The following is a 57,671-nucleotide window of genomic DNA, read 5'->3' as shown; positions in this document are numbered from 1 at the left end:
TCCGAGCACGAGGCGATTCACCAGATAGTCCACGAGTACGAGTTATCGCTCGGATTGAATCTGACGTCAAAAGCTGGCGTTTCGACCAGTTCACGCTACGACCGGCTATTCGAAATCGTCAACGAACACCTCGATATCGGCGTTATCGTGCTCGACGAATTGGACCTGCTCGTCGGTGACAGCCGGAACAACGATGAGGCACCAGCGTTCTCAGATATCCTGTACAAGCTCTCACGAGCCAAGCGAATCGGAAAGATGGACAGCACGATTACCCTCATCGTGACGACCAACAGCCCGAACACACTGATGAGTGGCCTGAACTCCCGAACGGCCAGCACGTTCAATCCAACAGAGGTCGGGTTTGCAGACTACAACGCCCCCGAGCTACAAGAGATTCTCAATCATCGGCAGGATGCATTCCACGAAGGGACGCTCGAAGAGGAGGTGATTCCCTACACCGCAGCCATTGCTGCACAAGGAGAAGGAGACGCACGGTTCGCAATCGACCTCCTTCGTGAAGCAGGGAACATCGCCAATCGCCGTGAAGACCAGTCAGTCTCGACAGCCCACGCCGAGGCAGCGAAGAATCAAGTCGAGAAGAACTACATTATCGACGTCATCGAGAACGTTTCGTTCCAAAAGCAGGTCTCGCTCTTTGCGACCGCGATTGTGAACTCGTATGGTCAAGAGCAACTGGGACGCTCAGAATGGCTCAATGAGCGGTCGGCACCAGCTCCGGTCGCACACAGCCTATACAAGTGGTTCACCGAGTACAACGGCATCGAGCAGCGCTCGAAACACAGCTTCCTCCGATGGATGCGAGAGCTAAGCACATACGAGGTCATTGAGATAAACCGAAAAGGCAGAGGGAACGAACGTGGCGTGTTCGCAGAATACGTCTTCCACAACCTCTCAGCAGACGTCATGGTTGAGACGCTCGCAGACAAAGACGAGCGGTTCCAGGCCACCTTAGATGACGATGACAACCTGGTTCGAGAGACGGTCCGAACACATCTGAGCAGATTCTAGTCTGCGGACGAGCGAGCGAATCCTTCGGAATATTGCCCATCCCCCGGCAAAGCTAAGTATATCTAAAGTATATACAAAGGTATGGCAAATCGCTTCGAGATTGAGGGCGAAGAAGTGCTTGATGGGGAGGTCAAACCATTTGGCAACAGCGCTCACGTCACCGTCCCGAAACGCTGGCGTGGAGCCGACGTGAAAGTCGTCCGTACCTCAGAGCCCACCCCAGAAGAAGAATGAACAACACAGCCGACGACTCTGCGAGGGCGGCTTCGATTATTCAGACCCTCTGCTTTGCAGAAGGACGCGATGTAGTGTTCCGCTTTGGGGAGCCAATCAGTGTACCCACTGGCAAGTACGATGGACGATCCTACCAAAGCGACACACTCCCAAAGGCGACCCTGAACGCGACGATACAACACGCCAGAGTAGAGGACCCGGAAGGGGCCCTCATGTGCTTCGCGGAAGTCGGACTGGACGAACTCGACCGCGTAGGAATCAACCTCTCAGTTGTGTACACCGAACCAGTTGGCGAATCCCCCGACTACAGTATGGTTGAGGTGTGGGCTTCGCGGGAGTGGGTAGACGAAGCGCCCGAACTGTCGAATGAGGAGATGGAACAAGCGATCGAAGAAGGTCGCCAAGAGGAGGTGCTCCCGCCGTGGGATGGTCTGCCAACGGTCGTCGTCAATGTTGAGCGGACCCAGGAATGCCATGAGCGATCGTATAACTCGAACTTTCACATCCAATACAGCTCTCCGACTCACGAGATAGGGGAGTTGATCGACGTTCGGATCAAGTAGAGACGAGTGATTTCGTGAGGAGAGTTCGTCGTACGCCACCACCGGTTCGTCAGCGGTAACTGGCAAACTCGATAGCTAGCTCATGTTGCGCACGGGGTGGGGCAGGTGAGAGTTTCGACGTGAAGGAGATAATGCTGGAGGAGAGTGGCATCAAGACTACTCACAACAGACAATCTAACTGGCCAACGGCAGCCGAGAGGCGTGATCTAGCAAGAACGTCGATATGTTGGGTGGTCTCCCCGTCCCACTCTCAACTGCCAGCTCTTCTTGCAAACGGGGTGGGTCTCCCCTTAGATGGAGCAACCTCGACGAAACTCAAGTTGGTGAAGACACGTGAGAGACACCAGCCGCAGTCGAATAGCCTACAGACGTTTCATCGCGTGAACGGAGTATAGGCCAGCTCTCGCAATCGGAGAAATTGGTCACCAACTCATGTCGGGGGCGTGCTGGTGATTTGCCACGACACTTCGGAGATGTCGGCGAACACCATCGCGCAGTAGGCGATGAGCGCACCAGCACCGACGAGAAACGAGAGGAACATCAGTCCGGTCAACACCCGCTCGGCGAGGAGCAATCGGCGTGGTGGTTCAGTCGATTCGTAATGCTGTGCCTGTTCCGACAGCGCCCATGAGAGCACGCCGAAGAGCACCGCAACCACGCTCCCGAGGAACGTCACCCCAAGCAACTCGATGGGAGCCATGCTCGTACTACGCTCTGCACGCGTTCGAAGGCGTCGGGGAAGAGGAGGTGCCACGGGCAGAACGCTACGGTTGCCGTCAGTCGGTGAGTGAGTGTGGTCTGTGGCCAGCGCCGACGGCTTCCTCCCACGACTGAAGTCGTGGGCTTCCACCTTGGCAATCTGTAATCTCAGGTGGCGGCGTCGATCGCCGCTTCGAGGTCGTCGATGATTGCGCCAGGGTCTTCGATACCGACCGAGAGCCGCACGAGGTCGTTGGTCACACCAGAGGCTTCCTTCTCTTCATCAGTGAGTTGCTGGTGAGTCGTACTGGCCGGGTGGATGATGAGCGTCTTGGCGTCGCCAACGTTGGCGAGCATGCTCGCGAGTTCTGTCGACTCGACCGTCTGCCGGGCGGCGTCGTACCCGCCCTCCAGTCCGAAAGTGATCATCCCACCATAGCCACCGTCCAGATACGTACTTGCGTTGTCGTGGGTCGGGTGGGACTCGAGGCCAGGGTAGTTCACCCACGAGACGGCATCATGCGCCTGGAGGAATTCGGCGACCACCATCGCGTTCTCGCAGTGGCGCTCCATCCGAAGTGGGAGGGTCTCGAGCCCCTGGATGGTCTGCCAGGCGTCGAATGGCGATTGTTGGTTACCCAAATCACGCAGCCCACGAGCAATCGCCGCGTACGTGAACGCCGCCTCACCAAACGTTTCGGCGAAGTTGACGCCGTGATACGCGGGATTGCTCTGGGCGATTTCTGGGTACTTCTCAGCGTGGTCAGCCCACGGGAACGACCCGCCGTCGACGACGACTCCACCCACAGTCGTCCCAGACCCGTGGAGCCACTTCGTCGTCGAGTTCCAGACCAGGTCAGCGCCATGCTCGAGCGGTCGACAGAGAGCTGGCGTGGCGAACGTGTTATCGACGAAGAGCGGGACCCCGTGCTCGTGGGCGATATCGGCGATTCTCTCGATATCAGGCGTGTCCAGTGCGGGATTCCCGATCGTCTCTAAGTGGACGTACGCGGTGTCGTCGTCGATTGCTTCCTCGTACCCGTCGTAATCGAGCGTCTCGACGAATCGGGTCGAGATGCCACGCCGCTCGACGGAGTGGGTGAAGTACGTGTAGGTACCGCCGTACAGTGAGGCGGCGGTGACGATGTTGTCCCCGGCCTCGGCGAGCAGGAAGGTAGTGAGGTCGAGCGCGGCCATCCCAGAGGCCGTGGCAACGGCGCCAACACCACCCTCGAGGGCGGCGAGGCGTTCCTGAAGTGTCTCGAGCGTCGGGTTCATCAATCGGGAGTAGATGTAACCCGGCTCTTCGAGGGCGAACTGCGCGGCCGCATCTTCAGCGTCGTCGAAGACGTAGGACGTAGTCTGGTACAGCGGCGGCGCCCGAGCTCCGGTCGCTGGGTCGGGTTCTTGCCCTGCGTGTAGCGAGTCAGTCGCGATTCTTCGGTCGTTGGTATCGTCGCTCATACCCGGACCACAGAGACCCGGATAATAGGTATCCGGGTTCGGATAGACTTTACCGGAGACAGGCCAGAACCGGAGAGTGAACATTAGTGTTCACCGAGTAGAGAGGGACTCGAACATTCATAGCAGCAAGCGCGCCGTGGCTCAGTATTACTGAGCACCGTATGGCGAGTTGTCAGAGTCTGTCATTTTCGTCACGGATGAAGACCACACGACAGACCGCATCGTCGGGTATCACGGTAGTTCGGGAGAATAGCGTTTCGAGTCAGGATTGCTAGATTGGCAGGACTACGAGTCGCGACTGGCAACAGTCATATGGACGTTGATTGATCCCCGATTACCAAGAATTGGAGCCAGATCCTGTATTTTAATCGTTTTTAGCCGGTACGGCTCTTTGGCCAGTTCCGAGCGGGGAGTCTCAAACCATACGCATACAAATGTAGAGGATTTGATCTCGCGATAGATTCGGTTCGAACTGAAACCCTCATCAAGACAGTTATGAGGCCGTCTACTGGCATTGTTGCTGAGTTCTTCAGGCTCCCAAAGTGGATTTTCGGTGGTGAAACCGGCCACCTGAAATCTACCGCTGAGCGATCTCCTACCGTCCAGTGAATGGTTAATCTGAAGTGGAATATCCTCCTTGGGAGTGATTGTTCGTATATCGAATTGGTGGTCTTTCCCATTAGAGAGGCCGTAGAGGCCAAACCCGGCAGCATACTCTCTGTAGCGTTGGCCGTCTAGCGGATGACCATCAGTTAGGAACGTGATTTGTGTCCGATATTCCTCATTCGAACACCCATCTTGCTCAACATTGAATATTAGATACTCATTGTTACACAGACGGATAATGAATTGCCCGTGGATACTCTGTGTCTTGCTAGGTGACGAACTTGGGTTATAAGATGGAAACGGGCGGAGCAATCCGAGGAAGTCTTTCATACCGGTTCCAGTGAATAAACTACCACCATTTTGGATAGAGAACCAGTCATCTGACCATCCACCAGAACTGATTACAAGCTCGTGGAGTCCTCTTTCAATCGCTGTGAACGATTTCTGATGTTCATCCGTATTGAACACGACAGGCTGTGACGGAATCTCGAGATTACGAAAAAAGGTGAGAAGTTCGGGAGGGTTCGCATGCTCGTGAGACGTCCTTAACGTGGAGAAGTGTCCAACCGGGATTCCCTTAGAGAATGACCTTGTGAACTCAAATCCGTTGATGAGACAGGGCGATGCACGCAACGCTTGACCCTTCAGCTTATTCTGTCTTTGACGTGGCATACCTTCTGTAGCAATCCGGATACAACGTGAGACGCCGTGAGACAAGCCCCAACGAACCTCTGTTTTGAAGTCCTGTTTCACATTCTCCCAAATTCCGGTACTGTTGATTGACTCCATATGGAGCAGGTCGCCTACCCCGCTATAAATGTTCTTATATCTTATATATTCTAGGGACTGCCGACAGTTTTCCCACCTTAGATGGCCTAAAACCAGCATTTCAGCCTCCATCTTATATGGCTAGAATATTATGAATCAGGCATCCAGACATCAGTCGGCGATTCTGATACATTGGTGAACCGCCTAGGAGTCATGCTTTATCCCACTCGGCGTGCTCCGTCTGTGAACCTGCCCCAAGGTCAAGCCTCGGGGCTTCCTGCTTCAACGACGCGCTTTGCATCCACCCGTGAAGGAGTAGAGACATAGAACACTGGGTGGCCGACTCTGTTCTCCGCCTACTCAGAAGTAAGCTACCACCGATATGAGATCGATATCAAAGGGTTTCAGAGAGTCCCGAGCGGGTGTTCGAGTTGCCACGTATCTGAGACAGCTTCCTCGCCATCGTCTGTCCCACGGGTCGTCACCAGACCGACGTGGAACAGCTGCGCTTTGTACTGAAAGTACGATCCCGATTTGTACACGTCTGGGTCGTCCATCTGGGACTGGTCAATCTCGCCGTCCGGGGTGAGTACGTCATCGCGTCGCCCCTGTGTGAAGAACACCTCTACGCCGAGCGGCTGATTCAGATCACAGGCCCGTTTGACCAACTGTGGGAAGGTAGGAGCCGCCATCCCATCTCGGTGAAGAGACTCAAGTGCATCAACGATGAGCTTCGTTGGCTCGTACCCCATCGTCACACTGCGAGCGAGTTGTGCCCACCGTGGAGCATATCTGGTGAACCGCATCCGCTTCCCAGCCCAGTCGTCGAACTGCGTCAGCGCGGCATCGACACTACCGCACTGCGCCTGCCCAAATCGAACGACCTCAGCACCAGCATGTGTGAGGTATTCTCCGTCTTCTCTCGCATCGATGAGTCCCAAGATGATTGCACCACGCCGTCCTCCACCCGGGTCGTCGACGATGTTCTCGGCGTAGACGGTCTCGGTTTCTCCGTCAGCAGCGAGCGCGAGTGCATAGCCGAGGTAGTTCTTGGGATGATTCAGCGGGAAGCTCCCCTCCGTCAATCCGTGCGTACTGGCCTGAAATCGAATCGCTTCAACACCAGTAGAAAACTCTCCCGCCCCAGAGATGCGAGCGGGTTCAACGAACGTGACAGAATCGTCCGACTCGACGCCAATCACACCGATGTTCAGGTCCCGAGCAAGAGAGCGGGCAGTCGGAGTGATGCTCTGCATCGGAGCAGCCACGTAGGCGAGGTTCACCTCCGGAAGATGTGAGTGAGCTTGTTCGATACCACGGCCGATGTCTGCCTTTGCTGGGTGCAAGTTGCTCCCCTTGGCCTCGATGGCAACTACAGGTGTCTTGGCTGCTTCTGCATTGAGGACGTCTGTTGATGGCATCCCAACACCGAGGAGGTCTGGTTCACCCGAAGACAGCCTGATTGTGTTGAATGGTGCGAGTCTATCACGAACCGATTCGGGAATCGGCCAACTGCCCCACTGGGTTTGCGTGAACTGCGTCTCCGTGACAGCATAGTGACTCGGCTGATTCGAGATGTCGGGGTAGAGGGCATCCTTAGCAGCGGCGAGAACGGTGGGTTCGGCGAGAGCAGCCATCTTTCCGGTTTCTATCTACTCAGGAAACTTATCACTCAGGTCTTGTGCCATTGTTATCAGCCGGAGCCCCAGATCAAGTCTGTCAGAACTATTTGTGCGCTATACCCAGTAAGATTGGAGGGCACTCAATAAGCCTCTACGGGCACGTAGGATCACTCTGGTTCGAACTTAGTTACCATCGACACACAGTATGGGCTGGACCCGCATTCACCAGATCACCCGAAGAACTGTCACGACAGCCACGAATATCTCTGAAGATCAATGCGAGTCGTCTCCTGGAATGTGAATAAGTCCGCGAACAGTGCAGGAAGAATCGATGACCAGCTCGAGGTACTCGAAGCGATCGACCCAGATATCATCTTGCTACAGGAGGTGCGATACGGAGCTGACCAACAATGGGTTGACGTCTGGAAGCAGGGGTTGGAAGATCTCGGAATCGGGGAAATCAAACATAGCTGTGACTGGGCAGCAGCGCTTGCTGACTCGTCAGTTCCACCCCACGACAACATCGGTCACGACAATGGCCATCTCACAGCCGTGAGGAGTGAGTGGAATCTCATCAGAGAAGACGAGTCAATTACCGACCAACTCGCGAAGGGTGACTTCACCCACGCCCCAACCAGCTTCCCCGAGAAAATCCTTCCCACTCGACTCACCACGGTTGACCAAGAAATCGAGTTGTGGAACGTCCGTGCAGTCCCAGGCAGCATGTGGGGTGAGGAGAAGATCAAGATCTTCGAGACAGTGTACAACCGTCTCAGCGATTCAGGCCCTTGTACACGGATTCTGGCGGGGGATTTCAATACCCCGGACGACGAGCTTCGTGATGGGCAAGCCATCCCGTTTGGATACAAGAAACAGCCAGAGATACGACAGCGCTGGGTGAATGCGGAGCTCTCGCTTCTCAAAGGGCTGGGCCATCTCAACATGGAAGACGTGTTTCGAGCCATCAACGGGTACGGGGAGATCGACCAACGAGATACCAGCTGGAAGAGTAAACGATTCGACCACGTCTTCGCGTCACAGTCACTGGATGCCCGGCGCTGCTTCTACGATTCTGCGGGATTGGACTGCAGCGACCACGCACCGATCGTTGCTGACTTTACAGTGTGACAGTGAGCACTCTGCTCTCAGTCCAATTCTGCTTCCTCAGCACAGGGTAGTGACCTGTGTGGACACCACTTGCAGTGCTCACCAGGGGTGTACTCCTCGAATGAGCTCGTGTTGGCAGCACGAAGCTGCTCGACTACACGAGCCTTGGACGTCTCGACGTCCTCATCTGTAAACGAGCGAGTCTCGACTGCTGGGCCAACCTCGCCAACGTAGGCGTAGCCAGCCTCCCTGATTGGCTCATCGAACAGTTCCTCGCAAGCCAGTACGTACAGCGGCAACTGGAGATCTTCATCCAGAGAGCGCTTCTTCGTGGTGGCTTTGTAATCGAGGATTACCAGCTTGTTAGTCGGCGTTCGACACACCGCGTCGATTACACCGGTCACAGCAAACCCATCGAGTTCGAGGGTGAATTCACGCTCTGCGGTGATAACCTCCCACTGGCTCGCTTCGCATTCGAAATAGCGATCGATGCAGTCAACCGCGTCATCGAGTGCGTGATTCAGCCCGCGTGTGGCCGCGAGTTGCGATGCGATTTCGATCCACTCTGCAGGAGAAGCTGCACCGCGTATAGCAGCTCGCTCAGCAGTCTCGTGAAAGAGGACACCAATCTCACGAACTGAAGCACCACCGCTACTGGATTCTACCGCAGTGGTACGCTCGCCAGCATTGACGCCCGTTGGATCCTCGAATGCCCAGAGCACGTGGTCGAGGTAGTGCTTTCGCCCACACGTCGAGAGCGTGTCCATCGATGTGTAGCTGTGTCGTCGACGAAGCGTTGGTGTATCGAGTGGGTCAAGCGCTTCGACGGGGATACCAACAGTCGTCGGATCAACGGCGTCGAGATCGCCGTCAAGCAGTGAGCGCGCCAGTGAGAGCACGCGCTTGCGGGCAGGGCCTCGTGCCAACGTGTCTCCGTCGTGCATTCCAGTCACGACACCATCAGTGTCCATCGGTGTTGCGAGCGTCTCCGTTCCATCATCGAAGTTGTCTGGAAGACAGCTCTGAATCATCTCCCAGATCGGGAACTCGACACCACCCACTTCCCACGGGATCGATTCCGGTAGTCCCGCTTCGATAACCGAGTCTGGAAGGTTCTCGTCATCATCCTCGGAACCCTCCCCACTTGCGCCAACGAGTATCGACAGTTCTTCGGCGCGAGTGAGTGCGACGTGGAATACGCGACGCGTCTCGTGCTCGTCTCGACGGGCGAAGTCGGTGTCGAGAACCGACCCGCCAGAGAGGGCGTGTTCGAGCGTGTCGTACGTTCGCTCGTTGGGCGACCACTCACCAGCGGTCAACTGTGGAAGAACGACGACCGGGAAGTCGAGCCCCTTGCTCTTGTGGATGGTCATGATGTCCACCGCCGAGTCTTCGGTCTCGGGTTGGTCTTCAGACGAAGCCGCGGCGCTCTCTGTGATCTCCCCGTGGAGTCGAAGGAAGTCGACGAACTCTCTGGAGAGTTCAGGCTCGATCGCCCCATCGTCGAACGACGCGATGAGTTCGTCTAACTGAGCGAGGTCTCGACGCTCTTGCTCGGAGAGGAACCACTCCATCGAGGTGACGTCCTTCAACTCGCGATATAGCCGCGTCAACGAGTACGTATCACGGAGGTCGAGGAGCTGCATGAAGTCATCGCGAGCGGCTTCGACGCGCTCAGGCTCACGAAATCGCTCAGCCGGTGTCGACTGTAGCTCTTCGAGCAGTGGCTCCTCGGTCGCGTTCAGTCGAGCAATGTCAGCATCGTGAAGCCGATATCGCATCGTCAGCACGCGATTGAGGCTAATCTCGTCGCCAGGGTCGGCCAGCGCTTTCAGGTACGCCAACACCGTCTGGACCCCAATCGATTCGTCTGCGAGGTCGCCAGCGAGTTCGTACGGGACGCCAGCTCGCTCCAGCGAGCGGATGATCGGCTGGGCATGCTTGTTCTTCCGGACGAGGATCGCCACATCACCCGCGTCGTACTCTTTTTCGGCTAACTCTGACTCACCGGCCAGCAGTCGTGTGATCGCGTTCGTGATCTGCTGTGCTTCGTCCTCGGGCTCTTCTGCTCCATCGATCGTCACGACCCCCTTTGTCGCATCACGTTTCTCGCCGATTGCCTCCAGCTCCTTCGTCGACCCTCGTGAGTCGAGGTGTTCGAGTGCGTCATTAGCGAGGTCGAGGATTGGCTGGCGAGAGCGGAAGTTCTCCTCCAGCGTCTCGTCGGTGAGATCCGCGAAGGCCGCAGAGAGCCGTGAGCCGATGTTCTCGATGTTCGCTCCACGCCACTCGTAGATCGCCTGGTCGTCATCACCAACGACGAACAACCGGTCGTCAGTCACCAGCTGCTGGACGAGTTCGAACTGAACGGTGTCGGTGTCCTGGTACTCATCACAGAAGACGTAGTCCCACTGGCTGGTAACCCACTCTCGGACATCCTCGTCATCGAGGAGCGCGTTCGCTCGAATGACGAGATCGTTGAAGTCCAACAGTGTCTCCTCGTCCAACCGTCGTTCGTACGCTGCATACCCTGCTGTGAGATCAGACGCCACCTGGCAGTTACCGATGAACGACTGGAGCTTCCCAGTCAGCGTGAACCCTACCTTGGGGATCCCTTTCGGTGGGCTGGAGTACGCCCCGAACAGATATGCAGGAAGCTTGAACGCTGGCTTGAGGTCGCCATCGACGATTTCGTCCGCCCGGTCAGTGAGCAGCGTCGCGAGCTGGTCACACGTCGCCTCGAGTTCTGAACAGAACGACCGCACGTCTACAGCCAGTCCATCGGTTTCGAGTGACTGACGCTCTGTCGCGATCGCTTCCTTGAGCGCGCCGAGTCCCTCGCACATCTCATCAAGCCGGTCGTGTGTGGGCTTATGCCAGCTGACTTTGACGTGCTCGTCTGCCGCTGCTTCGATCCGCTCGATTAGTTCATCGAGCTCCAGCAGATCCGCTGGCTCACCCAGATACGTCTCCAGTTTCTCCGGCGTGATCCCGGAGCGCTTCATCGCCGGAATGAATCCCAACAGTCGCTGGGCTGCCCCCTTCCCGTAGCCATCAGGGTCGAACACCTCCGGCTTGGTGAACCGGTAGGGCATCTCGTCGAGGACGTCGTAGACGATCGCGAACTGGTCAGCTTCGGTCGCAATATCGTAGCGAGGATCGAGATCGGCGTGGTAGGCGAACTCCTGGAGTAGCTCGTGACAGATGGCGTGATACGTGTACGCCTCGATATCGTGGCCTCGCGATCCGAGTTTCTCGACCAATTTCTCGCGCATCGAGTCAGCAGCGTTGTTGGTGAACGTCAGCGCCAGAATCCGGTCGGGAGGGGTGCCATCTTCGATGAGGCGCTCGATCTTCCGGACCATCGTGAACGTCTTTCCAGTCCCGGCACCGGCGAGCACCCGCATGGGGTAGTCATCAGAGTCAATGATCGTTTGCTGGTCTGGTCGGGGAGTCATCTCCTCCGATTCCTCCTCAGACCCGACTGCCTCAGTGGAGACCTTTTGTTCACTCATCGACGCTCACCCCCCCGGCGAGGTAGTCCGGACACATCGCCCGAAACGTGCAGTCTTCACAGGCGTGTTCTTTCTGGAGTGCGACAGAGTCCGGCTCGTAGTCACCAGCCTCAATCGCGTCGTAGTACTCACCGATGAGCTCCCAGATCTCGTCGTAGTATGCCTCGTAGATCCACCCAACATCACGACCTTTGCCACGGACAGAGACCTGAATGCCATCGACACTGCCCTTGGTCTCAGTGTCATAGAGTAAGCCGTAGTATGTGAATTCGACATCCATCCCTGCCTCGTACTCGGGGAGATCTTTGACGCCCTCAATGTACGTCGCCGCCTGAAACATGCTCTTGACGCGTCGAGGGTTGTGATCTTCACCAGCCAGGTGAGTCACCACAGCGTCCTTCGAATAGCCAGAGATGATCCCTTTGAGGTTGCTCTTGTAGTCGATGATTCGGATGCCCTCTTCGGTTTTCACGACGTTGTCCACGCGACCGTGCAGCGCAACGCCCTCGCGTTCGCACTCGAGCCACGCTTCGGTCGCGATCGAGTTCCGAGCGTGTTCGAGTCCATCGCCATCGAAGTAGTCCTCGATGGCTGCGAGACACTGCTGTCGGTCGTATCGGTAGTGCGCTTCCGAGGCGTATTCGTCTCTATCGGAGTGCTCGTCCCACCGGGCGTCGATGGCATCACTCGCAATCTCTCGAATCTCCTCGTCAGTGAGAGCCGACTCCTCACGCACCGTTTCACAGGTATCCTCGATCGCACCGTGGAGCGCTAAGCCCCGGTCCATATATCGTCGCGTCTCGTCCGGAGACCCTACCTCCCAAACCTTATCGTACTGGTAGCGTCGAGGGCAGTCAGCGTAGACACCCAATCGCGACGGCGAGACGGCAAACACATCGTCACCAGTCTTACTCACGACGGACCACCCCCTCAGCGAAGTCAGTGCGAGACTCGATTGCCTGTCGTAAGTCATCAGGTGGGTCGTTCGCCAACAGCGATTGAATCACGCCGAACTCACGCTCGACCTCATCAATGTTGATTGGCTCATCGGTCACACCCGCGAGTCGGATCTCTTCGAGTGCGGCCTCGATCCGCGTCAGGGCAAACGAAACCGTCTCGCCATGGGTGTGGATCTCATCGCTCTCTCGTCGGTCCAGTTCGCCAAACTCGTCTTCGATAGCAGTGAGGAATCGCGAGGGCTGGAGTCGACTTCCAGTCCCGCCTTCGGTCTCGCTGTAGGTACCGAAGTAGAGACGATCAGAGGCAGTCCGTGCACCAACCGCGAGCATTCGCCTGCTTAGTTCGGCGTAGTACGCCTTGAGCGGGCGTCGGCCATCCGAATCGGCAGTTTCGAACGTCTCGTGAACATCCTCGGGGCTTGGTGCCGTGAAGGCAGGATAGCCAGGGAGTTCCTCAAGATGTGGCGTCGGGAAGAGCGAGTTGAACTCAGGGTCTGCAGGGAACTCTTCGTCGACGACGTCAAGGAGGAACACAGCTTCGCGAGAGAGGTTCTTCGCGATTCGAACGGCGTCGACGAGCACACCGTCCTCTGGAACGTCGAGTTCAGTCGCGATCTTATCGGAGGTTGCATGTTGAAACTCCCGTTCGAGTGCTTCCGCGAACACATCCCATGAAGCATCGACGAGCGGTGACTCGTCGACGAACCGTGCTAACTGGAGGACGTCGCTCACGTGGCGGAACTGGGTCTTCGCATCGACTGACGAGTCCAGTTCGGCAATCCGCTGTTTGAGCCCAGATTCGAGCAGCCACATCTGGAGGGCGGCTTCGAGGCCATCCGTCCTACCAGCATGTTGGATTCGCTCGAGGAGTTCGTCACTGATCGTCGGACTTCGAGATACGAGAACGCTTCGTGCACGAGTCGGACTCCATTCACGCTCTACATCGTCACTACACCAGCAGACCACCGCGTAGAGTTCCCGCGCAGTGGGGTCGTGGACCAGCCCGCCTACAGTTGCAGAGGCTGTCGGAATCCCTGCTGTTCTGAGGATCCGCAGTGCATCTTCGATGGGCGCGTTCGAGTCTCGAAGGATGACTGCACACTCACTGTACGGGACGCCCTCAACTCTGTGGAGCCGTTCGATTTCTTCGGCGACGGTCCGCACCTGCGCAGTGAACGTCTCCTCGTCGATGACGGTTAGCGAGCCGCCCTCGTTCGAGTCCGGGCGGTGATCGCTTGCGAGAAACGATGCACAAGCGGTGGGAAGCGAGGTGTCCCCATCACGTTCGAGCGGCTGCTGGGTGTCGTGTTCGTCTGGACCCGTGAGTTCAGTCGCATAGTCCTCGATAGTGCCCGGCTCGTTCCACGTTCGCTGGATCGCGCTGTCACGCTCTGCCATGCAGACGAGATCGACACCCTCAGTCAGTCGAGCGAGATACGTCCGGTCGATGGGAGTGAACTCCTCGAACTCCAAGACCAGTACGGCGTCGAATGCCTGCTGGATTCGTTTTCGACAGTCATCATCAGTGAGCGCAGCTGTGGCCTTCGAGAGGACTGCTGATGGATCGAGGAGATCATTCTCACCGAGCCACTCGTGAAACCCATCGTTGAACGCCGCGAGTTCAGCCAGTGCTGGTTCGTCGGTCTCGATATCACCGCCCTGCCAGGTCGCCTCAGCGACAAAGCGACCCACATCAGATTCGAATGACTCCTGTTGAGCGGCTTGCTGAAGATATGGCGTCTCCCACTCGTAGTCTGCCAGATACAGGCTCAGTAGCAGTCCCTGCTCGCTGGATGTAAGCAGTCGCGGTGGAGACGGGAGTTCTGCAATCGTATCACGAGCATGCGCCGAGAGTCCTCGGATTCGTGGCTTCTCGATCGCACCAGTAGCGTCACCAAGTTCCTCGGCGATCTCGTCAAGCCCTGTCGGGAACCGCTTCAATACGAGGACGTTCGATCGTCCATGCTCTTCCACCAACCCCCTATACGCCGGGATTGCGTGAGTGGCAAGCCCATCGCCGAGGAACGGTACAAGATGAAGATCCCCCCGAAGCGACGGCCGACCGTCGAGGCCGTAGGTCATGCTGTCAAGATGTGTGATCAGATAATATGTAGATACGGGATGGTGGAGTTATCACTGGCTAGTGACTATTTACGTCAGGGTCTGGTCTACCAGCCACGTCGATGAATGACGCGATCTATCTCAAGCAGGGGGAGCGGCTCGTCGAAATGACCGAGCAGCCGTACGAGTACGAGCGAGTGCTTCAAGAGCGACTTGCGACCCACCCGCGCTTGCTCGCAGGTGGGCAAATGTCTGAGGAAGGGATCGACCGGTGGGCATTGATCGGCCGCGAGAAGTCGGTCCCGGATAAGGAAGGTGGGAGTGAGCGCTGGTCAGCAGACCACCTCTTCGTCGATCAGAACGGTGTCCCTACCATCGTCGAGGTGAAACGGAGTGAGAACACAGAGATTCGACGGCGAGTCGTGGGACAGATGCTCGACTATGTGGCCCACGCGAGCATCTACTGGGATGCAGAGACGCTCAGCGAGCGATTCATCGAGACGTGTGACGAGCGTGGCTTAGACCCAGAAGAGATGCTTTCAGAGGTGGTTGGTGATGGTTCAGTAGACGATTTCTGGGATACAGTCGAGAAGAATCTTCGCTCGAAGAAGATACGCCTCGTCTTTGTCGCTGACGACGTTCCAAGTGAACTGAAGCGCGTCGTCGAGTTTCTGAACGAAGCGATGCAGGACGTCGAAGTGCTGGCCATCGAGGTCGTTCAGTATACGAGTGACGAAGAGTCAGTCTTCGTCCCTCGACTGCACGGCCAAACCGAGGAAGCGAAGGCTTCCACGTCGTCATCGACGACTCGAAGTGGGAGTGAATACGTCCAGACAGAGGCAGAGTTGTACGAGGACTTAGAGCAGAAAGTGGCGAACGGAGCGATCACTCGTGAGGTGGCTGATTCGTTCGAACATCTCTACGAGTTCTCGAAGGAACTCGGTGACGAGGTCAGCATCGGAGGAGCGAAGAACGCAAACTTCGGGCTTCGAGTCGCAGCTCACCAAGGGGATCACAGCGGTCGGCCAAGCGTATTCACAGCGAACGTCAGTGGCCATCTCAAAGTGTGGACGGCGAAGATGCCCCTCGACAATGATAACCCAGCAGCCTCACCAGTTCCCTGGGACCCGAAAGCGTACGACGACTACGAAGCCGCCTTCGGTTCATTGGATGGGGTCCCTGAGGGAGAACCAAAGGCCCCCTTTGAGGTGGTGACCCGTGGCGATAACCTCGAACAGTTCCAGCACATCGTCACAGAGTTCGTCGAACACTGTCGAGAGGCGGCTGACCGCCAGTAACCGCTTTCAGTAGGTTCGTCGATTTGAGACAGGCTACGTCTGGATTTGCCGTGTCGCAAGTGTTGGTGCCAGGCTGGCGAGTTCTTCACGGCAATCGAGTTCTTTAACCCAGTGTTCGGGAAGCGCATTTGCACCGAACCGAGCCCCAGCAACGGCACCGGCGACGGCACCGATAGTATCAGTGTCTCCACCCATGTTCACCGCAGTCACGATAGCCTTCTCAGCCGATGTCGCGGTCAGTCCGTGATAGAGCCCTGCCTGGAGTGTCGTCACCACGTAGCCCGTGTTCTCGAGGTTCCGAGGGTTGTGACCCTCAGATATCGTCATCAATGCATCGAAGAGTTCGTCCGGAATTGAATCCACTTCAGAGAGTGCCCGCCCCAGTGGGTCGCTCACGTCATTGAGCAATCCAGCAATCGTCGTGTTCAATACCGCACACCCAGCCGTACACCGCGGGTCAGCGTGCGTGATCTGTGAAGACTGTCGACTGACCCGTTCAAGCGTTTCCAGGACCTCACCAAACGCAATCGCGTGTGGCGCACACCGCATGACGCTCCCGTTGCCTGCGTTCCCACCCTCGTAGCTCTGCTCCCAAACTCGCTGACCCGCCTCATCCCAAGGGGTGTCTTGCTTGAGCAACCGGATCGACTGGGCAGTCATGCCGCCGATGTCGAACGGGCCGCTGTCGTACCATTCGATGAATCGCCGAGCGATGTCGTTGGGGTCAAACCGATCCTGTTCAACGAGACTCCGACGATGCACAGCGCCATCTCAGTGTCGTCGGTAATCGTTCCGGCTGGCTGCCCGTGCGTCCCGTAGCCCAACATCTCCGTGACGGTGCCGTGCTCACGCTCGATTGCTGCTGGCCACATAAACTCGATCGGCCGACCCAGAGCATCACCACACGCGAGACCCAACAATACTCCAGCGGCTCTGTCCTCGTTCATTGATGATATTGAACAGACACTGACGCATATTCTTACCTCAATATATTATCAGTCTCCGTTTCAATAGCGAGTAGTGGGCGCAAAAAGGTAGTAGCGATTCAATGACTATACTCCGAATAGATAGACGGTGAGATCACGAGTATCAAAGAGCACGACTTGCGCAGTGTGTGGCCACACAAAGAACACGACTTCACTGTCTAGCTGACGGAGGGACTGAAGCCACCGGGACTAATTTTGCAGTTATATTACGGCATCAGGCTTTGTTCGATATACTCCATTATCGAGATGTGAACCTCTATTCCCATGTTGGCGCTATTTCATGCGTAAGTGTTACCGAGCCACGACACAGGAGAGTTGCGCGTTAACTGCGCCGTCCGGATGTCGAAGCGTTGAATTGTGAGCCAGCGAACCGAGGGGTATGTCCGGCCAGGAAGGGATTCTGAAGCACCTACAGCGATAGGTGACCGATACTTTGAGTTCTTCTTGGCTGACCTGTGGGAAAGCCACGGGGGAACGACCAATATGACACCACGGGATAGAGACACAGCTCAATGCAGCTTCCAGTTGATGTCGGTGAAGATTCGAAACCGGACCTGTGCCGAGCTCAGTCAGTGGGTAGGGTGCTCTGCAGCGCTATGACTGGGACGCCGAGAGGAACGGTCACGGCATTGGACGGGCTTGCGGTTCAATTATACGTGTTCAATTGTAGGGTGGTATCGTGACGAATCGCGTCTCTGCCGTTGATCTCTTCTGTGGGGCAGGTGGCCTCACCTGCGGACTGGAGAGCGCAGGCATCTCCGTCGAGGCGGGTGTCGACTACGAGGAGGCGTGCGAGTACCCCTACGAGACGAACAACGACGCGGAATTTCACCAGTACGACCTGAAGGAGGTCGCACGAGAGTCCCCAGAGGTCATCGACGAACTGTTCGACGACGACGCAGAGTACAAGCTCTTAGCTGGTTGTCCGCCCTGCCAGCCCTTCTCTCCGCTCACGCACGGTGAGGATAGTTCCGATCACGAGAGCTACCCCCTGCTGGACGCGTTCAAGGACCTGGTTCGCCACATCGAACCCGACTACGTGGTGATGGAGAACGTCCACGAGGTGTACCACGCGGAAATCTACCAGTCGTTCGAACAGGACATGGTCGACTGGGGGTACCAACTCAACTTCCCGCAGAACCGTAGCGTCTACTGCCCAAAGTTCGACATCCCTCAGACGAGACGCCGCTGGGTTACCCTCGCTGCGCGTGAGGTGATTCCAGACTTGATTCCCTCGCATCGGTCCCCGCGGAAGCGAAAGCACTTGACGGTGGAGCGGACGATCGATCACCTTCCCGAAATTCAGGCGGGCCAGACCCATCCAGACGACCAGCTTCACACTGCTCGTGAGTTGTCCGAGACGAACCTCCGACGCATCAGAAAGTCGAAGCCGGGCGGAACGTGGCGCGATTGGCCAGATAGGTTGGTCTTGGACTGCCACAGGGAGGACACCGGAAAGTCGTACGACGCAGTGTACGGTCGAATGGAACCCGACGAGCCAGCTCCGACGATCACGACCCAGTTCTACAACCTCGGTAGCGGTCGGTTCGGCCACTACGACGAGAGCCAGTACCGCGCAATTTCGCTCCGTGAGGGTGCCCTCATCCAAACGTTCCCGGAGGATTACCGGTTCTTCGAGGATATCGACGACGTTGGTATTCGGAAGTCCGGAGTTCTCATCGGGAACGCCGTCCCACCGAAGCTCGGGGAAGCCATCGGGGAGAGGATCCTCTGCCTGATCGACGGCGCCGAACACCAGTCGATGTTGGCCGACTTCTAAGAGCGACCCTGAAAATAGTGTCGTGCCGTCCCAGCCGTGTTCGGAGTGGACTGCACTATCGTCGGAGCATCTACGTTTCGCCCCTCCGTACTAGAGGTATGGCCGCTCTCAGCGCCCAACGTCTCCTGTTTCTTACCATGAGCACCTGCATGGTGATCGTGGGTGTGCTGAGGTTGACTGGCAGAATCACCGACACCGAGCCCGTGGTAATCGACTGTTTCCTCACGGCAGTGATTCTCTCGTTCTCACTCGGACGCCAGTCGCGTGATTACCTCTGAATCGGTTCGAAGAGTTCGTGGGCCGACTCAGCAGTTGCCTCGGCACGAGGCGAAACGGACAGACATTAACGCACGAATGAATTTACTACCGAACGACTATGGGTGGGTTCCAGAACGGCTTGATCACCAACACCGACCAGTACCCGGCACAGCGGCTCTCGTCGGCTATCGAACGGTTCGTAAGTGAGTTCGGCGACCGGAACAGCCTCGGCAGGTTGGTCGACGTCGTCGACACGAGTACACAGTTGACGCGTGGAATCGTCGAACAACGGCCCGAGACGTTCACAGAGAAGCACCTGGTCGTGCCGGGACTCAAGGCTCTCGGGTACTCGATTCACCGAGAACGACCTGGCGAGTACACTGCTACCGGTCGGTCCGAACCAGACTTCTCGATCGAGACTCCTCACGCCCAGAATCCGTACATCGTCGAGGCGAAGCGAATCGGCAATCTTCCACAGTCCGTCCTCCCGGACGACGGCGAGGGTAGCGAACAGCTCCAAAGCTACCTCGAAGAGGGGTTCTCGGCGAAGTACCGAACGGACTTAGACCGCAGACACTTGGTGGGAATCGCAACCGACGGTATCTACTGGCTGGTCTTCAAGAAGGACCTGGAGACGGGGGCTATCGACCGAATCGGTGGGGCGTCGACCGAGAGCGCAGTTCTGGAGACGGTCAAAGCTCATCGGCACCCCGAAGAGGTCAGCGAACAGTGGCGTGTCGACGTACGACGACGACTCGAAGTGGAGTTCGTGCCCGAACTCTCTGCCGAGAACGTCGCCGCGGCGGTCGAAGAGATCGAATAGCAGTCCTACCGGGTCCCCACCCCTCGACTGTCTGTTGGGGGCTGCGAGTCTCAGTCGTCTGCGACGGCCTTCGGAGACACTCCACCCACCTCGGCGGCGTGTTCGACGATGCGGTCGCCGATGATCTCCGCCAGTTTCGGTGGGACGGCGTTCCCGATGAGTCGACCCATCTTCTTCGTGTGCATCTCTTCGCCCTCTCGGACGAACTGGTAGTCCTCCGGGAACGACTGTAGCATCGCCCCCTCGAGGAGCGAGAGCGCGCGTTTCTGCTCTTGATCGTAGTGGCCGAACCGACCACTCCCGTAGTTGTAGAACTGGGTCGTGATCGTCGGTGCTGGTTCGTCTGGTCGAACGCGGCTGTACGGGGCTTTGAACGAACTCCCGCTCTCCTTCTTGTGGCACTCCAGCAGGAGGTCCGGTCGCCCTTTTTTGTCCCAGATTCGCCAGTCGGCCCCCGGCTCCATCAGTTCGATACGCTCCAAGTTGGTGTCCGAGAGTGTTCGTGCTTGGTGTATCCGGCGTTCCGAGTGGACCTCTCCAGCCTCCAGCTCTGGGAGGTGGTCGATCGTCTCTCTGACCGTCGGATAGTCCTCTTCGTCGGGGAACGGTGGCTCACCGAGCGAGATCGGCCCCTCCTTCGAAGCGAGCAACACCCACCGTTTCCGTTTCTGTGGAATCCCGTACTCGGGACAGTAGACCCGCTTGTCGTTGTCGTCGTTGACGAAGTACCCCTCGTCCTCCAACTCCTCTTCGAAGGCCTGGTAGACGTCGTGGTTGCGCACTTCGTACACGTTCTCCATGACGACGACGTCCGGTCCGAGGTCGTCAACGAGGCGGCGGAACGAGTCCAAGAGTGCCCACTTCTCGTGGCTCGAACTCTCAGTCCCGTGATTCAGCGGCGAGAACGGCTGACACGGGGCGCACCCAGCGAGTACCTTCAGGTCGGGCCGGAAGTCGAACAGCGAACCCACACGCTCCGGGTTCCGTCTCGCCATCGGTTCGACGTCGCTCTGGACGAACCGGGCGTTCGTGTTGGTGTTGTACGGGTACTTGCAGTCGGGATCGACGTCGACACCTGCCGAGACTGGTATCCCTGCCCGTTCCAGCCCGTAGGTCAACCCACCTGCTCCGCAGAAGAGGTCCACAGCCGAGAGATTCATGTCGTGAGTCGACGGGGTGGAGACACAAATATCATTCATTAGTGGCAGAGCGCCGAGAACGGTCCGTCGATACCACTAGCGAACCCGACCGAACGAACTATCCTGACGCGAGACGAGCGTCGGTACATCACGGGATTACGATATGAGTAGCGTGAACGAAGAGGTCGTCGCGGGTGCCGGCGCCGAGTGGTTCTTCTTCCACGGTGGTCCCGGTGCACCTCGGTACGGGGGAGACCCGACGAAGCACGCGGTCGACCACGATACCGAGACGTTCGTGAGGGAGGTACTCCAGAATGCCAACGACCAGGGGATCGACGACGAAACCGTGGAGGTCACCTTCCGCTTCGTCGACCTGGAGGGTGACGCCCTCAAAGAATTCCTGAAGGCACTCGGGTGGGGCGAGGGGCTCCATCCACGGCTACAGTCGGTCGTCGAATCGGGCCGAGGTGACCAGTACGCAGAGTTGCTCGAACGCCTCGACGACCCGGAAGACGAGGAGCCGTCGCTACGACTCCTCGTGGTCGAGGACCGAAACACGACCGGGCTCACCGGTGGCTGGGGCGAGGACTCGAACTACGCCGCCCTCGTCCGGGACGAACTGTACAGCAACAAACGCGGAGAGAACGCCGGAGGATCGTACGGTGTGGGAAAGTCGGTCCTATGGACCTTCTCGGGAGCGTCTACTGTCGTGTTCAACTCGAACCCTATCGGTGACACCATCGAACACCCACAGACGACGCGGCTCATCGGGCGGGCGAAACTCCCGACACACACGTTCGGCGATGGAGACCAGGACTACCAGGGCGCAGGGTGGCTCTGTGTCCCCGAGGAGACCGAGACGGGGGTCCGTCCCTCCTCGGTACGTGGCCGAGAGGCGAGAGCGCTCGCCGAACGGCTTCACGTCGACCGCCCTCGCGTGAGCGGGACGAGTGTACTCATCGCTGGGTTCAGGGACCCGACACGAGACGCCGAACCCACGTTGGAGACGCTCTCAGACGAGTTCGTGGAGGCCGCTATCAAGTACTTCTGGCCGGCGATGTACCGGGGCGACTTGCGAGTGACCGTCGAGACTTCCTCTGGAACGACTCGAGCGGACCTGGGTGAGGCCGAGACGATCAGGCCGTTCGTAGAGTGTTACGCCGATCGCTACGCCGACAACGAGGAACTGGAGGCACCGGGAGACGTCGCCGGTTACGACTTCCCGATCGAGATTCCGAGACGGACCGACGGATCGCCGACGTCCGACGGTTCCGTCCGACTCGCCGCCCGTCTCACTGGGCCGACCGACGACGAGACGCTCGTCAACCACGTGGCGTTGTTCCGCGGGTCGGGGATGGTCGTCAAGTACCTCGACCAGCGCCGAGTCGCATTCGGGGACCGAAACTTCCACGCCGTCCTCGCAGCCGGTTCGGCTCGTGCTGAAGGAGCTCCAGACCTAGGTGACCGGGAAGTCGACCGGTTCCTCCGGTTCGCCGAACCGCCGACACACGACGAGTGGCACTCGACGGAGAACCTCCGCGAGCAGTACAAGTACGGGTTCAGGAGCGCTCTCGAACGGATGTTCGACGACGTACGTGAAGGACTCCGAAACCTCGTCTCCCGCCCCCTCCATGGTGGGACCGGTCGGATCGACCGTCTCGGGGACAAGTTCCCCGTCCACGGTGAGGGTCGTCGGATGCGCCTCGGGAACGGTTCGGAGGAAGCCTTCTCGCTGGACGCGAGCACTCGGTTCGACGACGGACGTTGGGTGGTCGACGGGACCGTCGAGCCTCTCGTCGAACACACCGGATGGCGCTCGGAAGTCTCGCTCGTCACTCTCGGTGAGGACGGGCGTGCAGACCGAAGAGTCGAACTCGAATCGCTGTCCACCGACAGCGACTCCGTCGACACGGAGTTCACCGACGAGAGCGCGGCACTCGTCGCGTCAGAGAGTACCGGCGTAGTGACGTTCGAAGGCCGCTCCGTGTCGCTCGGCATCGACGACGCCGACCTGGTCGGCGAGACGCGTCTGGAACTGGAGGCGACCATCGCCGTGGAGGACGAGTCGTGAGCGAGCGATCGCCGCAACGTATCAGCCGCTCCGCCCTCCCGTACCCCTACCGAGCCGACGGGTTGGTCTTCGACGTCCAGGCGGTGTTGCTCGACGGTGAGGAACGAGTGGACGTCAACGTCAGCCGCGCCAACCGTCGGTGGGCGTTCCCGACCGACGATTGGGAGCGATGCCGGATCGTCGGCACGGTCGAACTCCCGAGTAGTGTCGTCGACGCGGTGTACCCGGAGAGTGAACGAGACTCGCCCCCCGGCTCGCTGTACGTCACGATTCGATGCCGTGAGACGATCTACCGTGACAGGTGGATGGTACAGTCGGAGACGGTCGAACCGAAGACCTACGAGGTCGAACTCGAACTCCAGAGGGACGGTTTCCGCGGTGAGGTCGAACTAAAGCCGTACTTGACGCGCGGCGCTGCCGACCAGTCTACGGACGACGGTAGTTACGCGTCGTCTACACACGCACGCCTCGCAAGCGCCCGACCGTGGACGATGCTCGTAGACGGGGAGGCCGATGCCGATGGCGAGACCGGACTGGACGTACGAGTGGAGTCGTTCTCGACGTCGCCTCGGCTCCCCAAAGATGGGCTCTACTACCTCGACATGGGTGATCCGAGCGACCCACTCATCGTGGTGAACGGCGAACACAACCGTGTCGTCGGAGTCCTCCAGAGCGAGGGGTCAGTCGGAGCCGAAGCGAGGATGCGTGACGTCGTGTTCGACCAGATTCAGTACGGTGTGTGGTCGCAGCTGATACTCCACGCGGGTGTCGCCGTCGACAGTACCGGTCGACCACAGTACGACTGGCAGTCGACAGTGCTGCGAATCTTCGCCCGTGACCTCTACGGAATTGACGACATACACGCAGCGTCACGCAGGCTCAAGCGTGACCTCAAAGACCCAACGACGGTGCCGGAAGTGATGCAACGAATCGACAGAGTGCTACAGCGGTACCTGCGACAGCGAGAGCAGTTGATCAACCTCATGGAAGAAGGACTTCGCATCTGATGTCAAGTGGAGACGTAGACACCGACGACGGACGGCTGGCAGACAACACGGGGACACCGCTGCGAACTCTGACTAGTGAGGGACGACGATTGGTTGACCCGGCGTTCCTCCGCGGTGAGCGGACGTACGCCGACGAGGTCGGTCAGTACGTTGACGAACACACATCTGATGTCCATGTCGAACTACAAGGACTCCGAGCGGATCTTCAGGCGGTCGTGGACTCGTACGACCAATACGACTCAACTATTGACGCCGCTGCTGCTCCTGCGGTACACCGTCGACTGGACATCTCCCGTCGCATCGCCGCTGACCCTGGTGTGTGGCACTACCTCGCCGTCGTCGAATTCCCAGAGTTCGTGCGCTACCGCTGGGAGTTCAACACGGAGACGGCGATGCGCGAGAAGTTCCTCGGTGCCGGGACGGATATCTACTCCAACGCGCTACACCGGTTGTGGTGGATCGCAGAACTCACGCACGATGGTGACGACTATTCGCTGACCGAAGAAGTCCTCCAGAAGCAGACGCTCGCTAACAAGATTTTCGATCGTTGGTTCGCTCGATACCGTCCTGCTGCCGTCGCTTGCTGCGCCAAGTTGGTTGATGAGTCGACAGAAGTCGCCGAAGAGGTGACCCTCAGATTGAACCGTGTTTTCTCAACCCGACAGCTGGAAGGGATGGATGAGGCTGAACTGGGGAGATTGATTCAGGATCTCGTTACGGACATACAGAACCAGGGCACCACTGACTGAAATCACTGATCCTCTGCCAATCCGACCGCGTATTCACAGTAGCCCGACGCGAAACACACCGGGCAGTCGGGACTTCGTTTGTGACAAACGAGTGCTCCGAAGTCTAGCAGTGCGAGATTGTACGTTCGTGCCTCTTCGCCCGTCGCAGGTAGCATCTCTTCAGCGAACGCTTCTCGTGCACTATCGCTTTGAGGGAAAGCGTCCCCGAACACCCTCTCGTAGACGCGAACGACGTTCCTGTCGACAATCGGTATCCGGCGTTTCAGTGCGAAACAGAGCGTCGCGTTGGCGACGTACGGCCCTACTCTAGGAAGGGATCGTAATCGCTCTGGCTCTGTTGGCAGTTCGTCGTGGTTGGTAGCAATTCGTTTTAGGGCCTCGGCACGCATGTTGTGGAAGCCGAGTGGCTCAATCGCAGCCACCAGCTCGTCTTCGTGGGATTCGTCGATAGTTGCCAGTGAGTCGAATTCGTCCAGAAACTCTGGATACACGTCAGCGACGTTGTCGGCGGGTGTTTGAGTGAGGAAGAACTCTGCTACGAAAACTTCGTAGAGAGATGCGTCCGGGGCTCGCCACGGGTACTCTCTGATCTCCCCCTTCGCCCACGTCATGAGGTCTTCTCGAAAACGAATCGCGGTCTCACTCACTCGGTCATATTCGTCAGCCCCGCACTAATACTTGGACGCTAGCGCACCGGATTGGAGCCTGTCCGAGGTCGAATCGGAGCTCCCCGAGATTGTCAATGGAGCGCTGTCACAACGTACGTGAGAACACTCAGAATTCCGGACCGGGAATGCTGATCTCAGTGTATCGCCGGTGCATACTCTCCCAACTCCGAAATTGAGCTCTGTAGGAGCGCGTACTCGGAGGCCAACTGTGGCGCTCCACGACGAGCTTCGTCCCACGTGGGGGTGTCGCCCATCGTGTGGACGATCGGATTGTAGTGGGCGACCGCATTACGAAGCTTGCGTAAGTCGTCGATCGAACTGTCCGAGTACTCCAAGCCGAGCTCCGATCGAACTCCGCTCTCCTCAACGATTTCGATGAGGTCACTCAACTGCGCTGTAGTCAGTTCGTCACTGACTAAGTCGGTCGTGGGGGTTGTTCCGACACGTACGTCGCCCCGCTCCCGCCAATCGCTCACGTTCTCTCTGACGAAGTTCCTCAGACCGATTTCGAACTCGGAGAAGCAGTCGTACAGGTGGAGGTACACTGGAAGCCGATTGAGGTCAAATCGAGTTACCACTCCCTCAACCCCGGTGACGTTCTCGACGAAGAGAAATCGCTCCCGGCCCAGACGTTCGACAACGTCCGAGATGTGTGCGTCTCCCGGTATCGTCACACGACCTGTGAGGCGCTTTTGACACTCACTGACTGGTTGGTCGCTTCCAAGACGAAGCGACTCACGGGAGACGTACCCGCTCACACCGGAACTCCCTTCCTCACTACGAACGAGCCCTGCGTCGTAGTCGTCTTGCATCAGGTCAATGTACGCAGCGGTCGAAGACTCATCCGGACCGTAACTCACAGGATCTTCGGTCATCGTCGCACGAGCGGTGAAAGGTTGGTCCTCCTCAATTCGAACGTTGAGCAGCGCCTCGTGTTGAGCAGGTTCGTATTTGAACGGGGGATCAGATAGGGGTCCGAATCTGTTGTCAAGTACTGTCACCACGCTCTCAGACCCGGATGGTACGTGCTGAGTGACGTCTACGACGTCCTGTACACGCTTAGATAGTGACTCTCTTAGTCGACTCGCTGTTGGGTCGTCCTTGTACTTCTCGTCCGTGAGGAACACCGCTCGACCACGGTTAGATAGGTGGCGAAGTGATTGCTCTATGAATAGGAAGTCAGACCTCGGGCCGACGGGGTCGTCGTCGGTAGTCACCAATGCGGAATTAGTAGCGTATGCCCGCCGTTGTTCGCGTGAGAGTGTTGTCCACGACACTTTCGGTGGATCACAGAGTACGTAGTCGAACTTCCGACCGAAGTTCAAACCCTCCCCCAAGAAATCGACTTCGTGGGTTTCTACGTCTGGATAACGGTCCGGAAGACTATCGCTTACGTCGGTGTCTACTACGACACTCTTTGGGGTGTATCCGAACGTCGTCCCTTCACAGTAATCATGTACCGCCCTGACGAGTTCGCCATCTCCACAACCGGGGTACAGAACCCTGTCAAGTCGGGTTGCGTCCCTGTTAGCAAAGAGGTGGCTTACCATCACGTCGGCGAGTCCTCGTGACGAATCGTTCTCAGCCATCTGATGAGTCTTGAGTAATGAGGCATCTGATCGTACTTAGCGATTGTCAGTCCATGACGGGTTGACTCAGTGACCCGCGTGCTCACGTGGGAGAACCCAACGGGACGAAACTCTGCTACGGTGAATCTATAGGAGTAATTTTATTTGAGAACACCACTTCGGGCACTGCAAAGTGTTGACAGCTCAGGGTGGGTGGCTGATGGGGGGATTCTGTTGAGCGAAGGCTTCAACGAGAGTGGCGGGCTACTTGGTGAGTTACAGTCCGAAGAGAGACAGTACGACGCCCTATGTCAACTCGAATCGGCGAGTGTCGACTCCGACGATGTCTGTCGGTTTTCGAGAGAGCTAGTGAACATCGCCAGCGGGAGCAACGCGTTGACTAGACTGAAGGCGAAGAACCTACTGACCGAGTGGGCGCAAGAATGCCCACGAGCGGTGGGTGCAGGTGTGGTAGATACCCCGCGAACGCTCCTTCGCTCGCTGGACGAAGAAGGTCCCGAGGTGAGGGCGCCACTAGCCCACGCTCTCGGTTCGACAGGCGACCTGGAGGCGCTGGAGGCCCTTGACGACCGGTACGAGACGGAAGTCGACTCTGTCAAGGTGGCCATTGAGCGTGGATTCGAAGCCGGTGTTGAATCGATCTTGACGGAGCTCAGTTCGGGAGAGACCGCAGACGACTCTGACGTGGCGGAGGCACTCCTCTTTCTTGCAAGGTACCAGCCGGCGTTCTTGGTACAACGTGAGCGGGATATGTTCGACCTACTGGAGGGACCGAACGGCGAACTGGTCGGTGACGCGTTCGTGCGGATACTCCGAACCTCAGCGCGAGACGACTTGTCGATATCTACCCTCACTGAAGCGGTCGACATTGACGAAGGAGCCACGGAGGAACGAACGTCGGCTGCTGTCAACGCCTTCGATACGCTACTTCGTACGGGGGTAGAGGGTGACACCGTGAGACAAGCCGCTACACGATACTTGGAGTGGCTTGAGAGTGACGACGAGTCCACTCGCCGCAGAGGTCTAAAGTTCTCCGGAGCCGCCGCGGTACATCGTCCGACCCTCCTCAGCGACTCTATCGACGAAATTGCCGAATTAGCGGTGGACGGAGCGCTCACCAAGCAGGCACAGGAGGTGGTGAGAGTCTACGCCTCGTCCACTTCGACGAGCACCGAAGAGTACCTCCAATCGCTACTGAGGGCTACCGGCGGGGAGCCGGCCCTCCTCTGGTTGTCCGAGACGCTGGACGTTCTCAAGTACAGGTCACAGAACGAGTGGCTGGCTCTCACTACAGGTACACTCGGTCAGTCTCTCTTGACTGGACTACGACGGGCAGCGGTTGAGGGTCGAACTGTCCCTGTGTTCTGGCCGTCTTTCCGGCCCCGAACGACTGTGGCGTGCGCCGTTTCGGTGCTGTTTGAGGGAGTAGCTGATGGCACCGACACCGCTCTCTACACCAAAGGTACTTCGACACAGTGGGGCGGGAAGGGGGACGTACGAGAGGAGTATGAAAGGTACGGAGTCGAAGTCCCCGAGCCACTTCGAAACGGTTCCGAGCAGAAGGTGATACCACTCGACGAGATTCTTCCTCACAGCTACGTCTCCCAGGGGGAGCAGAAGTGCATGGGGGGTCCACCAGGTCCGTCGACGCTCGTCCTGGTCTCCAGCGCTGACGAGCTGAACCCTATCGAAGGTGCAGGGCCGACCCTCTTCAATTTCCACTCACGAGTTACGGAGGAAGACGAGGACGTCGTTGACGATATCACCAGTGCGTCGGACGAGCTCGTCTGCCCGATGTACAGCCTCTACACGAAGCACCAGTACGACGGCAACCGTGTGCCACAGTACTGTCCGCCCGACGTTCCGAGCGCGGGAGTTCTCCCCGATACACGGACTGTCCGTGACGTAATCGACGAGTCGTCCGAAGAGTCGGAGCAGCGCAGCGAGTTCCCGCTCGAAGGAGATCGAGACTTGTCGTCTCTCGGGACTGGTCGTGAGGTGCGTATCGAGGCCGTTGACGCCGGACCGATCGAGGAGCACCTCAACGAGGGCTACGAAGCAGCGACTGATCTCTTGGACTTCGGGGCCGAACACGCCGGCTGGCGCTCGTTTTCGTACCTACAGCGGTTCGAGAGGCTCCCCGTGCTGGCGGATGAGTACGACCGGTGGGTTCTGGACAAACGTCGCAAGAGCAAACGAGGCCAGCGGTCGTGGACGATGGACGAGTTCGTAACCGAGTTTGACGAGTTCAAACGAGGTGTCGACATGTTGGCTCGTGCTGGTACCTCCGACGTTCACGAACAATTGGAGTACCTCCTCCGGGCACTCGAACAGCGCAACACGCTCTACGAGGCGGTCTGTGAGCGCGTCTCTGACGCCGAGAAAGAGAGGAGGTCTATCGCGGTGTACACACCCACACCTGCTTGGCGAAGAGTTCTTGAGGAGCGGCTCGTGTCCGACAGAGAAGTCCGTGAAGACGCGTTCAGACCAGGGCGAATTCAAATCGTCGACCGCGACTCTGTCAGGTTTATCTCCGACTGTGACGAACTCCTCGTCGTCGGTCCTCAGCGGAGTCAACAAGCAGGGTTCTTACTCCACCCAGCGCCCGACGAGGTCACCGTCTTGACCTACAGCGGTCGGTGGCGAGGGATGATCGACCGACGGCTCAGACGGTTCGTAGACAAAGTCAATCGAGCGTTCCAAGCCACAGAGTCGCAGCCGATCCCGTATCCAGACGTCAACGTCTACGGTGTCGGTTCAGAAGACGACTCCGGGTCTTTCGAGCCAGCTGACTCGGAGCCAGAGCAAGCGAGAGCAACGCAGGAGAGCTTCGCAGCGAGCCTCGACGAACTGAGGATGGACACTGAGTACGCACACGACGAAGATCGCTACGACGACTACGAACAGCAGTCGTTCCGTATCGATACGTCGGAAGGCGTCCTGTACCGCGACTCTGGCTCTACCCTATTGGTAGAAGAGAAGGTGGCTCACAGCCGTGGTGTCGACACCACCTACAAGTGGGTGTCTCCGTCGGAGCTGGCCACTGGATCCACCATCTTGGTCATCGATGACGGCCTCTGGTACCAGCTTTGGGACGAATGGCTCGACGACCAGTACGACGACTTCGAAGGGGGAAAGGTAACCGACCAACTCCGTGTCTGGTACGATACCCTACGAGACATCGTGCGCGAAGTTGAGCGGGACTTCGAAGCTGAGGAGATCGACCATGAAGACTCTTTAGAGTACATCGTCTGGGCCGTCAAGGATGCAGGTGTCGAGCGTGGCGAGAACCGTATTCGGCACTGGTTCGAGTCCGTTCTCGCCGCCGACGATGCGTTGGACTTAGCCCGTGACCCCAGCCTGACGATGGGGCCGAGAGACGTTCGAGACATCCAACTCGTCGGGTCGGCGTTCGACAGACCTGAACTGACTGGGGAACGAGGTGCTCTCGTCGACAAGGGACTCAGACAGATTCGAGGGGCACACATCAGCCAGGGACGGGAAATCCGAAGCAGTGTGGCGAAAGATCTCGCGCGAGGAGGCCCCGAAGCCGAGCGATTGCTTTCTCAGAGTTCACGGCACGAGGTCAAGAGCATCGAAGACGTGACCGACCTTGACGACTGACTGAACGTACTCTCTGAGGTGTAATTTCCACCAGAGAACAAGACTTAACCACTGACCGTTCGCCGACGTGGTATGGAACCTCGGTTCGAGACCATCCCACCACGTGGGGCGCCCGAGTACACTCGTCCACCAGACGGCGCCTACGAGATCGAATCCGACCCAGAGTACCGACGGCACCAAGCTGTGGACCACGTCATCTCCGAGCGACTCATCAACCACATCACCGGGCGCGGTCCTCGACAAGCGACGTTGTACGGGAACACCCCCAGTCGTCGGTGTTTCGCAGGAGTACTCGCCGACCAGTATCGATATCGAGAGGCGCAAGAAGAGGACGACAGTTTCCAGAACTTCGCCAAAGACGTTTCCCCGTTCTCTATCGGGCTGAAATTCCAGGTGGATCCGGACGACATCAGTGGGATCGATATCGAAGTAACACCTCAGGCCAAACTGTTCTACCAGCGACTCCCGACGTACAACGAACAAGAGAGGTTCGGTGAAGTCGGATCAGGTCGATACGACGACGCGGCCATGACGCCGGAAGAGCGGGAAGCCATGGCCGACGGTGGAACGAGCTCGTTAGAAGACCAGACCATGCTCTCGGTCTACGAACGTCTTGACCCCGACTTCGAAACGGTATCTATCTCTGGGACGGATCTCAGAGACGCTGCTAGGCTGCGACAGGTTGAGGAGTACTCACTGACCGCAACGTTCGACGAGGCGCGAAACGAGTACGCTCGGGCAGATAGAGTACTGTGTGAACCTGCGTCGGGGGTCAACGAGTGGGACGCCGAAGAAGTCCCAGGTGAGGCCCTGACAGACGAAGAGGCGTTCGAAGAACACCTCGCAGACAACTTCAGCGACCAGCCGAAGCCCGCCCTCTGGCGTGCGAAAGTCCGTGTGGTGGCACGGCAACGAGACGACGGCAACATCTCGGTTTCGATCAGCCTCGTGAACACGCACGGAGAGTCCATCGAAACCGACACTAAACCCGACAACGACTGGCAAGCACACCTCTACGACGCAGGTCTATCGGTGACGGCGGAGTCCCCGGTGTTCCGTTCGTTCCCTTCCGAAGAGATCAGAGACCACTACCAGTACGACGGGAACATCTACGGGATCGGTGAGAACTGTTCGGTGGAGCGTATCGGAAGCGACCCCGTCACTGGACTCCGAACGAACTCGGTCCCGATTTACCAACAGCCCAAGTACCACTCTAGGGAGACCAACTCCCGAGGCACGATCGAAGCACCGTTCAAGGAACTCGCTCACGGAGACATTGACTCGGTACTTGAGAACATCCAAGACGAGATGGAGATTGCCCTCAAACAGTACCGAGACGTCCGAGGGGATATCCTAGCAGGCGACAAAACGGACGAAGCAGCCGAGAAGTTCGAAGAAACCCTCGAAGAGTTCGCCGGAGAACGTGACCGGTTCCAGCAGGGTCGTGAACTCATTCAGTCCGACGAGCGTGTCCAAGCGGCTTTCAGAGCACTCAACGAGACGTTCGACTCGCTCGGTGACAAGTACGAAAAGTGGCGACTCTTCCAGATAGTCTTCATCGTCATGTCCATCCCAGACATCGTTGAACAAGCCGACCCAGAGCGCGATATCGATACGTCGCTTGACGTGGCCGACGTGATCTACTTCCCGACGGGTGGTGGAAAGACCGAGGCGTATCTCGGGCTGGTCGTCATGACCGCGTTCCACGACCGGCTGCGGGGCAAGAACCACGGGATGACGGCACTTACCAAGTTCCCCCTTCGACTCCTCTCACTCCAGCAACTCCAACGCATCACGGACGTGTTGTGTCGAGCCGAAGTCGTTCGTCGTAACCACGACGAGATGGGTGGTGACGGGTTCAGTGTCGGGTACTTCGTCGGACAGCAGAACACTCCGAACAAGACCTACGACAAGAGCTATTCTGGCTCGGACACCAACAACGTTGAGCTGGCGAAGGAGGACTCGGATCTACAAGACGAGTGGCTGACGGTTCCAGACTGTCCGTTCTGCGAGGAGGACGGTACGGTAGAGTTGACGGGCGATCTGGACAGAATGCGTATCGTCCACGAGTGCACCAACTCCGACTGCCCAGAAGTACAGGAACAAGGTGGAGAGACCGCCGAGCTGCCGATCTACATCACCGACGAAGAGGTGTACCGATACACACCGACGTTCGTCGTCAGTACGATCGACAAGATCGCTATCGTGGGGTGGCAACGTCGGATGCGGTCGCTCTTCGGTCAGGTGAAGAACTACTGCCCGAAGCACGGCTATACGGGCGAGTCCGAGTGCCTCGTTGCAGACGGCAACAGCTACGGCTCACAGTTCCAATGCGACAATCAGAACTTGGAGTCTGTCGAGACGACCGACCCCCCATCGATCCTCATTCAGGACGAACTCCACTTGCTCCGTGAGGAGTTCGGGGCCTTCGACTCTCACTACGAGACGTTCATTCAAGAACTGATCAACCGGTACACGGACGGGCGGTGGAACATGAAGGTCGTCGCGGCGACGGCGACGATCAAGGGTGCGCAGAATCAGGTGAACGCGCTGTACTGGCGCGACTCCAACACCTTCCCGACTGCTGGCCCTCGGCTTCATCAGTCGTTCTACGCCTACGAGGACCCACACGAACTCGGGCGACGAATGATCGGTGCGATTCCTCGGACGATCTCGAGAACGTTAGCGATAAACTCGATCATCAGAGAGCGAGCGATGATCGTACAGGAACTCCAGGCTGACCTCTCGGAACTCGAAGATGCGATCCACGAACTCAACGAATCCGTCGTCGGTGGGCCCCTCGACTTCCCCGAGTCTGAACCAGACCGCCACGAACTCCTCAAGAAGCTGCTCAAGCAGTACGAAGTACAGGTCTCGTACAATATTGCGAAGACTAGGAGTGACATGCTCCAACGAACCGTCCAACAGATGATCAATGAGCAGCTGGAGGCCTTCGGTGACCCCTATCACACATTGCGGTCCGTGGCTCTGACGGGGGAGACGGACATGGACGTCGTCAGAGACTCGCTCTCTCGTCTCGAAGCCGACGACCCGGTACGACCCATCGACATCGTGATCGCTACGAGCATGATCTCACACGGTGTCGACGTCAACAAGCTGAACTTCATCTCGTTCTTCGGGATGCCGAGGAACACTGCCGAGTACATTCAAGCGTACTCCCGCGTCGGTCGGAAGCATTCCGGTTCAGTATTCGTGTTGTTCGACGCGATGCGCGCTCGTGACCGATCTCACTACACCCGGTTCGAGCACTACCACCGCTACCAAGACCTGCTCGTCGAGGCGACTCCGTTGGAGCGCTGGGCGCAGTTCGCCATCGACCGGACGATGCCTGGGGTAATCGTCGGCCTGTTCCTACAGTACTACGACTTCGTACTCGAAGGACAAACCGAGAAGAGGCTGTACATGTTCGACGGTTTCAACGAAGCCTTTGAGGCAGACCTCATCACTAGACGAGACGCTCTCGACTTCGTTCTGCGGGCGTACTCGGTGACGGAGGAACAGGAGACCGAGTGGGCGGATATTCACGGTATGAACCTCTACCGAGACCGAATCGAAGACCAGTTCGACAAAGTCTGGGATCGACTCTTGGACGATCCGCTCTCGAAGGACGGCCGAGGTGAGTTCATCGCCAACGTAGTAGAAGGCGATAGCGACGACGAGCACGGACCGATGAACAGTCTCAGGGATATCGACCGTCAGGTCGACATCGTCCCGAACAGGTACTCCACGTACGTAGTAGAGTCGTTGAAGCAGGGTGACCACTGATGCAAGAGAGTAACGCAGAGATGCGGCGCGGCATGGCACAAGTACTCGGGTCTTTCACGCCTGGAGCAATCTTCAGCTACGGGCAGGAAGGGTTCTCAATGCAGGTTGACGACTGGAAGACGGAGCGAATGGACTCCGTAGACGGACGACGGGTGGCGAACCGAATCGCCGGAGCTATCTCAGAGTTCAAAAACAGCGACACCCCTCCCTGGAACGATCTCGACAACACTGTCATAGAGATGTATCGTCCAACCGAAGTTCAGGGTGACTTCTTCCCTCAGACGATGGTTTGCCGCGACTGTAAGGGTGTCTTCCGTCCGAAGAGTCTCAAGCACCTCGGTAGCACCAACGGGTTTTGTCAGCAAACGGGTTGTGACGGGCGGCTCAAGCAGATCCAGTTCGTTCTCGTTCACGACTGTGGCGCCGTGACGAACATCGAGCCAAGCCCGTGCAACAAGTCGGGACACAGCTGGGACGACGTCTACTTGAAACGTGGTGACCCCGACGACATGACTACGTTCTCGTTCAGATGTCGAAAGTGCCGTCAAGCCACGAAAGGCCTACAGGGGCAGTGCAGCCGGTGTGGAGACTGGGTGAAGAGTGCCAGGCCGCTTCAGAGCGGCTCTGTCTACTATCCACACCGGGAAGTGATGGTAGACATCCCTCCGGTAGGTGTAGACGGTCGAGACCTGAGGTACGACGAGGACTGGGCCAGAATTCTCATGCACGCTCACCTCGGAAGGCTTGACCTCTCTCTAGAGGGCGTCACACTCGAAGAAGTTGCCACTCGCGCAGGTATCGACGAAGACCAGTTGGCCTCAATCGAGGAGGAGCTGAAGGACGTCCCTCCCGAAACTGCTGAGAAGATCATCGGCGCCCTCGGTGACGCCGCTTCGAACGTACCTGGTCGGGTCGAGATCGTGAAACAGAACGAGCAATATGTTAACCTCCCAGACGACTCCCGACGCTACGCTAGAATCGCTCACGAGTTGTTCACCTTCATGAGAGCGACCGACGGCTACGAAGGTGACCCTGCCGAGGTTCGAAGCATCGATCGTCACCCCGTACCACGGTCTCTCGGCGAGTTCGTCGACGACAAAGAATTCGTTAGACGGTACCGACAAGCGGGCCTCTACCGTGATCTGCTGGACGATTTGAAGGTAACCAACGCATGGGTAGTAGACAGCTTTCCACTGCTTTCGGTCGTCTACGGATACAGCCGTGACGAACCCGACGCTCGTCGAGTTGAACTCCGAGAGTTCGACTCGGTTGGCTCAAGTGACTCGCTAACCGTCTTCGGTGATCGCTCACCGTCCGAAGCAATCGTATTAGAGGTCGACCGAGCCGCCATCGTTGAGTGGTTACTTGAGGCAGGTGAACTGAGCGGGGCCGATGCACCCGACTTGGACGACGAGGTCGAACTCAAGCGGTGGTTCTTGGAGAACGTAGACCCGACAGAAGTCGAGAATCCATTCACAGATATCGAAGATGAGACGACAGAACAGGTGTACCGGTTGCTCCACACGGCGAGCCACGCATTGATGGGAACGGCGAGCGAGCAGTGTGGGCTGGATTCTGACAGCATCTCCGAACTGATCCTCCCTACCGTTCCAGCTATCGTGCTGTACGCCGAGAGCATGGAACACTTCGCGCTGGGGGGGATGTTCACTCTGTTCAAGACCAGATTGCACAACTGGGTCGATCGCGCCAAGGAGCACGCAGGACAGTGCATCTACGACCCCGCCTGTATGGACAGCGAGGGTGGTGCTGCGTGCCACGCTTGCATGCACGTTAGTGAGTTCACTTGCGAATTCTTCAACAACACACTGGATCGGAGGGTACTCACGGGTGACGGCGAACACGTTCCGGCGTTCTGGGATATCGCAGAAGATGGGATCTGACCACGCCAAGGACGGTGCCTCAGCGTGTGAAGACTTCTCGATCGCGGAAGTGCTTCGAGACACTGACCGCGTCGCGTCGTTCTGGGAGTGGTTCGCCGATCAGAGCGTAGACGTCTGGGTAGGGAAGGGGACCGAGTTATTCGAGAGTCTCGACGACGTGCAAGTGGACTCAACGGAGCAAGAAGCCTTCCTCATCGGGCTGTTGTTGAACGATGCGGCAACGAGGACGACCTCTGGCAGCTCGCTCCGACACTCCGAGTACCAGATACGGGTGGAACAGGCGACCGACGTTCTGTACCAACAGTTGGTCGCCACACGCGTACTGGAGCAGCGGGCGAGAACAGATGGCGAGGACGAAACCGTCGTGGAAATATTGGCAACTGTGCCTGCTAAATTCGACACCTCCCGTCTGTCTGGGCCACGTATCGGTCCCCTCGCTCCCAGGCTACGAAGTATGCTTCTTGAGGCGAAGCAGTCCGTCAGGATTGCCAATCCGTACTTCGATGCTGGCCAACGAATCCTCAGAGACGTAGTCGCGCTCCCACGGAAGGGGGTTGAGACGAGGCTCCTCACCAGAGAGACTGACCACGCAGAACACCGCACGGTGCTGAACGAGATGTATCACAGCCTGAGCACCGACCAGCGTTACCTGTTCAATGTCAGAGAGCTGTACGAGTTGGACGACGCGGGGTATCAGACAACTGCGACCCACGCAAAAATCGTCGTCGTAGACGACACCGTAGCCTACGTAGGAAGTGCGAATTTCACAGCTACCAGTCTCACATCGAACTTCGAACTCGGTGTGAAACTCCGGGGACCTCCTGTGAAAGACGTGGCAGCGGTCTTCGACGAGGTGTACCGATGTTCGAGACGGGTCAAGATGCCGATCGGGTGAGTTCTTCTGCCACCTTCCAAAGACTGGCCGATCTCTCTACCAGCAGTGAAAAGAAAGTCACAACTGTGGTTGACACGACCGCCACTACATGACCTTGTGGGTGTTCCTCGGTGGTGACGACTTCGTGGGGAGCATCGTCGAAACCGGCGTCGTCGAAGGCTCCGACAATTACGACGCCAAAGTTGGTGATTCAGCGGTGGTGTTCTCGGAGCAGGATGGGCTCGTCTTCGGCCCATTCAGGATTCAGAGTACCGCCGACTCAGACAACTCGGACAGCTTTGGGGGTGAGGGTGATTCTTCGTTTCGGGTGAAACCCTTCGACGTTGTGTCTCAAGCAAATGTCGAAGGCTCCGTCTATTGTGACGATCTCGCTTCTGGTGGCGCCGTGGACGAGTACACGGAGCGGTTCGTCAAGAGACGCCTTGGCGAGGCAGAAGAAGAATTCTCCCTCGTTGAGGAACGACCTGAGGATACGAACGCATCGTCCTCTGACGAGAGGTCCTTGTCGCTGAAAGACATCTCAAAGTCGTCCGACCAGATAGATGCCCGGAAGCAGGACTTCTCCGGCGAAGACCACGGGCGCTTACGCCTTGATCGAGCTAAACTCAGGGGCGCCGATCTCTCTCATACCAACCTCTCGAGCGACTCTGGTTCGATCGGTACCACATTTACAGGCGCGGAGTTGCAGGACGTTGACTTTAGAGGTGCGAACCTAGTCAACACGGACTTCACTGGGGCCGAACTCGACAGGGCTGACTTCACAGGTGCAGATCTGTCCGGGGCCACGTTGAGCGGGAACCTCACCGAGTGCAAATTCAGTGGAGCTACGATGAACGGCGCCACGCTTTCGGACGCGACGGTTGCGGGGGCTGAGTTTGTAGGTGCCCAGATGAGGAGAGCAGATTTCCGTGGCACAAAGCTCACTGGTGCACACTTCGAACGTACCGACTTGCGAAATATCGAGACAAGTGCTGGAGACCAGTTTGAGCGACTCTCGTTGGATCGGTGCGACCTGAGAGAGACGACGATAGCCGGTGTGCACCTGGACGGAACTACGTTCAGAAACTGCGACCTCCGTGGCGCGAATCTAACAAATCCAGAATTGGACAATGTGACGTTCCTCAGTTCGGATGTGACCCGAGGGGACTTCCGTGAACAGTCAGCAGAAGGTCTCGATTTCTCGAATTCTACGCTCTCCGACGCGAAATTTCAGAATGTAGAGCTTGAAGACGCCCGGTTCACCGGTAGTAGACTGAACGACGCAAAGTTCTCAGGAGCGGACGTCAGTAGTGCAGTAATGTCCGACGTGAAAGCCAGTGACGCCGACTTTGAGGGTGCGAATCTCGAACGCGTCGCGTTCAGCGAGGCGGAACTCTTCGGAGCGTCGCTGATTGACGCCGCGTTGTACGGCACGATCCTCCAGTCCGCACGAATCGGCGGTGATACTCGGTTTCACGACGATTCGGACGAGCGTTACGTGATTTACGACGAGCGGTCCGAACAACCGTGTCCGGAGGGTGTCGTGTCGGAGCCAGCGCCCGTCGAGAAAGCGATGTCGGTGTACCAGACGCTGGAGGCCGTAATGGAAGGCAACGCGTACTCTGCTGCGTCGCGTCGCTACTTCCTCAACCGAAAGGCGATGGAGCGTCGGAACCATCGGAGGCTCGGGAATTGGTGGGGTTGGACGGTCAATTGCGCCTCAAGACTCTCGTGTGGCTATGGTGAATCGTTCAAGACGCTGCTTGTCTGGGCGGGCTTCTTGGTGTTCGGTCTCGGTGTATTGTACCCAGCCCTCGGACTCACTCACGAACGGTATGGGAGTCTCACTTACACCGAAACAGGATTGCTACAGGCGATCGGTCACGGTTCCCAGTTCAGTCTATCGGCCTTCACCGGTCTCGGTTACGGTCCTTTCGACGTTGGACTGGTGGGTGAGGTCGTCGCCACTTTCGAGACAGCAGGAGGGGTCTTGTTCTTCGCCTTGCTGGTGTTCGTTCTGACTCGGCGATTCACCCGGTGAGTAACGCTCAACTCTCCCGCTATCATTCTGTACACCTTACGTCGAAGTACACCCACTGTGTTTTCCTGCCGAGCGACCGTTCCGCGTCACTCCACAGTGGGCGTTAATTGATTTACACGTCCCTCAAGAAGCCACTCCCTGCCCCCTTTTGTTTCGCTCACCACGCTGATCGTAGTGCTTCTTGATTACGTTCGGACTGACGTTCGCTCGGTCGCTGACGACCCGTTCAGGCACGTCCTTCGACAGCCAGTACGTGATGGCTCCTCGGTGGACACCGTGGGGTGGCCGACTGGACGGACAACGGGAGGCCGACACGCGGTCGGCGACTTCGCAAGTATTGATGTCACGGTCGTGTGGATGCTCGTCGGTGTACACGCACGAGCAGGTCAATTTGTAGACGATATGCTGAATCGTGCTGTGGTGGAGAAGGCCGTGTATAAATGCCAGCAGTGGTTGGCAACCGTTGCCGTCAGTCACGTCTATTCGCTGGTTGACGAGCTAGTCGTTAAACACCTCGCACATGCTGTCAGAGATCGATATGTAGCGTTCTCCAGACTTCTAGTTATTCAGTAGTGTCGTCGTTTGTCGCTTGTGTACGGTTCGGACATACTCCCCCTCTAAATCGTTACCTACGGCGTCCAGCAGGTGTATCGCTGGGTCGGCCAGTAATTGACGCATGGATTTGGGTTTAATATTGCGTCCAGGGGTGGCAAGTATCGCCTACGTCCTGTTCTATTGACCACCTTAATCCCGTGAGGATAAATGGTATTGTTTAGGATAGGTCCGAAAAAGGTTGGTATCAATCGGCCTCAAGTAGTATTTTTCCAACTGTACCAAATAGTATTCTCGAAGGATTGATACGCCAACAGGACACTCAAACGTTCATAGTGAGTGGAGCTCAAATAGATGCCGAAGAGGAGTTCGTTCATAAACTCTACGGAGAGGACTACCTCTATCAGATTCCAAAGTTCCAACGACCCTTCTCCTGGACTGAAGAAAACTTCGTAGACCTCGTTGACGATCTAACAGATGCGTACGAGTCTAACAGCGAATTATATGGGAATTTGCTGAATGAGAGCCACAAGCTCAACAAATCACGAAGGGATTCATATGAGCCGTACTTCTTGGGGAGTATCATTCTGAATCGAGGGGGATCCACCGGGAATCGGTTTGACGTAATAGATGGGCAGCAACGATTGACTTCGGTTGCCATCTTACTCTGTGTCCTCAGAGACAGACTCAAACATTCAGGTTGGGCAACTTCGCTAGATCGCTTCGTCCAGGAGGAAGAGGATTTCGCCAAAGGACAAGAGGGTTCCGTCAGGCTCCGAATCCGAAATCGAGACCAAGCATTCTTCGAAAAAAATGTACTAACCCAGGGAGCAACCCTCAGCCCGCGGAATCCGGCGGAGGGTGATACGGAACCACAACAGAACATCCTCCAAGCCGTCGCGACCTTTGACGAACGATTGAAACAATGGGAGGACAACGGAAATGACCTCACCTCTCTCGCTGCATTCATACCCCAACTAGTCGTGATGGTGCGAATCATGACCGATTCGTTGAGCTCAGCATTCCGCTTGTTCAACGTTACCAACGCTCGAGGGATGCCGCTCAATAATGCAGACTTGCTAAAGAGTGAGAACCTCAGCCAGATACCCGATTCAGACCGCGACGACTACCAGCGGAAGTGGGAAGACATGGAAGAAGAGGTCGGGAACGAAGGCCTTGAACGATTCATAGGATACATGCGACACATCCTAGTGAAGAACAAGTCGCAGAAGTCCATTTACGATGAGTTCACAGATGTCTTCAGCAAGAACCCGGACTACCGTGGAAGCGACTTCGTCAACGAATTGGAACAGGTCTTTGACGTTCATCGAAAGCGTGTGTACGACGCTATACTAGAAGCAGACGATGAATCCAAGAATGTCTACTATGCAAACCTCATATCAGTGATGCGTGATTTCTACCCGTCAGACGAATGGGTAGTGGCGTTAATACAGTTTGACAAGCGGTTTGATGATGAGGGACTCCTGTTCAGATTCATCTGCCAGCTTGAACGGCGCCTCACGGTTGATTGGTTGACCGGTAGTTCGAGCAGTGATCGATACTCACGGATATACAGTATACTCAAGGATATTGATTCTGCCGACGGCCCACGTGAAGCATTAGAATCAGAAAATCTCTGCGACGGTCTCCAAGCAGATCAAACTGAGTTTGAAGAAGCGCTGAACCTCAGGAACTTTTATAGAAAAGGGAACTATCAGTGGCCGAAGTACGTCCTGATGCGCATCAATATGGAGCGCTACGACAACAAGAACGTCAAAATCCAGTATGGTCAGAACATCAATGTTGAGCATATCCTTCCCCAAAACCCGACCAGTGGATACTGGATGCAGCGCTTCAGCGACGAACTTGAGCGCGAGAAGTGGACGAACAGACTTGGAAATCTAGTCCTTCTAGATGGTCGGAAGAACTACAAGGCCGGAAATCGACCATTTCCGAAAAAATATCTCGAGTACTTCGAAAAGAAGAGCGACTTCCAAATCACGAACGACCTGGCTCGGCATGATAGTTGGACGCCAAAACGACTCAAACAGCGACATGAAGAACTGGTGAACGAGTGCGTTAATATCTGGATAGAATTTTCCGATATTGAGACGAGCGCAGTGTGATGCAAACGCGATGAGGAACAAAATCTGGTCATTTCATCCCAACAAGAGTCTTTAATACAAATTTTCGCCCGAGGGAGGTAAATTTGCCGGAATATACGAACATCTCGGAACCACGAACTTGGGCCAAATAACCGGCAGCGAAGTACCGCCAGACATCGGGGATATCATCAAACGGCGAGTTCTGGGGTTTCACCGTAGAGAAGACCATCAGGAGACCATCATAGGCTACAGACCGGCTTCGGTATTCGATTCAACATCCGCACGGATGCTCTGGACGATATCGGTTAACTCGGTCTTGGTCCTTCCTTCGAGTGGAATCGTAGTGCCGGCTCGACGAAGACGCTTAATTGTCGCATCAATGACCTCGTTGGACGCGAACGATTCACCCTCATCGTCATAGAGAGCATCAAGACATGCGAGCGCTGCGGGTTTGTATCGACCAATCTGGGTGTCGAACATCATGAAGCAGAATCGACGACTCTCGAATACTTTCCTCGTGTTCTTGTAACAACCGTCCTCCTGTGTCAGCTCCGCAATCCACCAGAGGCGTTCGAAGGTACTCGAAGCAGAGTCGAGCGCGGCTCCATAGGTCCAGAACTTCTTCTTCATGCCCGTTTCGCTCTCGTACCTCCACCTGTGACGGACGAACCAAGGGAATCTCCGCATTGCGAGGTCGTTCCACATCCCAGAATCGCTCGCAGCGCTACGAGTCAGGTCGATTTCCTCATGAACAGCAACAGCTGCCTCCTTATCCATCTCCCCAGCATACTCGTCGTGGTCCTCGACAATCTTCCGGAGGCGGTCTTCCAAGATGTCCAGGTCTGCAGTATGGTCTGTAGGCTGAGTGTACTGCTCAAGTTCTGTCTCGTCGAAGTATACTCTACCCTCCCCACCATTGAGGAATGCTTTGTCGTCCAACAACTGTCTCGCTTCGTGGTTCAATCTCATCAGCTTCGTCTGGGTCATTTATCTGAAAGAGTTCGCACGTGTTTCGTGTAGTATTCGGCTGGGTCAAGCAGTGCCTGTACGGCATCATCAATTCTCTTGGTGGCAATTTCAATAGACTCGGAGAGTTCTTCTTGCAGCCGTTCGGCAGCCTTCTCCGGGCTATGGTCCTCGTAGAACGCATCGTGCAGCTTGTCAAAGACGGCCCCTTGCCAATCCAACGGCCACTCCTCGTCGTCTGAATCGTACTGTGTCGCTGCGATGGTAATGAGTCGAGTCCAAACGGGTGTCATCACCTGATTCCACGCCAATTCCGATGTCAGCTTCTCGTATTGCCCCTCAGGGCTCTGGAGCAACGGCACAACCTCTTCGTGGTCCTCGTTCAGCCATAGGACGGGAATCTCGGCATCCGATTCAAGATCGAGATAGTATAGCCGGTCTTTTGCGGGGAAGCGACTAGCTGGATTGGATTCACGCTTCGAACTGAATTCGGTCCCGCGAATATCGAACAAATCCTCGCCTTCGCCGCTATCGTCATTGAGCTCTACACGCCACCTCTCTCCGTCAGCTACGAACACCCCAGCATCGGTGGCATAAGCACCGGAGTCCTCGGCATCGGTCGTCCGGAGAAGAAGCGGACGCAAGTCAATCGACCCGGTCACCTCCTGAGCGTTGAACTCCCACGTCTTAGAATACGTTCCGGAGCTAATTGGGTCCCGTCGCAACACCAACCGATCACGAAGGTAGGTGTCACGGCAGTGTACGGTAACGGCGAGCATCCCCGGAATCTCCCCAAACTCTGGGAACACCTTCCCTAGAAGCCCCTCTGGAATCGTTACCTCAAGTTCCAACGAGAGCGTCTCCCATCCCTCGTACTCCGTCACGTCAATTAGGCGGTCGCCGTCCACCTCGCTCGTTGATTCACCGTTGAGTGAGTATTCCCTGACAGTGAAGTCCAACGATCCCGGTTCGCACCGGTGGGGGTACGTCCGGTAGGACATGCTCTTGTTCAGTCGAATCTCCTTCATGAGGACACCTCCTCAACGGTGATGGAACCATCAACGATTTTGAATTTCGTCTCACCCACATCGCCCAATCTCGGATCACGGTCTGCGAACACCTTTGATCGGATGTCGAACCAAATCCTACCAGAGTCCTCTGTAGCCTTGATCACACCTCGTCCGTCGTCAACGCGGCCATCACTGCTAGCCGAATCGATGCGTACCTCGTCAACCGGTATCTTCGACGCTTCGCGGTTGTCTTCGAACATCGCCGCCATCTCCACAATAACGCTCCACTCTGCCACACGATTGGAACCGTTAATTGTCGGTTCGATCCAACCACGGAACGTCCATCGGTTCCGGTCAACCGTTGAGTCGGTCACCTCCCAATCGAAGGGAGCTGCGAGGCTGGGAGTGGAGCGACTCGTTTCTCTCCCATTTGAGCGTGCTATCTTCGGTACGATATCTCGAGACGGACGATACGACTGCCCGGTACTCTCGCGTGCCCCGTAGAGGAGCTTCGATAAATGTTTTCGGAGCAGTTGCTTCTTCAGTCGCTTAATGCACTTCACACACCCCGACTCATATGTCCCTTTGAGTTCGTCGTTCTTCTCACCAATCCAATCGTCGTGAGCAGGCGGTTCGGCCATCGCTAGGAACTTGTCGATGGCACTGTCCTCATCAGTCGGTTCGTCTTCCATCCCTGGCCGAGCGTTCCCACATGCGAGCACGCCGTGGAACTTTTCGGAAAACCCGAGATGATGACCAGGTTTGTACTGGACCACCATTCCCGACCCACGGAAGAGTGCAATCTCTCCAACCCGCTCCTCCTCACCAGGATATGCACGCCGCGCGGCGAGTGAGACAGGCCCGGAGGCTGGCGTCTCGCTGTCCTTCCGACTCTGAATCTCGTACTCAAACTCTATGTTCGCGACGCTCCCTGGGCCGTTCAGCGAATCAGCAGCCCCTTCGCGGTTCTCGTAACACGCGATAAAGGGTGCGACCCTCTCGTGATCGCGAATCGTTTCATCGGTGATGTGGCGGACGTCTCCAGCCATATTGAGATGCACTTCAAGCTCTCCACGGCTTATCGCGGGCCAGAAGTAATCAGCAGTAGTTTCCTCAAACGTATCCGCTATCTCCGCGGGGGAAGGTTGTTCCTCCATTGACGGGTCGGAGGGGTCTCGGAAGCCGACCACCATCGTACTCGTCCCCGCTTCCCCTGGGCGATTCAACGATAGCTCCTCAGCCAACCCCTCAGCGACGTCCCCCCATACCGACTCGGGTCGCTCCAAATCAGGATTTTCGATACCCGTCGGAGAACCAAACCACCCTTCGTTGTCGTACCACTGACCATCTGAAGTGGCGTGCGTCGGGACGAACGATCGCCCTACTAGGCGAGGAGACTCCTGTCCCGAGAGTTCTTCGTCTAAGTACGAGTTGAAAAGGACCGTCTGGAGACCGCTAGCAACCCACAGGACGGAACTTCCCAACCCATGCCTCCCACCGGTGTCTCCACTCTTGTTGCTACTCCCGGGGTCTCTGACCAGCGCTGCATAGTCGCCCTCCGTGGACACCTCATCGCCCTGGATACCACTCGTGTTCTTCTCCTCTGCGATGAGGAGCCTAAGCGTCCCACCATCGTCCAGGTAGTCAATATAGTCGTCCAATCCAGGCCCATCCTGTTCTTCCTTCGCTGCGCGGACGTGTTCCAGGAGAGAGTCCCAACAGATGGCGTTCTTGAACACTTCACTAGGTTCATCAAATTCGAGTAGACGAAAGGTGACCTCAACGGGGGAGTCGTTATCAAGACCCGCGTCATTGATATTCTGGAGAACTTCCTTGACGAAGGTCTCCAAGCTTCTATCGAGGGTCTTCTTCTGCAGCAGCCCTGGGCTGTGAGATTGTCCTGGTGGTTGTTCTTTGAACCACCAGTCCTCCGGTCGAGCAGATTCTGAGGGCATATGATTAGTCCTTGTCTCGCACGTGGGGCACCGATGTATAAAAAAGTACGATTGTATAGATGAGAGATACCATCGCGACCGGCTCCTGTAGTGAAGTCTACAGCCGGACATTAAAGCTCAAATTGGTTAGTGGCAAATTGAGCACGTTTTCGATGAGAAATTCCCCCTCCAAGAAGTCGAAACGCAGGGCAAGCCCGATGATTAGTGGAGAGGTTCCAACTCAGCATGTGGGACGAACCGCAGACACAATATGTCATGATTATCTGCCTTGTCTATGGTTTCCTGGACAAAACCAGGAGCAATCAGGCACCCTTGTGCATCTTTACCTGTTTCCTTCCGATGGGCCTCAATGTATCCATTGAGCTGGTCCAAGTTGTCGGTGGTCGCATGATGCTGTTTGGTCTCAACGATAAGCGTCTCGCCGTCGGTCAGCTCACAGTAGAAATCTGCTCTGTTGTCGTCGTCGATACAGAATTCAGGAGTTGTCTTCTGGATATCATACGGCAGCAGGTTGATGTTGTCGCCGAGGTATCGCTGCATGTCAATTTCCTTGTAGTCGAAGTACGACTGGGAGAGCGAGATGTCCTTCTTCTCACCGACTAAATCACCAATCTCCCTCGCGAGTTCTTTGACGTCCTCTTCCTTCGCATCACGGAACCTCCAGAGTGTCGGGCGAAGGAATAGATTCAGACTCCCCCCGTCGAACTTCTCCGATAGGTCGTGCTTCCGGACTGGCCCTTTGGCTAAGTATTCAACCTCCCATTGGTACGGGTGGCTCTCCTTCGAGATAGGGTGCTTGTTACCAACATACTCTTTGAGACGAGCCACCCCATGGATGACGGGTTGTCCGCGAATCTTGTGCCCAAACACGATGACGTAATCACCAGGAGCGAAGTACCGATCGCTTCGGGTCGCCGTTACTGTCTTCACCGCACCGTACGCAAGGCTTACGTCGTCGTCTTCGTCATCAGCATATCTCTCTTCGATCAGTCGGTTGACTTCACTCTCGACTTCATCAAGCGAGTCGCACCCGTCAGATATCGCAGGTTCGTCGGAGACGTCCCCTCTGATTGCGCCGATATCCCACCCGACCGAGACAATATCGTGGTCCTTCCAGTCGGGCCAGTTCTCAAGGTAACCTGATCGAAGCCTCCACACTTTGGGCGTATCATCTCGTTCTGCTGGGAAATCCATTGCTAATAGAGTCTCTGTATGTTCGATATAGTTCCAGCGACTGGCGACTGTGTTGGTTCGTTACTGGCTTCACGGCCAGATTTATGTGCGCGCCTGCAGGGGGTGCAGGCGCGCATGGGCGGGCCTGTGTACCGATGTTCGTTCAGTACTACCACCAGCAGCTAGTAACGTCAACAGCGAGAATAGCGAAACATCCCCTTTGCCTCGGAGGCAGCCAATGAGTGGTCTGCCGTGCCCAACGTGTGAGCATCCCTTCGACTCAGAGCAGCAGATGTTAATCCACCATTCCGAGCATCATGGAACCCGTCTTCCATCCGGCCACGGTGGGATGATTGCAACGTGTGAAATCTGCACCGCTCGGTTCAGCTACTATCCATCAGAGAAACCCGGCCGGTACTGTTCTGAGTGCGTTCAGAACGAGTCGTGGCAAACGACCCCATGTTTGGAAGGACCCGACCACCACAGGTGGAAGGGTGGAAAACGCATCCTCAGCTGTGCAGTTTGTGATTCTGCTGTCAAGCGCTACCCGAGCAACATTCCAGATAGCGGCGTCGTCACGTGCAGCGAGCCCTGCAGACGTCAGTGGCTTTCAGATGCATTTACTGGTTCGGGGCATCCGAACTGGAAAGGAGGTGACACAGGCCCATACGGACCTGGATGGGCAGCAATCAGGCAGGCTGCTCTTGAACGAGATGAACACCAGTGTCGGTGCTGTGGTGCGACCGACGAGGCCCTCGGTCGCAATCCAGATGTCCACCACATCATCCCAGTTCGTGTTTTCGTCAACGCTGAAGGCTATGATGTCACGGACGCCCACTTTATCGAGAACGTCATCTCGCTTTGTCCGGGGTGCCACCGAAAGGCCGATTTTGACAAGATCAAGCGGGAGAAGCTCAGATTACTTATCGGCGTTAGTGATCAGCCGGCAGATAATCCAACGCGATCAGAGGCTTCGGATTAGTACGAGAAGGACAGGCATAGACAAACAGAACAAAATTCGGTTTGTTTCTGGAAATTTTGCCAGAATATTGAGTCCGGGTGCGAGAATCGAACCCGCGTCTCAGCCTCCACAAGGCTGAAGGATGACCATTACCCCAACCCGGACACGCATTCGCTAGTATCCGGTGTCCCTTTGAATACGTTACGACTCGGGGTTGAGCATGTCACAGACTCACTCAACGAACGGATTATTCCCCGGGGAATTTCCACATAACACATATGTTGTTTTAGTGTCCATTATACATCAGTATCGAATAAGATTGCGATCTAATCAACCGCTATACAAAAGCTTCGTTCCCGCATCTGGAATTGGGAACTCCGATTCTGTTTCGTCACGGTGGAATTCGTCAACAGCGTTGATAGCGCGCTGGAGTCTGGAGATGGTTTTTGAGAGGTCTTCAGTATCGTGGACGAGGGTCTTCGTAGGGTGCATAATCCGGTTTCTGAGTTGAATCAGCCCACCTAGGTCCTTTTTGAACTGACTACGAGACTCGTAGCCGAACTCTCGTCGGAGGGACTGGGATTTTCCGACGATATCCATCAGAGTGCTCAGGTACATATGCTCCGAGATATGGACGACCAGGTCGTCAATCTTTGACTTTTGCCAGCGACCAATTGCCTCCGGGCTCGCGTCGTAGAAAAGAGAAGTGGAGTCGGGATACTCATTCTCAACCAAAGTGGATAGCAGAACCTCAAACTCCGAGAATACCCGGTAAAATAACTCTCTGGCTCTTCGTTTGTTCACATCTGCAAGAGTGATAATAGAGTATCGGAGCTCATTGGTTGACTTGATTGCGAATATAAAATCATCAATAACGTCATCATCTGGGTATCGTTCTCTGACAGCCTCGGCATCTTCAAGCACCTCCATCGCAAGTTCTGACGCGTCAGCACCGTCCAGTTGATCTGCGATGTAAACTGCAGAATCTCCTGTGACCAAGTTTTCGTACCAATCGATTAGGGCGAAATCGTACTTCTCAAGGATAGAGAATACCGTGAGTATCTCGGTGTCTGGTTCCACATACTGATTTGAGTCTATCTCACAGAGTTCACCCATTCCTACATGGTAGTAACGGCCGTCTTCAGGCATGGGAATGTAAGTGTATTCTCGTTGCTGGTAGTAATCCAATTCTGACTCATACCCCTCACGAGTGGAGCAGTCAGCTTCCGACGCAATCTGTTTGGCAGTGAAACTTGATAGCTCCATACACCAGTTATCTCCGGACAGAGTATAGAATGTGCAGAATCACCAACCCCCTCGATGGTTCCTAGCAGTCAAATGTTGAGTAGTCGTTTGGAACACTACCGTTCGAATCTAGACCTCTGGCTTTTTACCAGCCGAACATGATTGGATTGATTAGTTGAACAACATTCTGCTACAGTATGCCGGGGAACACGTGGACACGTGATGAGTACCTAGTTACACTTGACTTGTACCTCAACACGCCAGGGATTGTCGTGGATAAGAGCGACCCAACAGTTCAGGAGACTGCCGAAATGACTGGTCGAACACCAAGTTCCATCGCACTACGACTATCGAACTATCGGTACCTGGACCCCCAGGGCTCAAAAGGGATGAGCCACCTCAGTGAGGGGTGCCGAGAAATCTGGGAGGACTTCTACGGTAACGAGAAAGAGCTTGCGTACGAAGCAGACCGGGCTAAAGAACGACTTCACTCGCCGAAGGACGATTCAAGCGCCGGTGGTGAAAAAACACGCATCAATACTGGAGATTCGTCTACCGAAACAAAGAGTCGAAGTGGACAAGCAGATTTCCGTGCGGCACTCCGCGACCGGTACGACGATTCGTGCCTACTTTGCGATATTTCAACACCAGGCTTGTTACAGGCAGGCCACATCCTGCCCTGGAGCGAATTTGAGGAGTTGCGTGGTGACCCAGACAACGGGTTGCTACTCTGCTATACCCACCATCGAGCTTTCGACCTGCAGATGTGGACGTTTACAGAATCGTACGAGGTCATCGCCAGACCAGGACTAGCCAACCAGAACCCATCACTTGAGCAATTTCTCTGCGGCAACGAGACGTTGGAGTGGCCTGATGAACCACCGTCTGCTAAATATCTGAAGAAGCACAACGAGCGAGTCCCCTGGTGGCCACCAAAAAATTCTGCAAGTTCATCACTATCTGATTCTTAAGTCAGCTAAAGGGGGCACCCATGATACGAATTGGCGGCTTTAGGCACTAACCACAGACAAGGACGTTGGTGTAAACGTGTCCACGCATCGTGGTACATCATTTGTTTCCCCAGCACCGACTCAGGCACAGAATCCAACCGTTTCAGGTCCATATTGTCCTCAATATCCGCAACCTTCACCCGATGAGCGAGCGAATTCCTGATTACGCTCAGTTTTGGGGTTGAGGGAATCGACTGGATTCTACCGATAGGAGGTCTGCCGCGCTGTAGACCACCCCTAGTTTAATATTGATTGACACGCAAGACGTACTCGTTCCCCGATAAATTCGAGGCAGCCAGAAACCATCGGCCTCGTCCGAAAAAGCACAGGGAACAGAGCAAGCCCAAATGACTCAGCGACGCATCCTGTGTCCAGCAACGAGTAGCACAGCACGAGACCCATCTATCGGGTCAATGGAGGTCTCCAATGAGCGGTGAGGGAGGCCGAAATAGCCGTAACCAGAATACTCAGCAGACGCATCCACCGGGTGGGTTCTACAGTCGGGTCAGGCTCACACGAGAGGGTGTACCCGAGGTATTCGCACCATCGGATACCGCTGATGGACTGATGATCGATCACCCCGAACTTGTTCGCCTCCAGAGCGCGGGAACCACCGTCGAGGACGTGCTGGCAGTCTCACCCGAGCGCCCGCTGGTTGCGACATCGACCGTACCAGATGAGTATCTCAAGACACTCAGCCTCAAGGAAGAACTCACCCCCGTCCGGGCGGTCAATCCCCACTGGTATCTGCCGTTCGACGTCCCAACCTACAAAGATGGAGACATGGACCCTGAGATACGGGCACAGAACTTAGAGGACTACATCCACGGGGTCAGGCGTGTTGCGACGTTGCTTCACGAAGCAGAGTGCCAGACTCGGGTTCTCCCACTGCTCAAGGGAGTGTATGCAGACGAGCTCCGCTACTGCTACGACCACATCGAGCCGCTCGCCGACGGCTATGTCGGTGTGTATGTCGGTCAGTTCTTCGGCCCGAAAGCAGGTAACCAGATTCGACAATGCCGTGAGTGGCTCCGAACTATCGACGCGGTATGTGATCCAACGGGGATCGTCCTGATTGGGCTCGGTTCACCGCGATATCTCGAAGGTCTTCCCGCCTCTGTCGTCGCCGCAGCAGGGCGATACGTGTGGCTTCGTGAAACCGAGTTCCTTGACACACCCATTGAGGAGGCACACCGTCGACTCCGTGCACTTCGCGCAGAGATTTCCGAGGCTGTCGGAACAGGATACAACCAGCTCTCACTTCAGCAGTTCTCACAGGAGGCAGTCCATGGGTAGTTACAGGAATAATTCATCAGACGCCAGTACCGACACTGCAAATGACCGCCTCCCCGAGGATCTCAAGGACCCAGATCAGCGTGAGCTCGACGAAGTCCCGGGGGTTTCGTCGCCAGAAAAGGATGGGCAGGCCGAGGAGAGCGACGACTCCGAGACACATTCGAGCGGTGGCGTTGGCGGTGGAGGCTCCGCAGGTGTGTCTGCCTCGGGCCCTGCGGTCTCTGAGCCGACCGGTGTGGCCGAGGGAGACGATTCTGATGAGGATGACGGACTCGTTTCGACACTCCTTGGAGGAATCCTGAGTACTGACGACGAGAAGCTATCCACGGAGGGTACTGGTATCCCGCCGTCGAAGCTTGAGCAGTGGTCGAAGTCTGGGCCGTCTTCCTCGCCAAAGCGAACGAAAGACGCGCTTTCGCGTGCTCTCACGAACAGTTCGCACCTTGATAGAGACGACATCGAATTCCGTGTCTTCCTCCAGGGGTCGTACAAGAACCACACCAATATCCACGGGAACAGTGACGTCGACATCGTCATCCAACTCACGAGTCCGCATCGGAGGGACAGCAACCGGCTCCTACGGAACACAGAGGGAGTAAACGAGGACGGACAGCCAACGGACTACAGTTACGAGCAGTTCAAAGACGACGTCATCGCTGCACTTCGTGAACGCTATGGAGACGACGCGGTCGTCGTCGATGACAAGGCCATCAAGGTCCACGCCTCGGACTCGACGCTCCAGATTGACGCCGACGTCGTGGTGTGCCAGCGCTACAAATCACCTGATGAAGAGCAAGAGCTGTGGTTCCGCTCGAAGTCGGGCGAAGAGATCACCAACGCACCAGAGCAGCATTACCAAGCAGGGGCTGCGAAGAACAAGGCTACCGGGGGCAACTACCGGAAGTCCGTTCGGATGATCAAGCGAGCGCGGCAGAACCTCGTTCACAAGGGCCGCTTCTCCAAAGACGATGCGCCGTCGTACTTCATCGCTGGCCTTCTCTCGAACGTTCCTGACGAGGCGTTCGTCGATGACCCACAGGAACGGTTCGTCCGAATCGTGAACTACCTCCACGCCAATCGGAACGATCTCTCGTCGTTCACGACGCAGCACGGAAAACAACCACTGTTTGGCCGGGATTCGACGCGGTGGAACGAGCGTGATGCGAGACGGTTCGTCGGTGAGCTCGTGTGGCTCTACCAGAATTACTACAACTGAGTAAAGGGGAGAATGCACACATACTCTATCGATAGCGATCGGCGGCTGAAGGTACTCGGTCTACTGGGTGCACTCAGCCTCATCGTTATTCAACTCGGGGAAGGCCTGCTTTCTCGATTCGTTGTCGAAGGGTACACAGCAGCGGTCCTCATCCCATCATTCGGGGCGGTATTCGCCGGGCTATTCCTTGCTTGGAATCGGTATCTCTGGCGGTGGAAGGTTTTCCAGCGCTTGGGAATCGTCAAAACCCCGGACCTGAACGGCGAGTGGGAGGGATACCTGAAGACATCGTACAATGGTGAAATCCCTGAGTCGGCGATTCACGTAGAGAACGACGAGGAGAGCGAGTACACTAAGGTCAGAGCTACGCTCACCATCACCCAGCAATGGTGGCGAATGCAGGTCGACCTCTCGACAGAGCAGTCGTCGTCCATGAGTGAAGGCGGTACACTCCTCGTCGAAGATTCGCGCTGGCCAACGCTGAGTTACCAATACGAGAACAACCCAGGTATGGAAACACCGGATGCAATGCGACTCCACTACGGCACGGCGAATCTAGAGTACAACCCAGAGGGGAAGATAGAGACATTGGAAGGAGTGTATTACACCGGACCAAAGCGCGAGAACCACGGAGGGATGAAGTTTAGTTCCGATTGAAACAACTGAGAAGATAAATCATTCCCAAAGATATTTTTCTAGTACAGAATATCAGTAGTGGCATATATTAGGAAATTACCGTTCAGTCATGGACGAAAGGCTCCGCAGCATTCACCGGCAAGCAATTGAGAATCATCCTCTGCAAGAATACGAATACGCTGACGAGTATTTTAGGGATCAACTGAACACACGTGATGTTCACCCAAACTATGGGAGAATAAAGATGAGAGGTATGTTTCGAGTTCACTCGAGTGGTCCTCGTGACTATTTGCTAGTGCAAACGAATCCCGATCTGAAGCCGGGCACCCACACGGATGGTGTCCATCCGTCCCACTTCAAATTAGGTGATGAGTCGAACGACTTCGACATCCAAACACTCGTTGACCATTCTCGCACCACAATTTCAAATTATCTTTATAACGGTGGAAAGCACAATCTAAAATCACTAATATGCGCTGTAAACGAGGTGTTCGAAGAAGGTAAACTCGAACTTGACTCGGTAATCGACGATGAGACTTTTAGAGATTATCTTTGCTACGAGAAATACCAGTCGTACCGGAAGGATTTGTCGAATCCACCAATCGGAGAGAAAGAGGGGTTTTTCGGTGACTTCGCTTACACGAACGTAATCAAACATCAAGCGCCCAGGAATCGTTACAGACGTACACCCCATGGTATCGATTGGTTCGAAGACGAATTGAAGACAATTTCACCTGAAATCGCGTTCTCAATGGGGGATAAGTCTATGCAGATGTTCAAGCGCTTAGGGTTCGAGAAGGTAGCCGAAAGTCAATTCTCGACCCGAGTCTGTGGGAAGATTCTATCTCATGACGGTGATTCCAATGGCGTCAAAGATAGAGGCCATCTTCAGGATATCTCTGTTGTGCAGTTGCACCACCTTGACTTTCGATCCGCAGATTACAGCAAAATTATTCAAGAGTGCCTGATGAAGGTGTCTAAGTTGTAGGAAGTCCTCAAGAACTGCCTGGGAAGAGCCAGCCCGATAAGCGAACTAAAGAGCAGTGGATGCAAATCCGACGGTTTACCAGAGGTCTGATTCCACTCGCAACTGTCTCTTGGTCGCGCTTACCAGCGATTAGAATCTCTATCACTTTGAGACTAATCTCAGTGATTTCGACAGGAATTGAACGGCTCCAAGCCGCTGTACCATAGTACAACAAAGTGAGTCGGGCACGTATTGGTCTAATTGAAATTCAGGGAGATACAGGAACGTCTATTGAGTAATTGTCGGCCAGGTTTCATACCATCCAGTAATACCTCCTCACCAGACGTCATCTCAGGAAAGCTTCTATTGAGCGCTCCACAACGACCACCCACAATATAGCAGCTACCACAGTCGGGTTGGAGAATCTCCGATTGTGCTCTTTACCATGAGAATGCTTAGTATGTTGCCAAATTTGGTTGTACCAATGAGCGACACTCATGAGTCTCCTCGGTCCACCCTCACAAAAAAACTCAACAGGGGATCTGAGATTGTCTTCCTCACCGGAGCAGGGATTTCAGTGCGAGCAGGCATTCCAAGTGCTCAAGAAATTGTCAAAAAACTCTGTGACCGATACCCCTCAGCAGATATCACACCAGATACAGACTATGCTGATGCTTGGCGACAGTCTCCAGTCGGAGGGCCAGACGACGCGCGAATTCGGAGAGCTCTGATCGAAGAATGGATTGCAGGAGTACCGCCACTTAGCGGTAATTATCCAGGACGCTGGGGAGAATCAGCAATTGGTTCTCACTACTTGATTGCAGAACTCGTTGAGTCTGGCTACTGCGATAACGTGTTGACGACAAATTTCGACCACCTCCTGGAAATCGCATTCAGCATGAATTGTGAGCGAACGCATCAAGTGTATCACACTGATGACCAGATAGATCCCCGGGACCTCCAAGACGCCAACTCTTCCGTGATTAAGCTGCACGGGGATTTTCTGTACGACGATCTCGCAAACATGTCTGATGAAATGACGCAGAGGGTAAACGAGAATATGAAGAGGAAGCTCCTCCCTTTGCTTGACGGACGAGGGTTGGTCGTCCTCGGCTATGGCGGCCATGACGAATCTGTTATGTCTTTGCTTCGTCAGGCTGCAAAAAGGGATAGAGGATTGTCAGAGGGAGTATGGTGGGTGGGATACAGCCAAATTGACTGGGTAGACCAGTTAGCACGATTTAAGCAGGATGCAGATGAGGCAGACGTGCCATTCTATGTGATTGAGCCAGAGGACTCGAAGTCGAGAATTCCAGCTCACGAATTTCTCATTGACTTGTTTGACAGATTGGGTCTGTCTTTGCCCGCACCATCTCCCTTCGGAGTTTCCAGAGAGATTCGTAATGTGTTCGAGGCATTTAGAGGGTCTTCTGGACAGATTCGCCAACGCCCACCCCTGAAAAGTGGTATTGTCCCAGGTGTGATACCGATTGCAGATCAAATTCGGACTCACCTCAGTGATGGTGCAGCGGTATGGTGCCACAATGGAGGGTCTATGGCACAGTCAGAGGCGATTAGCTACGTTTTAGAACATGAAGAAATTTCAGATTATTGCTATATCGATGTCCGAGGTCACCAGACATCAATTGGAGTAGAATTTGCTGCTGAGCTGAAGCAGGCCGCATCTAGCAGTGGTTTGTCGCTGAGAGAATTTGAGGACAACGATGATATTCTAGAGCGATATCTTGGGGAGGGTGGGACTATTATTTTTGACCGCCTTCCGAATGGTGCTGATTCAGAATTCTCGATGAAGTTCGTTCAGCTTGTGCACGAAATCATTACTACCCAGTCTCATGTGAACAATGGAAATGTCGTGGTCATGGCCGATTTGCCTTTTCTGTTCGGCAAACCAAGCCATGTGACGAATGTTGATCTCAACCAACAGGGCACGAAATCCATGCAGTGGATGAATAGCCAATTGGGAAATCTATCTAAAGGAGATCGGCAGACGCTATCAGCGCTGTCAATCATGCGATATTCAAAGCCGTATGACGTCGTGGTCGAGTTAAACAAGACGTTTGGAGGGGATGGGGTATCAGCCCTTGTTGACTCGGAGTTGATTCAAGAGCATCGAGGATACATCCGTCTTAATTACGATATTCCCTCAGAGGTGGTAGATTGCGATGAATCAGACGTTAGTGAGACGATTGGAGACGTATTCGGACACTGGGTTGAAAAGGTAAGAGATGACAAGAAAGAACACTATCTCCGCGAGGCTGAATTTCACTATTGGCTGGCTACAAGTGTCGATTCAGCACTCGAAATATTGGTTGAACATGGAGATTCAATTCTGGGCGTTTCTGATGGGTCATTGTGGACGACGCTCAACGACTATTTCAGAACTCGTCTCGACCAGACTCGAGAGGTAATGGACTCACTCAGTGATGAGGAGCAAGAACAACTCCTTCGCTTATACGAAATTGCAGCAATCGGCACATATGGGAACCGTGTTTTACAACTGAATGAGATTTCGAATACAATTGAAGAGTATCAATCCACGTGGGATGACTCATTGTTGGCGCTCCACGAAGGTATTCTCAATCGACTAAATCAAGAAACTTATTCAGCATTTGACAATTTATACGAAGCTTTCTCAACCACAGATTCCTTGTCCATACAAGCAGAAGCAGCCGATGAATTAGGCGTGTGCTGTCGCGGCCTCTCTAATCAGGTGGGCTTAGACTCAGAGTCACAAAGCCAATATCAAGAATTTGCGATTCACTGGTTTGAGGTGGCTGCATCCCTCTACGACGATACCGGAGACGAGGTTGCCGGTGCATACGCTTTGGACAATAAGGCAGGTGTACTTATTAAGCAAGACAAGTACTGTGCAGCTTATTCTGTGCTATGTGACGTCCGATTCACTATTAACAGTCACGAGGGGTCCAGTTATGATCGAGGGACAGTTTACGAATACCATACCGCGGCCTTTCTGAGTGCGGCCAGAGATTCAGATGATTCGAATCTTACGAGGAGATACCTTCAGAGTGCTGAAGGCCACCTCTTCGAATCTGCCCGAATGTATTCAGAGGTTGGATATCTTCAGGAGCTTGTTGGCCTTATCAGTAGCGTCGTCGAGTCGACAATATCCATTCGGAATCAACATGGGGTGGAATTAGCACCTAATCAGCCTGCTATGGTTTCATGGCTAGTTTCAGCAGTGGAGCGAACAGATGGAGCTATTTACCCACAGATATCCGATATGCTCAAAGAATGGCGGGACTACGTAACGTCATCGCATAACTTCGTGCTGTTGAACAGTTGGATACCTCACCAACGTATCATCTATCGGGAGGTC

Annotated in this window: 40 protein-coding genes, 1 tRNA gene and 1 pseudogene (1 of these 42 cut by a window edge); 25 read left to right on the top strand and 17 right to left on the bottom strand. The window is 55.8% G+C overall.

The annotated features are described in order from the left end of the window. From M1L36_RS09295 to M1L36_RS09285, 3 genes are all read left to right on the top strand, one after another. Positions 1–1,029, top strand: the 3' portion of a protein-coding gene (locus M1L36_RS09295; protein ID WP_250873433.1) for a Cdc6/Cdc18 family protein. 339 nt of this gene lie to the left of the window's left edge; 1,029 of the gene's 1,368 nt are visible here — the last part of the coding sequence; the start codon falls outside the window, past its left edge; the stop codon is at positions 1,027–1,029. 81 nt (positions 1,030–1,110) lie between these two features. Further along, entirely contained in the window at positions 1,111–1,263 is a 153-nt protein-coding gene (locus tag M1L36_RS09290) for a DUF2080 family transposase-associated protein (protein WP_250873432.1), read from the top strand. Beyond that, positions 1,260–1,826 carry a hypothetical protein gene (locus tag M1L36_RS09285; RefSeq protein ID WP_250873431.1) on the top strand — a complete coding sequence of 189 codons (567 nt, stop codon included), beginning with the start codon at positions 1,260–1,262 and terminating at the stop codon, positions 1,824–1,826. The genes M1L36_RS09290 and M1L36_RS09285 overlap by 4 nt, the downstream gene beginning before the upstream one ends. A 430-nt stretch (positions 1,827–2,256) precedes the next feature. On the opposite strand, the gene M1L36_RS09280 is transcribed toward M1L36_RS09285, so the two are convergent. The 4 genes from M1L36_RS09280 to M1L36_RS09265 form a co-directional block, all read right to left on the bottom strand. Next, positions 2,257–2,526: a hypothetical protein gene (locus tag M1L36_RS09280; protein ID WP_250873430.1), complete on the bottom strand. Its 270-nt coding sequence runs from the start codon at positions 2,524–2,526 to the stop codon at positions 2,257–2,259. A 167-nt stretch (positions 2,527–2,693) separates the two neighbouring features. Continuing rightward, on the bottom strand, positions 2,694–3,989 hold the full coding sequence (locus tag M1L36_RS09275) for an O-acetylhomoserine aminocarboxypropyltransferase/cysteine synthase family protein (RefSeq protein WP_250873429.1): 1,296 nt from the start codon (positions 3,987–3,989) through the stop codon (positions 2,694–2,696). Positions 3,990–4,274: 285 nt separating this feature from the next. Continuing rightward, the gene (locus M1L36_RS09270; RefSeq protein WP_250873428.1) at positions 4,275–5,384 is read right to left on the bottom strand and encodes a hypothetical protein; all 1,110 of its coding nucleotides are present in this window, start codon (positions 5,382–5,384) and stop codon (positions 4,275–4,277) included. A 383-nt stretch (positions 5,385–5,767) separates the two neighbouring features. Beyond that, positions 5,768–7,000, bottom strand: a complete 1,233-nt coding sequence (locus M1L36_RS09265; RefSeq protein WP_250873427.1) for a hypothetical protein — start codon at positions 6,998–7,000, stop codon at positions 5,768–5,770. A gap of 261 nt (positions 7,001–7,261) precedes the next feature. On the opposite strand from M1L36_RS09265, the gene M1L36_RS09260 reads away from it, so the two are divergent. Further along, on the top strand, positions 7,262–8,113 hold the full coding sequence (locus M1L36_RS09260; protein ID WP_250873426.1) for an endonuclease/exonuclease/phosphatase family protein: 852 nt from the start codon (positions 7,262–7,264) through the stop codon (positions 8,111–8,113). Between the two features lie 17 nt (positions 8,114–8,130). On the opposite strand, the gene M1L36_RS09255 is transcribed toward M1L36_RS09260, so the two are convergent. The 3 genes from M1L36_RS09255 to M1L36_RS09245 are packed head-to-tail and all read right to left on the bottom strand — an operon-like array spanning position 8,131 to position 14,648. Continuing rightward, positions 8,131–11,607: an ATP-dependent helicase gene (locus M1L36_RS09255; protein ID WP_250873425.1), complete on the bottom strand. Its 3,477-nt coding sequence runs from the start codon at positions 11,605–11,607 to the stop codon at positions 8,131–8,133. Beyond that, a complete protein-coding gene (locus M1L36_RS09250) occupies positions 11,600–12,523 on the bottom strand; it encodes a RecB family exonuclease (RefSeq protein WP_250873424.1) in 924 nt (307 codons plus the stop codon). Before M1L36_RS09250 ends, M1L36_RS09255 begins: the two co-directional genes overlap by 8 nt. Then, complete coding sequence (locus M1L36_RS09245) at positions 12,516–14,648, bottom strand: PD-(D/E)XK nuclease family protein (protein WP_250873423.1); 2,133 nt, start codon at positions 14,646–14,648, stop codon at positions 12,516–12,518. The genes M1L36_RS09250 and M1L36_RS09245 overlap by 8 nt, the downstream gene beginning before the upstream one ends. A 101-nt stretch (positions 14,649–14,749) precedes the next feature. On the opposite strand from M1L36_RS09245, the gene M1L36_RS09240 reads away from it, so the two are divergent. Continuing rightward, positions 14,750–15,925 carry a PDDEXK family nuclease gene (locus tag M1L36_RS09240; protein ID WP_250873422.1) on the top strand — a complete coding sequence of 392 codons (1,176 nt, stop codon included), beginning with the start codon at positions 14,750–14,752 and terminating at the stop codon, positions 15,923–15,925. A gap of 33 nt (positions 15,926–15,958) precedes the next feature. Here the strand turns inward: M1L36_RS09240 and M1L36_RS09235 are convergent. Continuing rightward, positions 15,959–16,872: pseudogene (locus tag M1L36_RS09235) on the bottom strand (ADP-ribosylglycohydrolase family protein). 718 nt (positions 16,873–17,590) lie between these two features. Between M1L36_RS09235 and M1L36_RS09230 the strand changes: the two are divergent. From M1L36_RS09230 to M1L36_RS09220, 3 genes are all read left to right on the top strand, one after another. Next, a complete protein-coding gene (locus M1L36_RS09230; RefSeq protein ID WP_250873421.1) occupies positions 17,591–18,691 on the top strand; it encodes a DNA cytosine methyltransferase in 1,101 nt (366 codons plus the stop codon). 98 nt (positions 18,692–18,789) lie between these two features. Further along, the gene (locus M1L36_RS09225; protein ID WP_250873420.1) at positions 18,790–18,969 is read left to right on the top strand and encodes a hypothetical protein; all 180 of its coding nucleotides are present in this window, start codon (positions 18,790–18,792) and stop codon (positions 18,967–18,969) included. A gap of 98 nt (positions 18,970–19,067) precedes the next feature. Further along, entirely contained in the window at positions 19,068–19,772 is a 705-nt protein-coding gene (locus M1L36_RS09220) for a hypothetical protein (protein ID WP_250873419.1), read from the top strand. A gap of 50 nt (positions 19,773–19,822) precedes the next feature. Here the strand turns inward: M1L36_RS09220 and M1L36_RS09215 are convergent, their stop codons facing one another. After that, positions 19,823–20,932, bottom strand: coding sequence for a DNA cytosine methyltransferase (locus M1L36_RS09215; protein WP_250873418.1), 1,110 nt, complete (start codon positions 20,930–20,932; stop codon positions 19,823–19,825). Between the two features lie 142 nt (positions 20,933–21,074). Here M1L36_RS09215 and M1L36_RS09210 point away from each other — a divergent pair, with 142 nt between their 5' ends. From M1L36_RS09210 to M1L36_RS09200, 3 genes are all read left to right on the top strand, one after another. Beyond that, positions 21,075–22,982 (top strand): hypothetical protein, encoded by a 1,908-nt coding sequence (locus M1L36_RS09210; RefSeq protein WP_250873417.1) that lies wholly within the window; start codon positions 21,075–21,077, stop codon positions 22,980–22,982. 62 nt (positions 22,983–23,044) lie between these two features. Beyond that, positions 23,045–23,989: a hypothetical protein gene (locus M1L36_RS09205; RefSeq protein ID WP_250873416.1), complete on the top strand. Its 945-nt coding sequence runs from the start codon at positions 23,045–23,047 to the stop codon at positions 23,987–23,989. Beyond that, complete coding sequence (locus M1L36_RS09200; RefSeq protein ID WP_250873415.1) at positions 23,989–24,738, top strand: DUF6339 family protein; 750 nt, start codon at positions 23,989–23,991, stop codon at positions 24,736–24,738. Before M1L36_RS09205 ends, M1L36_RS09200 begins: the two co-directional genes overlap by 1 nt. A 2-nt stretch (positions 24,739–24,740) precedes the next feature. On the opposite strand, the gene M1L36_RS09195 is transcribed toward M1L36_RS09200, so the two are convergent. Continuing rightward, complete coding sequence (locus M1L36_RS09195; RefSeq protein WP_250873414.1) at positions 24,741–25,385, bottom strand: HhH-GPD family protein; 645 nt, start codon at positions 25,383–25,385, stop codon at positions 24,741–24,743. Positions 25,386–25,540: 155 nt separating this feature from the next. Next, positions 25,541–26,995, bottom strand: a complete 1,455-nt coding sequence (locus M1L36_RS09190) for a hypothetical protein (protein ID WP_250873413.1) — start codon at positions 26,993–26,995, stop codon at positions 25,541–25,543. A 213-nt stretch (positions 26,996–27,208) separates the two neighbouring features. Between M1L36_RS09190 and M1L36_RS09185 the strand changes: the two genes are divergently transcribed. From M1L36_RS09185 to M1L36_RS09155, 7 genes are all read left to right on the top strand, one after another. After that, positions 27,209–30,619, top strand: coding sequence for a DISARM anti-phage system protein DrmE domain-containing protein (locus M1L36_RS09185; protein ID WP_250873412.1), 3,411 nt, complete (start codon positions 27,209–27,211; stop codon positions 30,617–30,619). A 72-nt stretch (positions 30,620–30,691) separates the two neighbouring features. After that, on the top strand, positions 30,692–34,405 hold the full coding sequence (locus M1L36_RS09180; RefSeq protein ID WP_250873411.1) for a helicase-related protein: 3,714 nt from the start codon (positions 30,692–30,694) through the stop codon (positions 34,403–34,405). Continuing rightward, positions 34,405–36,306: a DUF8724 domain-containing protein gene (locus M1L36_RS09175; RefSeq protein WP_250873410.1), complete on the top strand. Its 1,902-nt coding sequence runs from the start codon at positions 34,405–34,407 to the stop codon at positions 36,304–36,306. Before M1L36_RS09180 ends, M1L36_RS09175 begins: the two co-directional genes overlap by 1 nt. Continuing rightward, entirely contained in the window at positions 36,296–37,201 is a 906-nt protein-coding gene (locus tag M1L36_RS09170; protein WP_250873409.1) for a phospholipase D-like domain-containing protein, read from the top strand. The genes M1L36_RS09175 and M1L36_RS09170 overlap by 11 nt, the downstream gene beginning before the upstream one ends. Positions 37,202–37,289: 88 nt before the next feature. Continuing rightward, positions 37,290–39,221 carry a pentapeptide repeat-containing protein gene (locus tag M1L36_RS09165; protein ID WP_250873408.1) on the top strand — a complete coding sequence of 644 codons (1,932 nt, stop codon included), beginning with the start codon at positions 37,290–37,292 and terminating at the stop codon, positions 39,219–39,221. 174 nt (positions 39,222–39,395) lie between these two features. Continuing rightward, a complete protein-coding gene (locus M1L36_RS09160; RefSeq protein ID WP_250873407.1) occupies positions 39,396–39,794 on the top strand; it encodes a hypothetical protein in 399 nt (132 codons plus the stop codon). Between the two features lie 314 nt (positions 39,795–40,108). Continuing rightward, positions 40,109–41,899: a DUF262 domain-containing protein gene (locus M1L36_RS09155; RefSeq protein WP_250873406.1), complete on the top strand. Its 1,791-nt coding sequence runs from the start codon at positions 40,109–40,111 to the stop codon at positions 41,897–41,899. Between the two features lie 225 nt (positions 41,900–42,124). On the opposite strand, the gene M1L36_RS09150 is transcribed toward M1L36_RS09155, so the two are convergent. From M1L36_RS09150 to M1L36_RS09135, 4 genes are all read right to left on the bottom strand, one after another. Then, entirely contained in the window at positions 42,125–42,847 is a 723-nt protein-coding gene (locus M1L36_RS09150; RefSeq protein ID WP_250873405.1) for a DUF6339 family protein, read from the bottom strand. 14 nt (positions 42,848–42,861) lie between these two features. Further along, positions 42,862–43,872, bottom strand: coding sequence for a hypothetical protein (locus M1L36_RS09145; protein WP_250873404.1), 1,011 nt, complete (start codon positions 43,870–43,872; stop codon positions 42,862–42,864). Beyond that, positions 43,869–45,809, bottom strand: a complete 1,941-nt coding sequence (locus M1L36_RS09140; RefSeq protein ID WP_250873403.1) for a hypothetical protein — start codon at positions 45,807–45,809, stop codon at positions 43,869–43,871. Before M1L36_RS09140 ends, M1L36_RS09145 begins: the two co-directional genes overlap by 4 nt. Positions 45,810–46,010: 201 nt before the next feature. Next, entirely contained in the window at positions 46,011–47,003 is a 993-nt protein-coding gene (locus tag M1L36_RS09135; protein WP_250873402.1) for an endonuclease NucS domain-containing protein, read from the bottom strand. Positions 47,004–47,220: 217 nt separating this feature from the next. Here M1L36_RS09135 and M1L36_RS09130 point away from each other — a divergent pair, with 217 nt between their 5' ends. Further along, the gene (locus tag M1L36_RS09130) at positions 47,221–47,964 is read left to right on the top strand and encodes an HNH endonuclease (RefSeq protein WP_369694214.1); all 744 of its coding nucleotides are present in this window, start codon (positions 47,221–47,223) and stop codon (positions 47,962–47,964) included. A gap of 71 nt (positions 47,965–48,035) precedes the next feature. Here the strand turns inward: M1L36_RS09130 and M1L36_RS09125 are convergent. Then, a tRNA-His gene (locus M1L36_RS09125) sits at positions 48,036–48,107 on the bottom strand. Positions 48,108–48,273: 166 nt separating this feature from the next. Continuing rightward, complete coding sequence (locus M1L36_RS09120; protein WP_250873401.1) at positions 48,274–49,209, bottom strand: hypothetical protein; 936 nt, start codon at positions 49,207–49,209, stop codon at positions 48,274–48,276. A 176-nt stretch (positions 49,210–49,385) separates the two neighbouring features. Here M1L36_RS09120 and M1L36_RS09115 point away from each other — a divergent pair, with 176 nt between their 5' ends. The 6 genes from M1L36_RS09115 to M1L36_RS09090 form a co-directional block, all read left to right on the top strand. Beyond that, a complete protein-coding gene (locus M1L36_RS09115) occupies positions 49,386–50,159 on the top strand; it encodes an HNH endonuclease (RefSeq protein WP_250873400.1) in 774 nt (257 codons plus the stop codon). 465 nt (positions 50,160–50,624) lie between these two features. Next, positions 50,625–51,494 carry a hypothetical protein gene (locus M1L36_RS09110; protein WP_250873399.1) on the top strand — a complete coding sequence of 290 codons (870 nt, stop codon included), beginning with the start codon at positions 50,625–50,627 and terminating at the stop codon, positions 51,492–51,494. Continuing rightward, a complete protein-coding gene (locus M1L36_RS09105; RefSeq protein WP_250873398.1) occupies positions 51,487–52,710 on the top strand; it encodes a nucleotidyltransferase domain-containing protein in 1,224 nt (407 codons plus the stop codon). The genes M1L36_RS09110 and M1L36_RS09105 overlap by 8 nt, the downstream gene beginning before the upstream one ends. 12 nt (positions 52,711–52,722) lie before the next feature. Beyond that, positions 52,723–53,367 carry a Cap15 family cyclic dinucleotide receptor domain-containing protein gene (locus M1L36_RS09100; protein ID WP_250873397.1) on the top strand — a complete coding sequence of 215 codons (645 nt, stop codon included), beginning with the start codon at positions 52,723–52,725 and terminating at the stop codon, positions 53,365–53,367. Positions 53,368–53,455: 88 nt separating this feature from the next. Then, a complete protein-coding gene (locus M1L36_RS09095) occupies positions 53,456–54,334 on the top strand; it encodes a hypothetical protein (protein WP_250873396.1) in 879 nt (292 codons plus the stop codon). 463 nt (positions 54,335–54,797) lie between these two features. Further along, a partial coding sequence (locus M1L36_RS09090) for an SIR2 family protein (RefSeq protein WP_250873395.1) occupies positions 54,798–57,671 on the top strand: 2,874 nt, incomplete at its 3' end.

The sequence above is a fragment of the Halomarina rubra genome, from assembly GCF_023699475.1.
Classification (GTDB): domain Archaea; phylum Halobacteriota; class Halobacteria; order Halobacteriales; family Haloarculaceae; genus Halomarina; species Halomarina rubra.
This window is presented reverse-complemented; position numbering and strand designations above follow the sequence as displayed.

Coding starts and splice junctions, on each gene's coding strand:
- M1L36_RS09290 (WP_250873432.1), top strand. CDS start 1,111: ATGGCAAATCGCTTCGAGATTGAGGGCGAAGAAGTGCTTGATGGGGAG.
- M1L36_RS09210 (WP_250873417.1), top strand. CDS start 21,075: ATGAGTAGCGTGAACGAAGAGGTCGTCGCGGGTGCCGGCGCCGAGTGG.
- M1L36_RS09275 (WP_250873429.1), bottom strand. CDS start 3,989: ATGAGCGACGATACCAACGACCGAAGAATCGCGACTGACTCGCTACAC.
- M1L36_RS09190 (WP_250873413.1), bottom strand. CDS start 26,995: ATGGCTGAGAACGATTCGTCACGAGGACTCGCCGACGTGATGGTAAGC.
- M1L36_RS09140 (WP_250873403.1), bottom strand. CDS start 45,809: ATGCCCTCAGAATCTGCTCGACCGGAGGACTGGTGGTTCAAAGAACAA.
- M1L36_RS09220 (WP_250873419.1), top strand. CDS start 19,068: ATGGGTGGGTTCCAGAACGGCTTGATCACCAACACCGACCAGTACCCG.
- M1L36_RS09110 (WP_250873399.1), top strand. CDS start 50,625: ATGAGCGGTGAGGGAGGCCGAAATAGCCGTAACCAGAATACTCAGCAG.
- M1L36_RS09260 (WP_250873426.1), top strand. CDS start 7,262: ATGCGAGTCGTCTCCTGGAATGTGAATAAGTCCGCGAACAGTGCAGGA.
- M1L36_RS09170 (WP_250873409.1), top strand. CDS start 36,296: ATGGGATCTGACCACGCCAAGGACGGTGCCTCAGCGTGTGAAGACTTC.
- M1L36_RS09200 (WP_250873415.1), top strand. CDS start 23,989: ATGTCAAGTGGAGACGTAGACACCGACGACGGACGGCTGGCAGACAAC.
- M1L36_RS09105 (WP_250873398.1), top strand. CDS start 51,487: ATGGGTAGTTACAGGAATAATTCATCAGACGCCAGTACCGACACTGCA.
- M1L36_RS09095 (WP_250873396.1), top strand. CDS start 53,456: ATGGACGAAAGGCTCCGCAGCATTCACCGGCAAGCAATTGAGAATCAT.
- M1L36_RS09175 (WP_250873410.1), top strand. CDS start 34,405: ATGCAAGAGAGTAACGCAGAGATGCGGCGCGGCATGGCACAAGTACTC.
- M1L36_RS09100 (WP_250873397.1), top strand. CDS start 52,723: ATGCACACATACTCTATCGATAGCGATCGGCGGCTGAAGGTACTCGGT.
- M1L36_RS09285 (WP_250873431.1), top strand. CDS start 1,260: ATGAACAACACAGCCGACGACTCTGCGAGGGCGGCTTCGATTATTCAG.
- M1L36_RS09245 (WP_250873423.1), bottom strand. CDS start 14,648: ATGACCTACGGCCTCGACGGTCGGCCGTCGCTTCGGGGGGATCTTCAT.
- M1L36_RS09180 (WP_250873411.1), top strand. CDS start 30,692: ATGGAACCTCGGTTCGAGACCATCCCACCACGTGGGGCGCCCGAGTAC.
- M1L36_RS09150 (WP_250873405.1), bottom strand. CDS start 42,847: ATGAGATTGAACCACGAAGCGAGACAGTTGTTGGACGACAAAGCATTC.
- M1L36_RS09120 (WP_250873401.1), bottom strand. CDS start 49,209: ATGGAGCTATCAAGTTTCACTGCCAAACAGATTGCGTCGGAAGCTGAC.
- M1L36_RS09255 (WP_250873425.1), bottom strand. CDS start 11,607: ATGAGTGAACAAAAGGTCTCCACTGAGGCAGTCGGGTCTGAGGAGGAA.
- M1L36_RS09165 (WP_250873408.1), top strand. CDS start 37,290: ATGACCTTGTGGGTGTTCCTCGGTGGTGACGACTTCGTGGGGAGCATC.
- M1L36_RS09280 (WP_250873430.1), bottom strand. CDS start 2,526: ATGGCTCCCATCGAGTTGCTTGGGGTGACGTTCCTCGGGAGCGTGGTT.
- M1L36_RS09240 (WP_250873422.1), top strand. CDS start 14,750: ATGAATGACGCGATCTATCTCAAGCAGGGGGAGCGGCTCGTCGAAATG.
- M1L36_RS09225 (WP_250873420.1), top strand. CDS start 18,790: ATGGCCGCTCTCAGCGCCCAACGTCTCCTGTTTCTTACCATGAGCACC.
- M1L36_RS09115 (WP_250873400.1), top strand. CDS start 49,386: ATGCCGGGGAACACGTGGACACGTGATGAGTACCTAGTTACACTTGAC.
- M1L36_RS09215 (WP_250873418.1), bottom strand. CDS start 20,932: ATGAATCTCTCGGCTGTGGACCTCTTCTGCGGAGCAGGTGGGTTGACC.
- M1L36_RS09130 (WP_369694214.1), top strand. CDS start 47,221: ATGAGTGGTCTGCCGTGCCCAACGTGTGAGCATCCCTTCGACTCAGAG.
- M1L36_RS09135 (WP_250873402.1), bottom strand. CDS start 47,003: ATGGATTTCCCAGCAGAACGAGATGATACGCCCAAAGTGTGGAGGCTT.
- M1L36_RS09265 (WP_250873427.1), bottom strand. CDS start 7,000: ATGGCTGCTCTCGCCGAACCCACCGTTCTCGCCGCTGCTAAGGATGCC.
- M1L36_RS09270 (WP_250873428.1), bottom strand. CDS start 5,384: ATGGAGTCAATCAACAGTACCGGAATTTGGGAGAATGTGAAACAGGAC.
- M1L36_RS09145 (WP_250873404.1), bottom strand. CDS start 43,872: ATGAAGGAGATTCGACTGAACAAGAGCATGTCCTACCGGACGTACCCC.